The sequence below is a fragment of the Mucilaginibacter dorajii genome (assembly GCF_024808255.1).
GTDB lineage: Bacteria > Bacteroidota > Bacteroidia > Sphingobacteriales > Sphingobacteriaceae > Mucilaginibacter > Mucilaginibacter dorajii.
This window is the reverse complement of sequence record NZ_JANTYS010000008.1, coordinates 230,686-288,356: the sequence shown is the minus strand read 5'-3', so window position 1 is coordinate 288,356 and position 57,671 is coordinate 230,686. Positions and strand designations below refer to the sequence as shown.

Annotated in this window: 50 protein-coding genes (1 of these 50 running past the window's edge); 24 read left to right on the top strand and 26 right to left on the bottom strand. The window is 43.2% G+C overall.

Annotation, left to right across the window (positions count from 1 at the left end; genetic code table 11):
* The first annotated feature begins 233 nt into the window (after nt 1-233).
* Together FHS10_RS13505 and FHS10_RS29225 are read left to right on the top strand one after the other, a co-directional pair.
* On the top strand, nt 234-1,151 hold the full coding sequence (locus FHS10_RS13505; protein ID WP_259091464.1) for a DUF7669 domain-containing protein: 918 nt from the start codon (nt 234-236) through the stop codon (nt 1,149-1,151).
* 30 nt (nt 1,152-1,181) lie between these two features.
* Nucleotides 1,182-1,373 (top strand): HNH endonuclease, encoded by a 192-nt coding sequence (locus FHS10_RS29225; protein ID WP_310504185.1) that lies wholly within the window; start codon nt 1,182-1,184, stop codon nt 1,371-1,373.
* Nucleotides 1,374-1,524: 151 nt separating this feature from the next.
* Here FHS10_RS29225 and FHS10_RS13500 read toward each other — a convergent pair whose 3' ends face one another.
* The 6 genes from FHS10_RS13500 to FHS10_RS13475 all read right to left on the bottom strand — a co-directional run bounded on the left by FHS10_RS13500 (nt 1,525) and on the right by FHS10_RS13475 (nt 6,567).
* Complete coding sequence (locus tag FHS10_RS13500) at nt 1,525-2,049, bottom strand: hypothetical protein (RefSeq protein ID WP_259091462.1); 525 nt, start codon at nt 2,047-2,049, stop codon at nt 1,525-1,527.
* A gap of 199 nt (nt 2,050-2,248) precedes the next feature.
* Nucleotides 2,249-2,446 carry a hypothetical protein gene (locus FHS10_RS13495; protein WP_259091461.1) on the bottom strand — a complete coding sequence of 66 codons (198 nt, stop codon included), beginning with the start codon at nt 2,444-2,446 and terminating at the stop codon, nt 2,249-2,251.
* A gap of 139 nt (nt 2,447-2,585) precedes the next feature.
* Nucleotides 2,586-2,801, bottom strand: coding sequence for a hypothetical protein (locus FHS10_RS13490; protein ID WP_259091459.1), 216 nt, complete (start codon nt 2,799-2,801; stop codon nt 2,586-2,588).
* 1,478 nt (nt 2,802-4,279) lie between these two features.
* A complete protein-coding gene (locus FHS10_RS13485; RefSeq protein WP_259091458.1) occupies nt 4,280-5,626 on the bottom strand; it encodes a sigma-54-dependent transcriptional regulator in 1,347 nt (448 codons plus the stop codon).
* Nucleotides 5,627-5,768: 142 nt separating this feature from the next.
* Nucleotides 5,769-5,969 carry a YqaE/Pmp3 family membrane protein gene (locus FHS10_RS13480; protein WP_259091456.1) on the bottom strand — a complete coding sequence of 67 codons (201 nt, stop codon included), beginning with the start codon at nt 5,967-5,969 and terminating at the stop codon, nt 5,769-5,771.
* A 58-nt stretch (nt 5,970-6,027) separates the two neighbouring features.
* Complete coding sequence (locus FHS10_RS13475; RefSeq protein WP_259091454.1) at nt 6,028-6,567, bottom strand: acyl-CoA thioesterase; 540 nt, start codon at nt 6,565-6,567, stop codon at nt 6,028-6,030.
* Between the two features lie 362 nt (nt 6,568-6,929).
* Here FHS10_RS13475 and FHS10_RS13470 point away from each other — a divergent pair, with 362 nt between their 5' ends.
* The 5 genes from FHS10_RS13470 (at nt 6,930) to FHS10_RS13450 (ending at nt 12,375) form a co-directional block, all read left to right on the top strand.
* Nucleotides 6,930-7,829, top strand: coding sequence for a LysR substrate-binding domain-containing protein (locus FHS10_RS13470; RefSeq protein WP_259091453.1), 900 nt, complete (start codon nt 6,930-6,932; stop codon nt 7,827-7,829).
* Between the two features lie 76 nt (nt 7,830-7,905).
* Complete coding sequence (locus FHS10_RS13465) at nt 7,906-8,916, top strand: NAD(P)/FAD-dependent oxidoreductase (protein ID WP_259091451.1); 1,011 nt, start codon at nt 7,906-7,908, stop codon at nt 8,914-8,916.
* Nucleotides 8,917-8,918: 2 nt separating this feature from the next.
* Nucleotides 8,919-9,227, top strand: a complete 309-nt coding sequence (locus FHS10_RS13460; protein ID WP_259091450.1) for a 2Fe-2S iron-sulfur cluster-binding protein — start codon at nt 8,919-8,921, stop codon at nt 9,225-9,227.
* A 316-nt stretch (nt 9,228-9,543) separates the two neighbouring features.
* On the top strand, nt 9,544-10,407 hold the full coding sequence (locus FHS10_RS13455) for a DMT family transporter (RefSeq protein WP_259091448.1): 864 nt from the start codon (nt 9,544-9,546) through the stop codon (nt 10,405-10,407).
* A 207-nt stretch (nt 10,408-10,614) separates the two neighbouring features.
* Complete coding sequence (locus FHS10_RS13450) at nt 10,615-12,375, top strand: phospholipase D-like domain-containing protein (RefSeq protein ID WP_259091447.1); 1,761 nt, start codon at nt 10,615-10,617, stop codon at nt 12,373-12,375.
* A 234-nt stretch (nt 12,376-12,609) separates the two neighbouring features.
* On the opposite strand, the gene FHS10_RS13445 is transcribed toward FHS10_RS13450, so the two are convergent.
* Nucleotides 12,610-13,920, bottom strand: a complete 1,311-nt coding sequence (locus FHS10_RS13445; protein WP_259091446.1) for a phosphatidylserine decarboxylase — start codon at nt 13,918-13,920, stop codon at nt 12,610-12,612.
* 516 nt (nt 13,921-14,436) lie between these two features.
* Nucleotides 14,437-16,548: a S46 family peptidase gene (locus FHS10_RS13440; protein WP_259091445.1), complete on the bottom strand. Its 2,112-nt coding sequence runs from the start codon at nt 16,546-16,548 to the stop codon at nt 14,437-14,439.
* 358 nt (nt 16,549-16,906) lie between these two features.
* On the opposite strand from FHS10_RS13440, the gene FHS10_RS13435 reads away from it, so the two are divergent.
* From FHS10_RS13435 to FHS10_RS13420, 4 genes are read left to right on the top strand one after another with little or no spacing between them, the layout of a single operon-like run.
* Nucleotides 16,907-17,230: an ArsR/SmtB family transcription factor gene (locus tag FHS10_RS13435; protein WP_259091443.1), complete on the top strand. Its 324-nt coding sequence runs from the start codon at nt 16,907-16,909 to the stop codon at nt 17,228-17,230.
* Complete coding sequence (locus FHS10_RS13430; RefSeq protein WP_259091441.1) at nt 17,227-17,730, top strand: SRPBCC family protein; 504 nt, start codon at nt 17,227-17,229, stop codon at nt 17,728-17,730. Before FHS10_RS13435 ends, FHS10_RS13430 begins: the two co-directional genes overlap by 4 nt.
* Nucleotides 17,731-17,736: 6 nt before the next feature.
* Nucleotides 17,737-18,114, top strand: coding sequence for a DoxX family protein (locus FHS10_RS13425; RefSeq protein WP_259091440.1), 378 nt, complete (start codon nt 17,737-17,739; stop codon nt 18,112-18,114).
* Nucleotides 18,115-18,125: 11 nt separating this feature from the next.
* Nucleotides 18,126-18,737, top strand: coding sequence for a YdeI/OmpD-associated family protein (locus tag FHS10_RS13420; protein WP_259091438.1), 612 nt, complete (start codon nt 18,126-18,128; stop codon nt 18,735-18,737).
* Between the two features lie 118 nt (nt 18,738-18,855).
* On the opposite strand, the gene FHS10_RS13415 is transcribed toward FHS10_RS13420, so the two are convergent.
* The 3 genes from FHS10_RS13415 to FHS10_RS13405 all read right to left on the bottom strand — a co-directional run bounded on the left by FHS10_RS13415 (nt 18,856) and on the right by FHS10_RS13405 (nt 22,596).
* Nucleotides 18,856-20,262, bottom strand: coding sequence for a hypothetical protein (locus FHS10_RS13415; RefSeq protein WP_259091437.1), 1,407 nt, complete (start codon nt 20,260-20,262; stop codon nt 18,856-18,858).
* Between the two features lie 608 nt (nt 20,263-20,870).
* Entirely contained in the window at nt 20,871-21,329 is a 459-nt protein-coding gene (locus FHS10_RS13410; RefSeq protein WP_259091435.1) for an anthrone oxygenase family protein, read from the bottom strand.
* A 64-nt stretch (nt 21,330-21,393) separates the two neighbouring features.
* A complete protein-coding gene (locus FHS10_RS13405; RefSeq protein WP_259091433.1) occupies nt 21,394-22,596 on the bottom strand; it encodes an MFS transporter in 1,203 nt (400 codons plus the stop codon).
* A gap of 186 nt (nt 22,597-22,782) precedes the next feature.
* Between FHS10_RS13405 and FHS10_RS13400 the strand changes: the two genes are divergently transcribed.
* Nucleotides 22,783-23,004, top strand: a complete 222-nt coding sequence (locus FHS10_RS13400; protein WP_259091431.1) for a YdeI/OmpD-associated family protein — start codon at nt 22,783-22,785, stop codon at nt 23,002-23,004.
* A 214-nt stretch (nt 23,005-23,218) separates the two neighbouring features.
* On the opposite strand, the gene FHS10_RS13395 is transcribed toward FHS10_RS13400, so the two are convergent.
* From FHS10_RS13395 to FHS10_RS13385, 3 genes are all read right to left on the bottom strand, one after another.
* Nucleotides 23,219-24,442 carry an MFS transporter gene (locus FHS10_RS13395; protein WP_259091429.1) on the bottom strand — a complete coding sequence of 408 codons (1,224 nt, stop codon included), beginning with the start codon at nt 24,440-24,442 and terminating at the stop codon, nt 23,219-23,221.
* A 159-nt stretch (nt 24,443-24,601) separates the two neighbouring features.
* Nucleotides 24,602-25,162 (bottom strand): GNAT family N-acetyltransferase, encoded by a 561-nt coding sequence (locus FHS10_RS13390; protein WP_259091427.1) that lies wholly within the window; start codon nt 25,160-25,162, stop codon nt 24,602-24,604.
* A 77-nt stretch (nt 25,163-25,239) separates the two neighbouring features.
* Nucleotides 25,240-26,682 (bottom strand): aminotransferase-like domain-containing protein, encoded by a 1,443-nt coding sequence (locus tag FHS10_RS13385; RefSeq protein WP_259091426.1) that lies wholly within the window; start codon nt 26,680-26,682, stop codon nt 25,240-25,242.
* A 93-nt stretch (nt 26,683-26,775) separates the two neighbouring features.
* On the opposite strand from FHS10_RS13385, the gene FHS10_RS13380 reads away from it, so the two are divergent.
* The 3 genes from FHS10_RS13380 to FHS10_RS13370 all read left to right on the top strand — a co-directional run bounded on the left by FHS10_RS13380 (nt 26,776) and on the right by FHS10_RS13370 (nt 30,716).
* Complete coding sequence (locus tag FHS10_RS13380; protein WP_259091425.1) at nt 26,776-27,234, top strand: GNAT family N-acetyltransferase; 459 nt, start codon at nt 26,776-26,778, stop codon at nt 27,232-27,234.
* Between the two features lie 21 nt (nt 27,235-27,255).
* Nucleotides 27,256-28,455: an aminotransferase class V-fold PLP-dependent enzyme gene (locus FHS10_RS13375; protein ID WP_259091424.1), complete on the top strand. Its 1,200-nt coding sequence runs from the start codon at nt 27,256-27,258 to the stop codon at nt 28,453-28,455.
* Between the two features lie 446 nt (nt 28,456-28,901).
* Complete coding sequence (locus FHS10_RS13370; RefSeq protein WP_259091422.1) at nt 28,902-30,716, top strand: LTA synthase family protein; 1,815 nt, start codon at nt 28,902-28,904, stop codon at nt 30,714-30,716.
* A 149-nt stretch (nt 30,717-30,865) separates the two neighbouring features.
* On the opposite strand, the gene FHS10_RS13365 is transcribed toward FHS10_RS13370, so the two are convergent.
* On the bottom strand, nt 30,866-31,654 hold the full coding sequence (locus tag FHS10_RS13365) for a carbon-nitrogen hydrolase family protein (RefSeq protein ID WP_259091420.1): 789 nt from the start codon (nt 31,652-31,654) through the stop codon (nt 30,866-30,868).
* A 116-nt stretch (nt 31,655-31,770) separates the two neighbouring features.
* Between FHS10_RS13365 and FHS10_RS13360 the strand changes: the two genes are divergently transcribed.
* Nucleotides 31,771-32,472: a DUF2461 domain-containing protein gene (locus FHS10_RS13360; RefSeq protein WP_259091419.1), complete on the top strand. Its 702-nt coding sequence runs from the start codon at nt 31,771-31,773 to the stop codon at nt 32,470-32,472.
* An 80-nt stretch (nt 32,473-32,552) separates the two neighbouring features.
* Nucleotides 32,553-33,737 carry an acetyltransferase domain-containing protein gene (locus tag FHS10_RS13355; RefSeq protein ID WP_259091413.1) on the top strand — a complete coding sequence of 395 codons (1,185 nt, stop codon included), beginning with the start codon at nt 32,553-32,555 and terminating at the stop codon, nt 33,735-33,737.
* A 176-nt stretch (nt 33,738-33,913) separates the two neighbouring features.
* On the opposite strand, the gene FHS10_RS13350 is transcribed toward FHS10_RS13355, so the two are convergent.
* The 11 genes from FHS10_RS13350 to FHS10_RS13300 all read right to left on the bottom strand — a co-directional run bounded on the left by FHS10_RS13350 (nt 33,914) and on the right by FHS10_RS13300 (nt 50,909).
* A complete protein-coding gene (locus FHS10_RS13350; RefSeq protein ID WP_259091412.1) occupies nt 33,914-34,873 on the bottom strand; it encodes a family 43 glycosylhydrolase in 960 nt (319 codons plus the stop codon).
* 770 nt (nt 34,874-35,643) lie between these two features.
* The gene (locus FHS10_RS13345) at nt 35,644-36,825 is read right to left on the bottom strand and encodes an acyltransferase family protein (protein ID WP_259091411.1); all 1,182 of its coding nucleotides are present in this window, start codon (nt 36,823-36,825) and stop codon (nt 35,644-35,646) included.
* Between the two features lie 5 nt (nt 36,826-36,830).
* A complete protein-coding gene (locus tag FHS10_RS13340) occupies nt 36,831-39,050 on the bottom strand; it encodes an alpha-N-acetylglucosaminidase (RefSeq protein ID WP_259091409.1) in 2,220 nt (739 codons plus the stop codon).
* Nucleotides 39,051-39,096: 46 nt separating this feature from the next.
* Complete coding sequence (locus tag FHS10_RS13335) at nt 39,097-40,629, bottom strand: glycoside hydrolase family 28 protein (RefSeq protein ID WP_259091408.1); 1,533 nt, start codon at nt 40,627-40,629, stop codon at nt 39,097-39,099.
* A gap of 125 nt (nt 40,630-40,754) precedes the next feature.
* On the bottom strand, nt 40,755-42,347 hold the full coding sequence (locus tag FHS10_RS13330; RefSeq protein WP_259091404.1) for a RagB/SusD family nutrient uptake outer membrane protein: 1,593 nt from the start codon (nt 42,345-42,347) through the stop codon (nt 40,755-40,757).
* Between the two features lie 20 nt (nt 42,348-42,367).
* Nucleotides 42,368-45,700 carry a TonB-dependent receptor gene (locus tag FHS10_RS13325; RefSeq protein ID WP_259091402.1) on the bottom strand — a complete coding sequence of 1,111 codons (3,333 nt, stop codon included), beginning with the start codon at nt 45,698-45,700 and terminating at the stop codon, nt 42,368-42,370.
* 180 nt (nt 45,701-45,880) lie between these two features.
* Complete coding sequence (locus tag FHS10_RS13320) at nt 45,881-47,065, bottom strand: FecR family protein (protein WP_259091401.1); 1,185 nt, start codon at nt 47,063-47,065, stop codon at nt 45,881-45,883.
* 77 nt (nt 47,066-47,142) lie between these two features.
* The gene (locus FHS10_RS13315) at nt 47,143-47,739 is read right to left on the bottom strand and encodes an RNA polymerase sigma factor (RefSeq protein WP_259091399.1); all 597 of its coding nucleotides are present in this window, start codon (nt 47,737-47,739) and stop codon (nt 47,143-47,145) included.
* 586 nt (nt 47,740-48,325) lie between these two features.
* Nucleotides 48,326-49,120 carry an alpha/beta hydrolase gene (locus FHS10_RS13310; protein ID WP_259091397.1) on the bottom strand — a complete coding sequence of 265 codons (795 nt, stop codon included), beginning with the start codon at nt 49,118-49,120 and terminating at the stop codon, nt 48,326-48,328.
* A 95-nt stretch (nt 49,121-49,215) separates the two neighbouring features.
* Nucleotides 49,216-50,076, bottom strand: coding sequence for a helix-turn-helix domain-containing protein (locus tag FHS10_RS13305; protein ID WP_259091391.1), 861 nt, complete (start codon nt 50,074-50,076; stop codon nt 49,216-49,218).
* Nucleotides 50,077-50,207: 131 nt separating this feature from the next.
* On the bottom strand, nt 50,208-50,909 hold the full coding sequence (locus FHS10_RS13300; RefSeq protein ID WP_259091390.1) for an alpha/beta hydrolase: 702 nt from the start codon (nt 50,907-50,909) through the stop codon (nt 50,208-50,210).
* A gap of 308 nt (nt 50,910-51,217) precedes the next feature.
* On the opposite strand from FHS10_RS13300, the gene FHS10_RS13295 reads away from it, so the two are divergent.
* The 7 genes from FHS10_RS13295 to FHS10_RS13265 form a co-directional block, all read left to right on the top strand.
* On the top strand, nt 51,218-51,598 hold the full coding sequence (locus tag FHS10_RS13295; RefSeq protein WP_259091389.1) for an HYC_CC_PP family protein: 381 nt from the start codon (nt 51,218-51,220) through the stop codon (nt 51,596-51,598).
* 135 nt (nt 51,599-51,733) lie between these two features.
* Entirely contained in the window at nt 51,734-52,156 is a 423-nt protein-coding gene (locus FHS10_RS13290) for a hypothetical protein (RefSeq protein WP_259091387.1), read from the top strand.
* Nucleotides 52,157-52,196: 40 nt separating this feature from the next.
* Nucleotides 52,197-52,442 (top strand): heavy metal-binding domain-containing protein, encoded by a 246-nt coding sequence (locus tag FHS10_RS13285; protein WP_259091386.1) that lies wholly within the window; start codon nt 52,197-52,199, stop codon nt 52,440-52,442.
* 61 nt (nt 52,443-52,503) lie between these two features.
* Nucleotides 52,504-53,778 carry an efflux RND transporter permease subunit gene (locus FHS10_RS13280; RefSeq protein WP_259091384.1) on the top strand — a complete coding sequence of 425 codons (1,275 nt, stop codon included), beginning with the start codon at nt 52,504-52,506 and terminating at the stop codon, nt 53,776-53,778.
* On the top strand, nt 53,775-55,667 hold the full coding sequence (locus tag FHS10_RS13275; RefSeq protein WP_259091383.1) for an efflux RND transporter permease subunit: 1,893 nt from the start codon (nt 53,775-53,777) through the stop codon (nt 55,665-55,667). The genes FHS10_RS13280 and FHS10_RS13275 overlap by 4 nt, the downstream gene beginning before the upstream one ends.
* 4 nt (nt 55,668-55,671) lie before the next feature.
* Nucleotides 55,672-56,931, top strand: coding sequence for a TolC family protein (locus FHS10_RS13270; RefSeq protein WP_259091381.1), 1,260 nt, complete (start codon nt 55,672-55,674; stop codon nt 56,929-56,931).
* Nucleotides 56,928-57,671, top strand: the 5' portion of a protein-coding gene (locus FHS10_RS13265) for a heavy metal-binding domain-containing protein (protein WP_259091380.1). It continues 513 nt past the right edge of the window; 744 of the gene's 1,257 nt are visible here — the first part of the coding sequence; it begins with the start codon at nt 56,928-56,930; its stop codon lies off the right edge, out of view. The genes FHS10_RS13270 and FHS10_RS13265 overlap by 4 nt, the downstream gene beginning before the upstream one ends.

The following is a 57,671-nucleotide window of genomic DNA, read 5'->3' as shown; positions in this document are numbered from 1 at the left end:
TAAAAGGGGCGTTGCCTGCGGCCCACGCTTTCCGCTCATACTGCACAGGCATTAGGCGCTTGGCCGGTATCCGCTGCAATCGTTAACGCGAAAAATTATCTGAATCACACCGGAAATTTTTAAGCAAGTACGGAATTGAATTCATTATAAAATTTAACAAATTGATATGCTTTAGACTTGCGAGTGAAGTCGATTAGAATAAAGTTATCTTTACTTTCAACTTAGTGAAATTAATGAAAGAAAACCCACAAGTATGGTCGATGGTCAAAGACGCTGTTGAAAATTTAGACGGTGAATTGTCGTATAATGACATTAAGCAATATATAAACGATAAATGGGAAAATGTAAATCAAAAAACTATTACGGCACAAATAACTGTTGCTACAGTAAATCATAAATCAAGGACCCATTTCAACGAAAATAAAATTGAAAGATTTACGGATTCGGGATCTCACTTCGATTTGCTATTTCAATTAGGTCGAGGTAGAGTCATTAAATATAACCCAACTGAGCATGGTGTTTGGCAACTCTATAAAAACACAACTGGTAAGTTTGAATTAAAATTTAAAGGGGATAATTGCTATCTCTTTGCTTGGAATCCAAACAATTGGAGTTTTGATGAATTAGATGAAAAGGTTAATGAGCTTAAAGCAACCGGAAAATCAACCGTCCTTTGGAGTGTACAAGGCTTTAAGAAAGTAAAAGTCGGTGATAGAGCGTTTATTGTCCAAATAGGGACGAAAGTCAAAGGCATTTTTGCATCTGGATTTGTAGTATCTGAACCTGCCTTATTACCCCATTGGCGTGAAGATGGTACTTTAGTTAATAGAGTAAGAATAGAATTGGATATCTTAATAAATCCCCAAATTAACAATATTCTTGATATAGCAGATTTTGAGGGTAGCATTTTAGAAAATCAACATTGGACGCCTCAATCATCCGGTATTCAAATAAAAAATGAGGTTACAGTTGAACTTGAAAAAAGATGGTTTAATTTTTTAAATAATAATGGCCTTTTTATAAAGCCCCCGAAGGCTGAGCAGTTAATAATTGAGGGTTCTCCTTATCAAGTTATTCAAACAGTATATGAAAGAAACAACTATGCAAGGGCTCTGTGCTTGCAGCACCATGGGTACACGTGCTTTGTTTGAGGTTTTAATTTTGAACAAACTTACGGGTCTATAGGGCGAGAGTTTATTCATGTACACCATTTAAATCAATTATCGGAAATTCGCGGAGAGCACAAAACAAATCCTATTGCTGATCTATGCCCTGTTTGTCCCAATTGCCATGCTATGTTGCATAAAAGAAGCCCCGCTTATAAAATAGAGGAATTAAAAAAAATAATAGGGGAAACCAAGATTTTGAATTAGCAATGAGCTGAAATCAGCTCATTTTTATAAAAAATAAGCAGTCCTTTTGATTTTAAACAATAAACTTGTTATATTTATTAAAAAAATCCTCATGCCAAGAGAAATAATAATTGTCGACGATGGAGCGGGTGATACCTCGACTAAGGGCGACTCAAAGTAAGACAGCGACAAAAATTGAAATTAGAGCTAATATTAAGAGAAATAGTTTTATTGCCAACTTGTAATTAACTATTCTAGCCTCATTTTTAGCTTTCATTATGGAAATATTGTTTTGATAATGAACTATGACTTGATAGTATACCAATTCTAATTGATAGTCTTGATCTTCTTCACTATCAAGGTTCATTGGTATTGATTCCGATGGAGGTAATCCTCTCAATCTACTTTCTTTTGGTGTTAGCAATTTATATAAACAGTAAATATCCCAAGAAACTATCGGAATTAATACGCATATAAACCAATTGTTGGCGTGTTGCTTAAAAATAAATCCAATAAAAAAACCAAACAGACTTACCAAAGCCGTCAACATCTTGATTGACTTATCTGTAATCGATTCCGATTCGCTGCTTACTTCCGCAAATCTTTCTTTTGCGAGTTCATAAACCAACTGATAGCTTTCTTTTTTTACTTTATACCATTTATCAAAGTTTGGTTTCCAGTCAATAGTGCCAGCCATTATATAGTATAATATATTAAAAAATCTCTCAAAACGCACACTACAACAAGCAAGATATCTTTCTTTACATTCAAACAATTAAAAATTTGGTTCACTGTTATTAGAAAGTCGGATGAGAATTATCGCGCTTGACTTTTCGTGAGTATTCAAAAATGATCTTTACTTTTTAGATCAAAAAAGCAAAGATCATAACCATAGGCTAAATAAAAACAGCAGGTTGGCGGTCGTTACGACTATCTGATAAGATATAAGTCACTGATCTTTCTCGAACGATCACTGTATCAATACTAAAACCGCTTTCGATCAACTTATTTAATTCCATATGCTCCTCTTCATTAAATGGTTTTTGTCCCGTATTTGTATGACCTGTATCTGATACTGTTATTACCCTTTGCATAAATTAAATTGGTTTAAGTGAATTATAAACTTACTAAATCTGATTTACATTTTTCACACTTGTTTATTTCTAAACCATTAAAAGTTTTTCACAGCGTATAGAGGATGACGTAATAACGACTTGTGATTATTTTTCTTCGCTAAAGCCATTCCCTTCCCGTCAGCAGAACAGCTTCGGGCGAAAACGGGCAAAACAATGCGGGGCTGTGCGGTGGCAGGGCATAGGGAGTTTTTGCGGCAGGGGAAATGAGGGTGAGGGCAAAATAATCCCAGCCCAGGTTTTGCCCGTTTTGCAGCGCAAAGGCCCTGAGCGCACAGAAGCATTTCTGCTGACTTGAATTTTGGTTCTTTTTCAAGAAAAAGAACAAGCCCTTCCCGCGGCGATTGAGCGGGCCGATGTTCTCGGTTACAATTAAGTGATTTCGTTACCCAAACAAACGTAAGGCATCGTTCGCGATTGCTTCGTTCCTCGCAATGACATGATTTTTTAGCGAGTTAGAACCTGTATAGTCGCTCTGTAGAGGTACGAGATTGCCGCGCTGCGCTCGCAATGACATGGTTTTTAGTGGGTTAAAACCGTTATAGTTGCTCTGTACGGTCGCTCTGTGGAGTTACGAGATTACCGCGCTGCGCTCGCAATGACATAGTTTTTTTACAAATCATGTGTAGAAGGTAACGCCAAAATGGCCTGCGATCCACTCGCTTTACGAATGCCCTTCCCCGTCAGCAGAACAGCTTCGGGCGAAAACGGGCAAAACAATGCGGGGCTGTGCGGAGGCAGGGCATAGGGAGTTTTTGCGGCAGGGACAAAGCGGGTGAGGGCAAAATAATCCCAGCCCAGGTTTTGCCCGTTTTGCAGGGCAGAGGCCTTGAGCGCAAAGAAGCATTTCTGCTGACTTGAATTTTGGTTCTTTTTTTCAAGAAAAAGAACAAGCCCTTCCCGCGGCGATTGAGCGGGCCGATGTTGTCGGTTAAAACAAAGTAATTCCGTTACCCAAACAAACGTAAAGCATCGTTCGCGATTGCTTCGTGCCTCGCAATGACATGATTTTTTAGCGAGTTAGAACCTGGATAGTTGCTCTGTACAGTCGCTCTGTAGAGGTACGAGATTGCCGCGCTGCGCTCGCAATGACATGTTTTTTTAGTGGGTTAAAACCGTTATAGTTGCTCTGTGCGGTCGCTCTGTGGAGTTACGAGATTGCCGCGCTACGCTCGCAATGACATGTTTTTTTTACAAATCATGTGTAGAAGGTAACGCCAAAATGGCCTGCGATCCACTCGCTTTACGAATCCCATTCCCCTCCCGTCAGCAGAACAGCTTCGGGCGAAAACGGGCAAAACAATGTGGGGCTGTGCGGTGGCAGGGCATAGGGAGTTTTTGCGGCAGGGACAAAGCGGGTGAGGGCAAAATAATCCCAGCCCAGGTTTTGCCCGTTTTGCAGCGCAGAGGCCCAGAGCGCAAAGAAGCATTTCTGCTGACTTGAATTTTGGTTCTTTTTTTCAAGAAAAAGAACAAGCCCTTCCCGCGGCGATTGAGCGGGCCGATGTTGTCGGTTAAAACAAAGTAATTTCGTTACCCAAACAAACGTAAAGCATCGTTCGCGATTGCTTCGTTCCTTATAATGACATGATTTTTAGCGAGTTAGAACCTGTATAGTTGCTCTGTATAGTCGCTCTGTAGAGGTACGAGATTGCCGCGCTGCGCTCACAATGACATGATTTTTTAGCGGGTTAAAACCGGTATAGTTGCTCTGTAAGTTCGCTCTGTAGAGGTACGAGATTGCCGCGCTGCGCTCGCAATGACATAGTTTTATATGGATATTCTTATCCCCAATCACTCCAACCCATATTCCTTCAACTTCCTATACAGCGTAGCCACCCCTATATTCAATAGATTTGCTGCTTCGGCACGGTTACCGTGGGTGTGGTTAAGCACCCGTTGAATATGCAGTTTCTCTACAGACGAAAGATCAAAGGCGGAGATTGGCGCACCCGATTTTACCTGTTGTTGTTGGATTTCGTAAGGGAGCAGGCTATCATCAAGAATGTTGTTATCGGTGAGGATTACGGCGCGTTCAATTACGTTTTTGAGTTCGCGGATATTGCCGGGCCATGGGTAGGCTTCCAGTTTGTTTACAAACTCTTCGCTTAGTACGTTAATCTGCTTTTTAACTTTCTGGGCAAAATACTGCATAAAGTATTCGCCAAGTAGTTTGATATCTTTTTTACGTTCGCGCAAGGCGGGCAGCGTAATCTGGAAAACAGAAAGCCTGTAAAACAAATCCGACCGGAAATGGCCATCACTGATCTCGGTTTGCAGGTTGCGGTTGGTGGCCGCCAGTATGCGCACATTAACCTGGGTGGGTTTGGTATCCCCTATTTTTAAAAATTGCTGTGATTCCAGTACACGCAGCAGTTTGGCTTGCAGGTCCTGGTCAAGTTCGCCAATTTCATCTAAAAAGATGGTGCCGCCGTTGGCCTCCTCAAAAAGTCCTTTTTTATCTTTAACAGCACCGGTAAATGAGCCTGCTTTATGACCAAACAGTTCGCTCTCCAACAACTCTTTGGTAAAGGCGCTACAGTTTACCGCCACAAATGATTTGGTGTTACGGTTACTGGCCTGGTGAATAGCTTCGGCAAAAATCTCTTTACCCGTACCGGTTTCGCCTAATAGTAAAACAGTGGTATCGGTAAGCGCCACCTTTTGGGCCAGCTTAATCACATCGCCTATAGCTGTCGACCGGCCAATCAGCCTCTCGAAACCAAACTTGTCGTTCAGCTTGCTTTGCAGCTCCATTACGGTTTGCTGCAACAGTGCTTTATCCATGGCCTTGCTTACCAGCGGGATGATCTTTTCGTTATCATCGCCCTTGGTAATGTAATCAAAAGCACCCGCTTTTATAGCCCTTACGCCATCATTGATGGTGCCGTAGGCTGTAAGTACAATAATCTCTGTAGCGGGGTAATTTTTTTTGATGGTTTCGGTAAGGGTAATGCCATCAGTATCGGGCAGTTTTACATCGCTTAGTACCACGTGAATGTAGTCCTGCTGTAGTTTACGAAGACCTTCCTTAGCCGTGCCGGCAGTAATTACCTCATGCCCTTCTAACTGAAGGATGCGGGCCATCAGGTTACGCAGGCGTTCCTCGTCGTCGATAATTAAAAGCTTACCTTTTTGCATCGAGGCAAATATGGGATTTTTTTTTGTGAGTGGTTGATTAAGTTGATTAGGTGAGTGGTTGGATTGAGTTGATTAAGCAACTTACCAATGATTATACCACTAAAACCCAATCAACCACTCACCTAATCAACCACTCACCTAACTACCACCTCGCCCGCCTCGTCGCCCTCATCAATTGCCTGTGCCTTTTAGCATCGTAATAATCGCTGGTTACCAGTATGGAATGGATAACGCCGGGGATCCAGAAAAATAAGGTCAAAAATATATTGAGGATAAATGCACCTATCCTGCCGGTTGTTAAAATGGCAAGGGGCGGCATCAGGAAGCATAAAAAGTATCTCATGGTTGCTGGTTTTAAAGCTATTACAGTTTAGACCACACCGCCCGGCAATTGTTACGCCTTAAGCTTTCAAATTAAGGGGCAGTTGCTCACCAAAGAAAAGGGCTTTCAGTTCGGTAGCATCGTTTGCAGCCATTTTACCGCCCAGGATCAACCGCAGCTGCCTGCGGCGTAACGCGCCTTCATATAACGCTATTTCTTCCTCTGTTTCGGGAAGTGATACCGGTACCTGTGTTTTTTTGCCGTCGTTATCCAAGGCTACAAAAGTATAATAAGCCTCATTGCTTTTTACCTTGGTGCCCGATGGAATATTTTGCGCCCACACATCCATCCTCACCTCAACCGAGGTGGTGAATGCACGGGTAACTTTAGCTTCAATGCTGATTACATCGCCCAGTTTTATAGGCGACTGGAAGGATACGTTATCAACAGAAGCCGTTACTACAATGCGGTTGCAATGCTTTTGTGCCGAGATAGCAGCCGCGATATCCATCCAATGCAGCAACCGCCCGCCCATCAGGTTGTTTAATGTATTGGTATCATTGGGTAATACCAGTTCATTCATGATGGTATATGATTCTTTGGGCGATTTTCCTGTCATGATACAAATATAGTGAGAAGAGTCAAGAGTTAAGAATCAAGAGGCAAGACCGCCTCACCTAAATCCTCTCCAAAGGAGCTACTGTGCGTACACATCTTTTGAAATCTTATCACCAAACAACAACGTTGTCATTTCGAACGAACCGGAGGGGAATTGTGCGCCGGCGGTGAGGAGAAATCTTATAAAAGTGGACATTCGGCCCTTCAAGGCGACTAAGATTTCTCTCTCGCACCCCACTCATGCCCCTGCTTCGCTCCCTCGAAATGACATTTTCTTTTTTTTGAAAGATGTGTACACACAGTAGTCCAAAGGAGAGGGCAGGATGAGGCTCTTTTATTAAAAAAACTCCTACATTTAACCCGATGATCTTCGATTTTCGCCTTAAGGTTTTTTATACGGTTGCGCAGCGGCTTAGCTTTACCAAGGCGGCTAATGAGCTGTTTATTACCCAGCCCGCCGTAACCAAGCATATTAAGGAGTTGGAACAACAGCTTAGTGTACAGCTTTTTAAGCGCAACGGCAATAACATTAGCCTTACTACTGCCGGTAAAATACTGGTGCAGTATGCTGATAAGATCTTCCAGACGTATGGCGCGCTTGAAACCGAACTTGCCCAGCTTAACAACCTGGAAGCCGGCACCTTACATATTGGTGCCAGTACCACGGTAGCGCAAACCATTTTGCCCAAGATATTGGCTATGTTCAAAAAAACATACCCCGAGATCACCTTCAATTTTATACAGGCCAATACCGACCAGGTTTCGCAAATGATCCTGGACGAAAAGCTGGATATCGCCATCATCGAGGGTTCGTCCCACTCGCCGCAACTGGCTTATTCGCCATTTGCCAAGGACGAAATTGTGCTGGTGACCAGGGCAAACAATAAGTTATCCAAAAAGGCCGAGATCAGTCCGAAACAATTATTAGACATTCCCCTGGTTTTACGTGAGGCTGGTTCGGGCACCTTAGATGTTATTTACGATGCTTTGGCCGGCATCCAGGTTAGTCCGAAGGATTTGAATATCGAAATTCAGCTGGAGAGCAGCATCGCCATCAAACAATACCTTTTATACTCAGAAACAGCTACTTTCCTATCCATACAATCGGTAGTGAGCGAGTTAAAATATAATGAACTCAGCATTATTGATGTAAAAGGATTGGAAATTTTCCGCACTTTTCAGTTTATTCAGCTGCATGGCAAAAACAGCAAACTGATTGAGCTTTTTAAACGTTTTTGCCTGGCCAATTATAACTTAAAGTAATCGTATATTACTTTATATCATTTGTTTGCTGCCGCCTTTAAACTCACATTTGAGTGCTGAATTAAAAGAGCAGGTTATGGAACATATTGATACTGATATTTGCATTATTGGCGCAGGGCCGGTTGGATTGTTTGCCATTTTTGAGGCCGGGTTGTTAAAAATGCGCTGCCACCTTATTGATGTACTGCCCCAGGTGGGTGGTCAGCTGTCTGAAATTTATCCGCACAAACCCATTTACGATATCCCCGGTTACCCCGAAGTTACCGCTCAACAATTAGTGGACAGGTTGATGGAGCAGGCGGCCCCCTTCCACCCTACTTTTAGCCTGGGCGAACGGGTGGAAACCCTTAACCGGAACGACGACGGATCATACACCATACAAACCAACGACGATACCACCGTGCACTGCCAGGTGGTAGTGATAGCCGGCGGCCTCGGTTGCTTTGAACCCCGCAAACCCGAGATTGACCGCCTGCTGGATTTTGAAGGCAAGGGCGTAGCCTATATGGTTAAAAACCCCGAACTGTTCCGCAACCGTAAAGTGGTGCTGGCCGGTGGTGGCGACTCTGCCTTAGACTGGGCCATTTTCCTGGCCAACATTGCCGAACGTGTTACCCTCATCCACCGTGGAGACACCTTCAGGGGTGTGCCGGATTCTGCCGAAAAAGTTTTTGAACTGGCCAAAGAAGGGAAGATAGACCTGATCCTGAAATCAAACGTGGTTGCTTTGACCGGCGAAGGCCACTTGCAGGAGATCACTCTACTTGACAGGAACAACGAGGCCAGCCATATCGCTGCCGATCATTTTATACCCCTATTCGGCCTTAGCCCAAAACTGGGGCCGATTGCCAATTGGGGTCTAAACATCAGCTTCTCGGCCATTGAGGTGAATACCAGGGATTACAGCACCAACGTAGAGCGCATTTACGCCATTGGCGATATCAATACCTACCCGGGTAAATTAAAGCTGATCCTTTGCGGTTTCCACGAGGCGGCGCTGATGGCTCAAAGCGCCTTCAAATATGTTTACCCCGAGCAAAAACTGAGTTTTAAATACACCACCGTTTATGGCGTAACCGCTTTTTAACCATGATCAACTTAATTATTGAAGACCGCGAGGGCATCCGCCAACCGGTTGAAATCCCCGAAGGAATAAACCTGAGCCTGATGGAGGTTTTAAAAGCATCAGAATATGATGTGCTGGCCACCTGCGGCGGCATGGCTCTGTGCGCCACCTGCCACGTAGAAGTATTAGAAGGTCCCGAACAATATTTTCACGCCAGCGATAACGAGCTTGACATGCTGGATACTTTACCCAACGCCGACGAGCACAGTCGCCTGGCCTGCCAGATGCGGGTTACCGAGGAAATGGATGGGTTGGTGGTGAGATTAAAGTAAGAAGAGTCAAGAGATTAGAGTCAAGAATTAAGACAGCTTTGATGGAATAAGGATAAATAGCAATTTTGTGTGCCTAATAAAGATCCATTAATCTGATGAATCGTGGTTCGGACAATTTTTTGTGTTAGGGATTGCAGCGGATACCGGCCAATGTGGCTAAGGCTTGTGTAGTATGAGCGTAAAGCCCGGGCCGCAGGTAACACCATTATTTATTTGAAATCATTATTGGGTGCCGACCTTGTTTACAATTCAGACTCCACAAAAAAATACAACTATTTGCAACTACATACGCGGGCATTTTACATTTTAAACTAACATGAGTTTATACGTTTTGGGGCTGGTACTTACAGCGGCCATTCTTCATGCTTCATGGAACCTGCTTGCTAAGAAAACAAAGGGTAAAATCCCTTTTATATGGCTTCAGTACATAGCCAGTAATATTTTGTACCTGCCTGTTTTAATCTATCAGATAAAGCAGGGGCATACTATTTATTCGCAGCCACTGTTGTGGTTTTCATTAAGCAGTTCGGTGCTGCACCTAACCTACTTTATCGTATTGCAAAAGGGCTACAGAAACGCCGATCTTTCGGTAGTGTACCCGCTTGCCCGTGGCTCAGCACCGCTGGTATCGTTTGTAGCCGCCATTTTGTTCCTGCATGAGAAACTGAAGCTCAGTTCGGTAGCCGGCTTGCTGCTGATTGTTGCAGGTGTTTTAATTATTACCGGGTTAAGCTTCAAAAAGGAAAATAACAGCAAGATCATGACGGGCATTACTTACGGCCTGCTTACCGGTTTGTTCATAGCCTTATACACTTTTAACGATGCTATCGCGGTAAAAACATATGCTGTATCGCCATTAACGCTTACCCTTAAGGCCAACCTTTTTAGCACCGTTTTCCTTTTCCCATTCGTGATAAGGCAAAAGGATGAATTAAAACGCGAGCTCGGGGAGCATAAATGGATTATGGTTGCCATTGCTTTATTAAGTCCGGCGGCTTATATATTGGTATTGGAGGCACTGAAATACGCGCCATTATCGGTTGTTGCACCGGCACGGGAAACAAGCATTTTACTGGGGGTATTTATGGGCTCACGGGTGTTTAATGAAAATGACGGTAAAAGAAGGCTTATTGCAAGTGTATTGATACTTGGGGGGATAGTTGCGTTGAGTTTGGGGTAACCAGGATTTAAGGTTGATTTTAATATCGAACACTGAACGCCCAATATCGAATAATGAAGTAAAATCTCCGGTAGGCAGCAGATACAGTGAATAACCGGCCATGGGCATATGTCAATATTTTAATAAATATTTGACAATTACTAAATAATAAATTCAGTAGATTTATAATCAAATAGTTACCAAACCAAAACCTTAAATTTTATCATTATGGCAGCGCCCGCTTTCATCAAACCTACCGACGTTAAAATCAAAGTCAGCTTTTACAGCAATTGTGATGATGTTCAACTCACCTGGCGAACACTTGATGCCAATGGCATTGATTCGCCTGTTGAGGGGAGCATCGGATTTATGATCGAAAGACTACGAAAGACATCTGCCGGATGGCCATCTACACCAGAGATATTGTTAAACCGTGTGGGGTTTACCAATTCGGCTGTTGATCCTAATGACCCAAAGGATATTGCCCAACCCTCATCAATATGGCCATTTCAGCGCTACGATTGGACGGAACATGGCGCAAACAATAACGATTTTGTTAAATACAGGATATCGTGCATGGGCAAAAAGGCAGATACGGTTATCGGTAAAACGGAACTCGATGTAATAGCCAAATCTGATTGGACTGATGAGATCGCTGTAAGCGGTATTGTCGATCAGGATTTCGCGGTTTATTTTAACCGTGGTACAGTAATGTCTCAATATGTTGCCAGGATTGCCCGTGAAAAAAACTGGACAGCAACAGATATTTCAAATCATGTTAAACTATTGCAGGAACCACTGAGGATATTCCTCTCGGGCGAGTTAAGGCTTGCTATACTTAAATTATTGGATGATGTTATAGCGAATCCGTTTTTAGAAATTCATGCCGCGCTATTTGAGCTTGCCGATGATGAACTAATTGGCAAATTAAAACAGATTGGCGGCCGTGCCCATATCATACTATCGGATGGTGCAAATACACACGGCGACGAAAATAAAGACATCAGGGGCATACTCAAACATGAAGGCCTTAATATTTACGACCGTATTTTAGGCAACCTGGGATTAGGTCACAACAAGATCCTAATCACGGTTGATAACCGTACAGATACCGCAATCTCTGTTTTAACCGGCAGTACCAACTGGACCCCAACCGGGTTATGTACCCAACTTAATAACGGCATCATTATAACTAATAAAACAGCCGCCAAAACCTACTATGATTATTGGAAAGTATTAAAAGGCGCCGGAAGCGGTATATCTCCTGAATTGGTGGCTTTTAACGGTAATGCCCCAAAAGATGCGGGAATATTAAAGGCCTGGTTTACCCGAACCGCAAAAGCACCCGCGCATACCACACCAGTTGATATAAAATATTTACAAGACCTTGTAAACAGCGCAAAAGAATCCATACTGTATGTGATGTTTCAACCCGGCAGTGAGCCACTTGCCAGTATACTTCAAAAGAGAACTGACCCCAATATGTACATCAGGGGTGTTGTAAGTACCGTGATAGCCAGCAATCAGGAGAAATTCGAGCTGTTAGATGAACAAAGCGGGCAAAATTATAAAACCGACCTTATACAGCCGGATGGCGTTACCACAGATTTTGCCTGGTGGGTTGGTGAAGTAACACGCAATGTATTCCTTGGTTCAATAGGGTTTGCTATTACCCACGCTAAAATGATTGTTATAGACGCCTTTAGCGACAATCCAATCGTTGTTACTGGTTCGCATAATTTTTCAACAAGTGCAAGCCAGGATAACGATGAGAACTTTGTAGTTATAAAAGGGAATAAAAAGCTTGCACAGCATTACGCCGTTGCCTGCATGGCAACCTATGATCATTATCGCTGGCGTGGGTATTTGGATGCCAAATTGAAAGCGCATCAGAATGTTTGGAGCCATTTAAATCCCGATCCGGTTTGGCAACAAAGCTACCTGGGTGGCACCAGGCTTTTACGCCATTTAAAGGAGTGGTGTGGCTGAAAAAATAATGATTTTGGCGCAAGTATTGCGCAATGTAAGATTACCTGGTGGCCCTGTGATTCTTTTACCGGCTAAATTCTACTCAAAAGCCGTTACCACGAGCATTTTTATAATAAGAAAGAGCAGCACCAAGCCCCTCTTTCTTATTATAAAAAACAGTTCTGCTGAATTAGTAAGCAAAAACTACGCCTTTACTTTTCCCATGTTTACCAAACATGCTGTATTTCCCGTAACTTACGCTGTAATAATAACAGATACCTCACCGTATTTAAAGTGATATGGGTTGGTTGGCTGGTAACTTGCAGGCGGCTGCGCGTTTGCTACGTTCGTGATCAACTTCAACTCGTTAAGAGGTTGTTCAAAAAGCATAATAATATCAGAACCACCAAATGCAAAATGCCCAAATTCCTGCCCTTTAACCACTTCAGCACCCTGAAGTTCGGCAGTGTACATGGTAACCGATGATACCTGGCACATCCCGATAGGCACGGTAGCCACCAACCCAATGTTGGAGCCGCTGGTACTGGTGTCAATTACAAGCACTCCCCTGGCCTGCGAAAATTCATATCCATCTTCTGACGAATCTGGGGCATCAAACTGATTATCTGCTATATCTACAGCAAGATACACCTTCCCCTGCACAGCAGCCAGGTCCAAAACGGTTCCGCTTACCGGGGTGTGAAACCGGTGGTAATCAAATGGGCTTAAAAAATAATGAACAAAAGTTCCGTTATAAAAATTGAGCGCATACTCATTACCTCCTTCGGCCAGTAAATCGTTGATATTGCCGATGGTATGGGTTTCTTTTAGGGTGACCATGGTAGGGTTGCCGTCGGTATCTAACACATTCCCATTGCCATCAATCTGGTAACTGGCTTTAAAAGTACAATCAGCTGGCGAGCAGATGACTGTATTGTCGCCGGGGTTTGCAATCGGGCGCATGGGTGTACCATCGGGCTTGATTGAATTGAGCTGGCGATAAAAGAAAGTATTGAACGAAACCCAGTTAGGTGAATCATCCGAGTAATCCTGCAGGTTATATTCGGGGTCGTTTTGGTAAGATAGAAGTGCCGCTGGCGTTAGGGAAGCCGGCGTATCTAAAAAACTGCCCCAGGCAATAGCATAGGCTACAAGCCAGTCGGCAAAAACGAAACCATTTACCGTGCTTACATAATCCTGCAGTGTAAAACCGGCGGCACCCTGGTCTATCAGCCAGTAAAACTGGCACAGGCGATCATAAATTTCCCTGCTATAGCCGTTCACGCCCGGCGTGTTTTGCCAGGGATCATAAGCTCCGCTATTTTCGCTGGGGATTACTTCGGCAAAAATGGTGAGGTAGCTTAGATAGTCCTGCGGATTAAGCGGCCAGCCGTCATTGGAATATAACTCATTAAGGGCGTTGTACAAATCAAGATCGAGATTAGCCGTTGCCAGCGTATTTGCCGAGACTAAGGAATTGGTTAACGCGTTTGCGAAATCCTGGTCGACTTCAATCTGGTATTGAAGCTGCTGAATTACCTCATAAGAACTGTTGCTTGAACTCATTGTGCTGTGATTTTAGTATTAGGTTTATGGAAAAATTCCAGTACTAATTTATGGTATAATATTAATATTACCATAAATATATTTTAATGAACTTTTCATAAAAAACAGCAACACCATTCTTAAGCATTCAGCTTAAGAATGGTGTTGAAATGAGTAATATTGGGGTTACAATTCAATAATATAAAATATATACTATAAAAGGACCGACTATAAAAAACATCATTGCGGGATAATGAACTCCCCCTACCGTTTACCCACATCTTTTTTGTAAATAAAAATGTCATTTCGATAGAGCAAAGTAGGGGAATGAGCGGGGGCGAAAGAGAAATCTTGTACGTTCTGGATGGCCGAATGGCCGCTTTTACAAGATTTCTCCTCACCTCCGGCGCGCAATCCCTACCGGTTCGCTCGAAATGACAGCGTTTTTGTTAATGATATCACTCTAAAAAGATGTGGGTGCACGGTAGCTCTCTTGACTGCTTCTTAAGTGCCATAACACCCCATTGACTGTTACAATCAGTTCTTGTGAATTTCCAGCTCGCTGATGAGGTTATTGGCGTGGCCTAAAATATCCATACACCAAAGCACGTAGCGCACATCTACGCAAATGGTGCGTTTATAATCCTTATTAAAGGCAATTTCACCACTCATCGCTTCCCAGTTACTGTCAAACGCAAGGCCAATCAGTTCGCCGTCGCCATTGATTACCGGGGAGCCGGAGTTGCCGCCTGTAATATCGTTATTGGTTACAAAATCGATTGGTACGGTACCGTGATCGGCATACTGGCCAAAGTTTTTTTGCTTATAAGCATCTAACCAGGATGCAGGCAGGTCAAATTCATCATCACCGGCCTTGTATTTTTTCATTGCTCCATCCATATCAGTCTGGATGTCGAAATGCTTCCCTTCCTTTGAGGTATAGTCCTGCACATTGCCATAAGTAATGCGCATGGTGGAGTTGGCATCGGGCGACATTAATTTTCCCTGGTTTTTTTCCAGCAATGCCTGCAGATAAAGGCGGTCGAGCTTTTCTTTCCGTGTATCAAAATCAGTTAACCTGGTTCCAAAAACGTTTTTTTTGTAAGCACCGGGATTAAGGTTTATCACAAAGGGCACTAATGGGTCTTCACGAAGTTTATCTACAGAGCGACGTGGCAAAAACTCTTTCAGTTTTGTGGTATCTATCAGGTCGCTGGTTTGCCATAAAACATCCGCGAACTTAGAAAAGGCCAGCGCCGGGTCACCCGGCGCAACCCTGCTAACCACATCCTCTATAAACGCGGGGTGCTGATCTTTGGGGATATCGGTATACCAGGAGGTCATGAGTTGAATAAAGATCTTTTTATTTGCAGCAAGATTATAGGTTTTAATATAGTCGTCATTAATCTTTTTTAGCTCCTCCTTAATTTCAGCTTTTTCTTTAGCATCGCGTTTAGAGTTCTCAAGCGCCAGCTGCCCAAAGCAGTTGTTGAGTGCCTGGTTTACAAAGCTGGAAGCCGTTAGTCCTTCGTTAATATATGTTTTGTGAATGGCGTATGGTTCATAATTGGCATACAGGTTTTGATAATCGCTCATCAGGTTTGCGTACTGTGGCTTATCTGCCGCCCATTTGGTAAAGTCGGCCTCTTCCTGCCGTTTCTGGCCGTATATGTTCAAATTTTTCAATTGCTCTGTTTGGCCGATGAAATATTTCCAATAGTTTGATACCTTATTGTACTCTGACGAAAGCTTGAGCCGGGTATCTACACTTTTGTTCATTTCTTCTTTCCAGGCTTTCAGGCGAATATCGCGCAGCTTCACGATGATGGGGTTAGTCTGTTCGGCGGCCAAACGTACACCGTTAGAAGTCAGGTAACGGTCGGTACTGCCGGGATAACCATATACCATAGCAAAATCACCATTTTTGATCCCTTTTAACGAAATTGGAAGGAACTTTTTAGGTGTGTAAGGTACGTTATCGGCCGAGTAGGTTGCTGGGTTACCACTTTTATCGGCATAGATCCTAAAGATGGAAAAATCGCCGGTATGGCGTGGCCACTCCCAGTTATCGGTATCCCCGCCAAATTTACCTATTGCCTGCGGAGGCGCCCCTACCAAACGCACATCACTGAATTTATTGTACAGGTAAAGGAAGTATTGGTTGCCTTTAAAAAACGAACTTACCGCCCCACGATACCCGGTGCCTTTGGTGGCCTTTTCAATGAGCTTATTGCTGATCTTTTCCAGCTTTTCGCCCCTGTCGGCATCATCTACCCCTTTGAGGGCGGCCGTTACCTCGGGGGTAACATCAGCAATGCTCACCAGGAATTCTACATATAAACCTGCTACCGGTTTTTCTTCGGCATAGCTCTTTGCGTAAAAACCATTATCAAGGATGTTATTTTGAGGTGTTGAATTAGCAGAGATTGATTCAAAGCCGCAATGGTGATTGGTAAACAGCAGACCTTTGCCAGATACCACTTCGGCAGTACAGAAGCCGCCGCCCATGGAAACAATAGCATCTTTAATACTGGCTTTGTTGATACTATACAGGTCTTCGGCTGTTAACCTGAAGCCCTGCTTCTTCATTTGGTCATAATTTTTACCAATAAGCATCGGAATCCACATGCCTTCATCGGCACGTGCCATGCTGCTTATAAAAAATGAAAGAAGGATCGCAAGAGATAAGAATTTAGATCGGGTCATAAAATGTTGCAAAAAATGATATGGTTTATTGTGCCCACAAAATAAAGCTATTTTCAATAATAGTGTGTAACAAATGAAACTTTCAGATGTGGTTACCGAAAATAAAAAGCCAGGGGTTCCTAATAGTTCAGCTTGAGGCTTTTGACTTTCAGAAAGGTACCTCAACGGGACTAAAGTCGCCCCCCTTTGAAAGATTTGAAGCGACTGGAAGGAAAACTGAAAAAAAATTAAAAAAATATTGCGCAGTCAATTGGCTGCACGTATATTTGCAACCAGTTAGCTTCATAATTAGATTAAACAAATGAGACGAGACGTTTTCCAGGCCATTGCAGACCCTACACGGCGGGCAATTATTGCACTCATCGCGGTGCAGGCTATGACACCCAATGCCCTTTCTGAGCACTTCGACTCAACCCGGCAAACTATTTCCAAGCATTTAAGAGTATTAACGGAATGCCAGTTAGTGAAACAGGAATACCAGGGACGCGAAATCTATTACCAACTGGAGATAGATAAAATAAAAGAAATAGATAAATGGATAGCGCAGTTCAGAAAGATATGGGAAAGCCGTTATAACCAACTCGATGATTTATTATTAACCATACAACATAAAAAAGAGCAATGAAAAACAACCTGCAATTCGAATTTCTGACAGACAAAGAAAAAAACACGCTGACCATTAAACGGGAATTTATGGCCGGCAGGCAACTGGTATGGGATGCTCACACCAAAAGCGAGCTGCTTGACCAATGGTTTGCACCAAAACCACTAACCACCAAAACCAAGTCGATGGACTTCCGTGCAGGAGGGCACTGGATTTACGCCATGGTAGAACCAAATGGTACAGAATATTGGGCCCGTTTGGATTACGTTGCCATTCAACCCATAGACAGTTATGCAGCCCTGGATGCCTTTTGCAATAACGAAGGGGAGATCAATCCCGACCTGCCACGTGCCAATTGGGATGTAACCTTTACAGATCTGGGCGCTAACGCTGTGGTTGAAACCATTGTTACCTACCAATCGTTAAGTGACCTGGAAAAGGTAATACAAATGGGCATGCAGGAAGGAATGACCTCAACGTTAGAAAGATTAGACGACTTATTACTAACCCTTAACAAATAGACCATTATGAAACAGAAAATCACATTTGTATTAAGCCTTCTTTTTGGTTTAATGTTTATTAACGCAGGCCTCAATAAATTTTTGAATTACATGCCGGCCCCCAAAGATATGCCAGAAAAAATGCAAAAAATGGGAGCCGCTTTTATGGAAATAAGTTGGCTTATGCCATTAACAGGGATAGCTGAAATTATAGGTGGCATACTTTTTATCATCCCAAAAACAAGGGCATTAGGGGCAGTAGTGATTTTTCCGGTTATGATAGGCGTTTTGCTGGCAAATTACTTCGCAATGCCTTCAGGTTTACCCATCGCATTGGCGTTACTGGCCATTAATCTTTGGGTAATCTATGAAAACAGGCGAAAATATTTACCCATGATTCGATAATCATTACAGCGATGACAAAACTCAATTCAAAGGTTGATGAATATATTGACAAATCTGAGGCTTTTGCCAAGCCCATTTTAGCCCACTGGCGACAGCTTATTCACAACAACTGCCCGGATGTGGAAGAAGCCATCAAATGGGGATTCCCGCATTTTGATTACAAGGGCGATTTTATGTGTGTGATAGCCTCTTATAAGAGCCACTGCTCTTTAACCTTTTTAAAGGCCGAGTTAATGAATGATCCCAGGCTGAAAGACAGCAAGGCATTGAAACCAATACAACGGTTTTTAGGTAAGGTTACCAGTTTGGCCGATCTGCCGCCAGATGGGGAGTTTATCGGACTGCTAAAAGAAGCGATGGTTTTGAATGAGAAAGGGATAAAAGTAAGCGTCCAAAAATCTGACAAACCCAAAGTGCTTGAAATGCCAGGTTATTTTTCAGAAAAGTTAGCCGGCAATGCAAAAGCGAAAGAAATTTTCGAAAACAAATCAGACTCATTCCGTAAAGATTATATTATTTGGATAAGTGACGCCAAGACGGAAGCGACCCGGCAAAAAAGAATGGAAGAAGCCATTGGATGGATAGCCGAGGGCAAAGGCAGATTTTGGAAATATGAAAAATAATATGGCGAAGCATACCAATGAGGTATTATCACAAGCGCCAGGCTCACAAACAAACCCCAAAAAAGCCGCCTCCAATTGATATCGGGGCGGCTTGTTGTTATTGTAACCAGGTAATTTATTAATGCCAGAACCTGCTGTTGGTATTATGTCTTCTAAACCTGTCAACAGCTGCCGCTTTGGTTTGCAGCAGTTTGTTTTGTGCCGATGGATGTGCTTTTTGATAAGCCAGCACCGATTTAAATGCCATCACCATATCATAATCCATAGCCACCTGTCCTTTATCAAAAGGCACAGTGCCAGCCCTATCCTGGAACCATAAATTCCAATCGGGGCTACCCGGGGTATAAACCTTTAAACTATCAGATGTAGGGAACGGACCAGGCAACAGGAACGAATTAAAAGAATCCTGCGCGGGGCTATGGCAACTCATGCACGATGACAGCGCAAGATTAGTATACTTTTTGCCTGTACTAATATCATAAGCCACCTGTGCAACAGCGCCATCGTTAGGCCCGCTTAAACGACCACCCCAGCCTAATGTTTCTTTACTATAAGCCGGTGCCTTAGCATTAATTAACGTTTCAGCTAATTTGGGATACGGTGGCGTAAGCGGACTATTTACACCCGGGTCATCGCCCCACATGGCTCCCAGCGGCACCATTTTATCCCAGCCAGATCCCGGAGCATCCATATCATACACAAAGGTAGAGTAAACCCAGCCCGTTTTAGGCGATGTTTTACTATCCTTTACAATAACGTCCATCTGAAAAAAGCTAACCTTTCTCATCTGGTATCCTCTTTTAGGATTCTCTTTGGTGGGTATGGTATCATAAACGCTAAAGGTTTGCGCGCCCTTCATTACCGGCCATTGCGGGTAATTAACGTTTGAGAAGGCGAATTTTACAATCACGCTACCTTCTTTAAACTGGGCAGCATCATTAGCCAGGTTAACCTTTTGGCCGGTTTTACCCCAAATTTGTCCAACGGTATAGGCCGCCACAGAGTCATATAAAACCAGGGCGTATCCTGCTTCGTCTTCCTTTAGCGTTTTAAACATGTTGGCCGGGTTTCCGTTACCCAGGTAAGTACCCAAAATAGCTTCGCGTTGTGAGCCAACCCATGGTTCGTTAAACCAGCCGTATTTTGCCGATGTCCAGTTTTTATTATCCTTAAAAAAGGGCAATACATTGGGGGCCACATAGCTTTTCAACGAATCCATATAAGCGATGTAATTTTTATCGGATATAGGCTGCCCGTTTAATGCTTTTTGCCAGGAAGGATCAACAACCGGTTTAAACGTTGTAGGGTAATCATGGCTGAGTACAAAAAGCGAATCGCTGTATTGCTGCGGCGACGGTACCGAGTCGCGATGGTTAAGGAACGCGCCGCTTGGTTTGGTGGTATCCGTTAAAGCGGCTGTTGCCACGCCGTCTTTAGGTTTGTTGTTGCCGGCGCAACTGTAGCCAATAAAAGCTACTATAACCAGTAAGGTTAAGGTGGCCAAAAAAGTTAATGCTTTTTTCATGTGCGTTTAAAATTTAGGTATAATGGTATTATTAAGTTCGGTTTACTGTCAAGGAATGCGATAACAATTAAGGGTTAGGTTTTAATATTAATACAGGTATAATATAATATACAGATAAATGTATAGTTTAAAAAATAGCCGTCCAATATCTGAGTGAAAAACAGGTGTTTTTACCTGCATCATACCAGCAGAAACACCCTCGCAAATACCTAAAATCAGCTTATTATTGGAGCGAATTACTTTCAAGTTAATATATATTCTATCAGGCCGAATAGCAGCGATCCCTGTTTGCCGGGTAATCGTGCTTAAAATTTCGTTGTTAGTTTATATCGCATTAAACCATTGGGTGTTTGATATCAAGTCAAGTGTTTTATCGCGCAAAGGCGCTAAGAAGCAAAGAAAAATAAGCGAATTGCATGGCGTCTTAGCGGCTTTGCACGAAATGAACTACAAAAAAGCATGTATGGTTCATTGGGCTACGGCCAATCATCATGGATAAGAATATTAAATGACGCTAAAGAATACACACGCAGGCAGGCACTTACCGCACATTGCACAGAGAGCCCCCTACGACGGCGGCCGAAGCCTTCAGCGACCGGAATTTAAAGTTACCGCTGCAAAACTGCCATTGCTAAACAGCAAAAACTAATAAACGCAGCAAGCATCCGGTAAATATGAAACTTTAACCAGCGGTCGCGAAATTCAGTCCAATCGGCAGGGTAATTATCAGCCGTCCACAGTTCTATTTTTTTCACTATTGGCACCTCTATGGCTACAGTAATAATTAACGAGGCAACAATGGATATGATGGAAACTATTCCCGCTATAAACCTTAACGAACTTTTACCCGGGAAAAGATAGACCGATACGGACATCAGTACAATACAGGCCGGTAACAAGATACGCATGGGTGCGCCTAAATTATGAGATAACGTTTTGGTTATTTTGATAAACTCCGCCGGGCTAAATAAGTTCAGTGAACGGGTAAGTGCAAACCACGGGCCCCAGAAAACCCCGGCAATCAGCATCAACAGAAATAACGCGGCAACATTGAGGAAAGCAATCATACCATCGCAGACGAACAACTTGCAAAAACATTTTAAATGACTGCGCTTTTGGGGGAGCGTTGACCTACAAAGCTGCAGCCGTTTCGGCAACCGATCTTCTCCAAAACACCACCGCCATTCCTAAGGCCACCAAAACCATTGCCAGTGCAAAAGGGAAAATATAGTTTAGCCCAAACTGGCTTGCCACGCCACCAACCAGCGGACCGGTTAAACCCAACGACATATCGATAAACAAGCTGTAGCCACTAAGCGCGGTTCCTTTGTTTGATACAGGCACCAGTTTAACTGCTTCGACCCCCAGCGCCGGGAACACCAGCGAGAAACCCAAACCTGTAATACCAGCCCCCACAACGGCCAGGTGCGGAACCGGTGCATGCCATAGAATCAGCAACCCAATTGTTTCAACCGAGAGGCATATTATGCTTGTCCTTAACCCGCCATATTTATCTATCGCTTTTGAAAATACCACCCGGCCCAAAATAAACATCATGCTGAAAGCCGAGAGACACAGTACAGCACCATCCCATTTCAAATAAATATAATACAGGGTGATAAAGGTAGATATGGTACCAAAACCAAGGCCGCCCAAACCCATGCAAATACCATATGGCGATACTTTTTTCAATACCTGCAAAAAACCTTGCCGGGCATCTTTACTGGTGCCTTTAAAAGCTGCTTTGCTGCGGGCATATATAAAGCCAAAAAGGGCCAGCGCGGTAATCAATATACCAATAGCACTAATGCCGATACTGTTACTGATGATAACCCCAAGCGGAGCGCCAACCGCGATACCACCGTAACTGGCAATACCATTAAACGATATGGCTTTGGCGGTATGTTTATCGCTGGTTGCAAAAAGGGCCCAGTTAATCGGGCTCGATCCTACAAAACCTTCACCAACACCCGTTACCAGGCGGGTAAGTATTAAAATGCCCAGGCTAAGCAAAGGCGTATCTTTAAACAGGCAGGCAACAATAAACAAAACACCGCTTATCGTAAAACTGGCCATACCCACGGTAACGGCTGGTTTTGGCCCTTGTTTATCTACAATATTACCGGCAAACATGCGGCACAAAAACGTGGTAATATATTGCAGGCTGATCACAATGCCGGCTACAATAGTGCTAAAGCCTAACTGCTGGTGAATAAAAACAGGCAGCACGGCTAATGACAGGCCAATGGCTACATATGCCACAAATGTGAACGCTACAAAACCTATAATGGTTAAATTAACATTGGGTAAAGCGGTTGTTGTTTTTGCCTGCATAGATCCGGGTATCAAATTATGCTGCAAATTTAAATTTTATAATCAGGCATGCCAAACAACATAGTGTATTTTATACACTTTATACATAACTGTGGCAAATGGCTTTTTTTTAACGCCGCTTTTTGGGAATCAAATTTGTGAGACAGGGAAAATAAAACCATATTTATAGCTACATACAAAATCAACATGTTAAAAAAAGGCGAACACATTGAAGGTACCCCTGCCGAATTGCAGATACTGCTTGACCAGGAACCGGAGGCTACGGAATTTTTTGAAAGCCTGTCAAAATCATACAAGCAAGGTTATTGCGATTGGGTAGGATCGGCCAAACAGGAAGAAACACGCAAGGTACGGGCCGATAAGGCGATGATTATGCTGAGAAACAAGCAAAAAACGCTAAAGACATAGTTGGCCTAAGTACTTTTTGCTGGCAGGCTGTTCAGCTAAAAGCTGAAGCCCTATTTTTTAACAGGTTCCCCCCCCGACAGAGGTCATAAAGATTTTTTCTCGCGCAAAGACGCTAAGACGCAATTCGATTTGCCTATTTCTCTTAGCGTCTTTGCGCGACATTAATTATTCTTTTAGTTCAGTTTTTAATTGACAGATTTAAAGCCATTCCCAACTATACCCCTTCGCTTAACAACTCCTTTTTTAGCTTCAGGATCAGCATTACAATAACCGATAGCATGATCAATACAAAGTAGCTGTAGGCCAGGTTATGCTCGTCTTTTGCGGGCAATAAAGCCACAATGCTATAGCTAAAAAAAGAAACGATCATATAATTTACTCCGCCCGTTAAGCCACTGGCTATCCCGGCGTTTTTTGGGAACCGGCTTAAGCAATAGGTAAAAAAGTTATTGAATGTAAAACCCGCCGCTATATGAATAATAAAGGCGAAAAATATCAGCGTAAATAAATTAGTGATATAGCGCATGCTGATGAGCATGACAACTACAAACAATACCTGCAAGCTTAGGTTAAGCACCATCCTTTTAAAAAAGGGCTTGTTGATGGTGGCTTTACCAATAAGGCCGCCTATTAGCCAGGCTACGCCCAACACCAACGAACTATAGCCCGCTACTACGGGCGATAGATGAAGGGTATGCTCAATAATAAAAGGCCCTGTCATGTTATAAATCATCACCATACAGTAAGCCAGCCCTATCATGATGAGGCCAAGGGTAAAGCTTGATGTTTTGATCATATCGGCATAAACCCCGCCTATCTTTTTAATGTTGAATGTGGCAAAGTTCTTAAGTGTTTCGCCGCTAAAAACCAGCTCCAATGCCACCAATATTACAGCAAATATCCCCAGGAAATAAAAGTTTGATTTCCAGCCGTAAGCGGCTTGCAGATACCCGCCTAAAAAAGGGGCAACAATTGGGCCGGTAGACCAGATAATGGAAAACATGCTCAGGTAATTCTTCAGTTTATCGCCCGAAAACAGATCGATAAAATAAGCGCGTTTGGATACAATTACACCGCCAACGGTAATACCGTGCAAAATACGCATCAGGTATATGATGTAAATGTTATTGGTATTTGCAATAACAAAACTGGCTACGGCAAACAGCAACAGGCAAAACAAACTTAAATGGTAGCGGCCAAAGCTATCCAGTACGCTGCCAATAAAAAGCTGCGTAACACCATAGCTTATTAAAAACAAGGTGAGCGTTAGTTGTACCTGTATACTACCCACATGCAGCTCGGCCGCCATAGTAGGTAACGATGGAATATAAATATCTGTAGCGAAACCGGAAAGGGGGAGCAATGCAAAAGCCAGTAAATTGGCTATCCCCAGGTGCCTTTCCTTTATTGTTTTGGGCACTGCAAGTGTTGAGAACATATCAATTACTATTTACCTGCCGGATTTAAAAAGAGTACAAAGTAATCTTGCTCAATCCGGTTGTTATAAAGCGCGAAGATACCGGCTTTAACAAAGCCATAGCCCCATTTGTGATATTATGATCTTAAAAAGACTTTGTTGTTTTTAAAGATCCGGACATTACCTGCCATCTGAATATTGTAAATGCTCATAAACATCGCCCACAAAAACCCGCTCATCAACCACTTTAAACCCAAGATTGAGGTACAGTTTTTTTGCCTGCGGATTGTTTTGATGAACAATGAGGCCGGTTGTAAAATAGCCCTTTTTAGCAGCATGTTCAATCAGCGCTTTGATCAGTGCTTTGGCAATCCCCTTTCCCTGTTGGGCGGAAAATACGCTCAAACAATCAATGTAATATTCGCCGGGCTGGGTTTCATCTTCTATGGGTTGATTAAAGCCGTTGGTTTCTTTGATGTAGCTTAAAAAAGGTGCTCTTAATTTTTCAAGATCGCCGCCATCGTATCCAAGGATCATTCCGCACACTCCACTTTCATCTTCATAAACCAAAGCGTTTTCATAACTATATTGATTGCCGGTTTGGCCTGCAAACTTTTCAAACAGTTGTATTACTTTTGCCTGATCATCGCTTCCGGCAAATTTATTTGCAAGCTGGCCCATGGCCAAAATGATCAGTTGGCTAAGGGCGGGGGTATCTGTTGGGGTGGCAGGGCGTACCATTATACTGTTGAGTTTTAAGAGACAATTATGCCAAATAGAAAAAACCTATCACAATTAACAATTATCATCAATTTCATCTATATCATTTTTTCAATCAATTGTCCCAGCAATTTAAAGCTTCCATCTACCACATCATCAAAGGTAATACCGTAGCTAATCCGGATAAAATTGGTGTAGCGGGCATCGGTACTAAAAATTTGCCCGGGGGCTATGCTGATGTTATGCGCCATTGCGGCCTGGTATAATTCAAAGGCATTTACCCGGGCATCAAGCTCAACCCATAAGGCATAACCACCCGCAGGGCTGCTTATTTTTGTGCCCGGCGGGAAATGTTCTGTAATAGCCTGGGCATATCTTAAACTTTGGGTGTATAAAGCTTTACGCAGGTTACGCATATGCAAATCATACCTTCCTGTTTCAAAAAAGTGGCCTATCGCAGCCTGCGTTGGCGTAGCAGAAGTGATGGTATGCATCATTTTTATATTGATGATCTGGTCTTTAAACCTGCCCGGTATACACCAGCCGACCCGGTAGCCAGGCGCAATTGATTTACTTACCGACGAGCACAGCAACACCCAGCCTTCGGTATCGTAGCTTTTGCAGGTATGCGGGCGGCTTTTACCAAAATAGATCTCGCCGTAAATATCATCCTCAATCAGCGGGATCTGACGTTTGGTTATGAGTTCTACCAATTGTTTCTTCCTGTCGCCGGGCATACAACTACCTACGGGGTTGCTAAAGTTGCTTACAAACAGGCAGGCTTTGATATCAACCTTATCCATGGCCTCGGCCAGGTATTCAATGTCGATGCCCGTCTCCGGATCTACAGGTATTTCCAAAACCTTTAAATCCAGGCTTAGCATCACATTAAAAATACCAAAGAAGGTGGGGCTTTCTATCGCCACGGTATCCCCCGGCTTGGTAAGGGCGCGAAGGCAAAACACCAGCGCCTCCATACAGCCCTGGGTGGTTACCACATCATCGGCTGTAATATTGCCGCCCCAGTTAAAGGCGTTTTTGGCTACCTGCGTGCGCAATGAAAGATTGCCCTGCAGGTTTTCATATTGAATATTACCGCTGGGGCTTTTGCGGATGGCTTCCATCATTGATTTGCTGAGCTTGGCCAGGGGGATCAAACTGATTGGCGGCGATGAGCGGGACAAGCCCAGCACGGTGGCTTCACTCATGTTCTGGCTCACCAGCCTGATCATTTGGCTTACGCTGGCTTGCTCTATCTTTTTTAGCGGGGGTTTAACTTCAGGCGCGCTGCTGCGCCTTGAAGGTAAAAACTTCACATAATAGCCCGATTTTGGTCGCGCCTCTATCATGCCCATATTTTCCAGTTCAACGTAAGCTTTGTAGGATGTGCTCATGCTGATGCCCTGCTCCAGGCTCAGAGCCCGTACAGATGGCAGCTTGTCGCCAGATTTAAGCAGATTTTGTTTAATCTGTTTTTCAATACGGGTTACTATCTGCGCATACAAAAAATCGTCGTGAGCGGGTGGCATTGCTTTTTCCATTATCCAATCTGTTATGGTCAAAATTAACAAAACTGAATCTGTTTTACTACAGATGAATGCCTTTACTTTGCATTATTATAATTTATTGAAAAAATGGAACTGCAGTTAATTGATTACCAGCCTCAATATCAGCCCTACTTTGAAAAATTTAACAAAGCCTGGCTTGAGGAATTTTTTGTAGTAGAACCGCTGGATAAATGGGTGTTAGAAAACCCCGATGAAGCCATGCTTAACCAGGGCGGCAAAATTTACTTTGCGGCGGCCGGCGATGTTATTATTGGCACCGTTGGGTTGCGTTTTATTGAAGAGGGTACTTTTGAGCTCACCAAAATGGCGGTTGATAAAGCATACCACGGCGGTGGTGCCGGCAAATTTTTATGCCAGGCCGGTATTGATAAAGCCAGGGAAATGGGCGTAAAAAAACTCATCCTTTTTTCAAGCAGGGTATTGAAAAACGCCATCCATATTTACCACAAGTTAGGCTTTACAGAAATACCTGTAAAACCGGGTACTTATGGTCGCGCGGATATCATGATGGAGATTAATTTTTAACCGATAATATTTAATAGAGCAATGGTGATAACCCCATTTACCGACGAGGAAATAAAAAAGTTAAGGAGTGAAACCAAAGGTACCCAACATCGTGTGCACTTTAACAACGCGGGATCGGCCTTACCACCTGATGTTGTGATTGATACGGTTACTGGTTATTTACAGGAAGAAGCCATTTTTGGCGGCTACGAAACCGAGGCTAAATATGCAGCGCAACTGGACAATACCTACGAATTGATAGCCCGCCTCATCAATGCCGAAAAGGAGGAGATAGCCCTGGTTGAAAATGCCAGCGTAGCCTGGGGCACCGCCTTTAACGGTATCGATTTTAAACCCGGCGATGAGGTCATTACCTGCGAAATGGAATACGTAACCAATATATTGGGCTTTCTTAATGCGAAGAAAAACCACGGTGTTGTGATCAAAGTTATCCCCAACGATGAACAAGGTAATTTTTCATTGCCAGCACTGGAAGCGGCCCTATCGCCCCAAACCAAACTAATAGCCATAACGCATATCGCATCAACGGCTGGTGGGATGGTCCCGATTGTGGCCATTGGCAAAATTGCCCAAAAGCATGGCATCCTTTACCTGGTTGATGCCTGCCAAAGTGCCGGACAACTCCCTGTTGATGTAAAAGAAATTGGCTGCGATATGCTATCGGTAACCGGGCGTAAATACCTGCGCGCACCGCGTGGCACCGGCTTTTTGTTTGTAAAGAAAACCTTTCAGGACAAACTAAAACTGCTGTTTATTGACGGCTTTAGCGCCCCCACGGTAAGCCTGGATGATTTTACCCCGCGTAATGACGCCCGCCGTTTTGAACTTTATGAAAAAAACCGCGCACTTACTTTAGGGTTGAGCAAAGCTGTTGAATACGCGCTTAATATCGGTATTGACCGGATTTGGCAACGCGTTCAACACCTGGCCGATACCATGAGGCAACAGCTTAGCGCTATTAACGGTGTTACCGTTCATGATTTTGGCAGCGAGCAATGCGGAATTGTAACGTTCTCGGTAAACGGCGTAGATAGCATCAACGTAAAAAACAAACTGGCAGATAAACACATTAATGTTTCGGTAGGCAAGGCCATATCCACCCTTATTTATATGGAAAAGAACCACCTGGTTAGTAACGTAAGGGCATCGGTACATTATTATAATACCGTGGAGGAGATTGGTGTGATGTGTAATGAGCTATCGGTGTTATTTGTAAATTGATAAGGATAAAAGCTTGGGGTACGTGCGAATCCACTCTTGAGCTACCGTGTACACATATCTTTTTTTAAAGAAAATGTCATTTCGAACGAGCATGCGCAGGGGAAAGCGGTGGGCGAGGAGAAATCTTCGACGCCTTGCTATGCCGAATGTCCTCACGTAGAAGATTTCTCCTCACCTCCGGCGCATAAACCCCCACCGGTTCGTTCGAAATGACAACTCTTTTTATTGTGCCTAAAAGTTTAACAAGATGTGTACACACAAGCAGTTCTCAAAAGGGGATTTGAAACACAGACCTTTCCCCTTTAAAGCATTACATGTCAGCGTAATTTAATATTTACTTAACAGACTATTAAACACTTCTTAACATCGGGCTTAATCCCTACTTTTGGATCCCGATGTTAAGAAGCCTTTTCAGTTTTTGCAGATTCTTTATCTTTTGGATCATCATGGCCCTCATTTGCCGGGTTACATTTGAAATATACTTTCATGATAAACTTGCCGGCACCAGTGCTTATGAGATATGGCAAACCTTTGTTTACGGCATCCGGATGGATGCATCCGTAGCAGGCTACATCAGCATTATTCCCTTACTTGTTTTTAGCGCTAACTGGTTTACCCGGTATAATATTAAACCCTTTTGGCTTAAATTTTATGTTAACCTGGCCATTTTCATCATTGCCATTATTACGGCGGTAAACCTCAACATCTTTCGCGAATGGGGCACCAAAGTAAACTTCAGGGCATTTGATGTTTTTTTTAACGCGCCTTCCGAGGCTTTCGCGGCGGCCAGTTCATCGCCCCTGTTTTTAACCTTTTTGATTTTTGCAGCGGTGTTTGCGGGTGGCTATTTCCTGGCCCGCTACGTCATCGACTTTAATTTTAAAAAGCCTAAGGCCCCACTATTGGCAAAACCATTTATTGTTGTTTTGTTTGGGGGTTTAACCCTGTTTTTTATCAGGAGTGGCTTACAACTCGCACCTATCGCCCAAAGCAATGCCTATTTTTCATCGAAGCCCATCCTTAACCAGGCGGCTTTAAATACGGAGTGGAACCTGATCCAAAACGTAGTCGAAAATATAGAAACCCCGGGCAATCCGTACATATTTATGCCCGAGGCCAAAGCAGCGGCTTTGGTTGATAGCATGTATGCGGTAGAAAAAGACAGTACAGTTAAAATCCTCACTACCGATAAACCCAACATTGTGATCTTCCAGCTGGAAAGCTTTACTGCCGACCTGATAGCCTCCCTGGGCGGCGAAAAAGGCGATGCCCCCAACTTTGAGGATTTTATAAAACAAGGTGTTTTGTTTGATAATGTTTACGCCGCGTCTGATCGTACCGATAAGGGCATCATCGCTATCCTGAGCGCCTTTCCCTCACAGGCTACCCGTACCATTATTATTGATAACGAGAAGCAGCAACAGCTGCCTACGCTAAGTGACGTGTTTAAAAAGCAGGCATATAACACGTCCTACTTTTATGGCGGCGAAAGCGAATTCATGAATTTTAAGGCCTATTTGCTGAGCCATAAAATTGACAACCTGATAGATAGGAATGAGTTTAAGCCCAATGAAATGAACTCTAAATGGGGGGCTCACGACGATATTCTTTTTAAAAAGAACATTGGCTTCCTCAATAAACAGCACGAGCCATTTTTTAGCTACGTGCAAACACTAAGCAACCACGAACCTTTTGAGATCCCGGTAGCGCCGCATTTCCCGGGCGATGACCTGAGCAATAAATTCAGGAGCACTGCTTATTATACCGATACCAGTTTAAAACAGTACTTTGATGAAGCCAAAAAACAAAGCTGGTATAAAAACACGCTGTTCATTTTAATTGCCGATCATGGGCACCGACTGCCGCTTAATATTTCGGAACCGTATATGCCGCGTAAATACCATATTCCGTTGTTGTTTTTTGGCGATGCTATTAAGCCGCAGTACAGGGGCATGCGGATCAATAAACTGGGCAACCAAACAGATATAGCCGCTACCCTGCTTACCCAGTTAGGCCTGCCTCACCAGCAATTTAAATGGTCGAAAAACCTGCTGAACCACTACACCAAAGATTTTGCATTTTTTGATTGGGATAATGGCCTGGGCTTTATGCTGCCCAAACAAGCTGTAACCTTTGATATGGCGGGCAATACCATCAGCTACATACAAGATAAAAACCAGCCACAGGCTAACACAGACGAAACCTTATTATTGGGAAAAGCTTTTATGCAGATGGTTTTCACTGATTTTGTGAAGTTTTAAGAAAATGCCTCTTTTTGTAGAGACGCAATATTTTGCGTCTCCCGCGTGCAAATCGAACACGCAAATCAACCATACCTCCGCTACAAATCCGCTCTGTATAGCTGGAGACGCAAAATATTGCGCCTCTACATTAAAACAAAACGTCAAATCTATCCAACCAACCCCGGCTTAAATCTTTTCGCCAGCAATCCTGTAGCCAAATCGAGATCAATCTCTGCAACAAGCACACCAGCTTCACGATACGGCTGCCAGGCCACAAGGTCTCCATCAGGCGCAATCAATGAAGTGGCCGATTCCGGGTATTTAGACGCATAGTTAACACTTGCAAAATAGATGGTATTTTCAATAGCTCGCATCATCATTGCTTTTTCATAATAAGGGTTACTCCTCGCACCCCAGTCTGTTAAATGCGGGCCATCAACATCGCTACCTGTGCAATGCGGGTGAAAAACAATATGGGCACCTCGCATAGCGGCCCAGCGTACCGATTCGGGGTAGCGAAAACCCTCATGACATATGGCGATGCCAAACTTCAGGCCCTTTACCTCAAAAAGCTCGCGCTTGGTGCCGGGCAGCCACATTTTATCCTCGCTCGGATCTAACTGGTTTTTGGTTTGATAACCCAGGATCTCGCCACTTGCCGAGATCACATACGCCAGGTTATAAATACCATCGACAAAATGCCAATCCATAGGGATAATGATGGCGATGCCAAATTCCGCGGCTACCTGGCACACACTTTTTAAAGCCGCTTCCAATATCCCGGGAGTGCGATCCTTCGGTTTAAATTCATGCAGCGGGTAGCCCGGAAGATATGACTCAGGAAAACAGATGATATCTGCCCCCTGCCCGGCAGCTTCCTGCACCAGTTTTTTTAGCCAGAATAAGGCATCGTCAACTGATTTGGAGAAGGGCGGCGTGGCTAAAGCTATTTTCATGGCAGTTCAATATTGAGATACACTAAGGTAAATAATTTGTCAGTAAGCGGTAATCATGTAAACAATAGTTGCATGGTATATTTGCATGATGTTTCTTTAAGTAATAATTCCAATTTATGGCCAAACGCGATACCAATACCGCCCGCATATATCCTTCAGGATTTGATTTTTTAAACCAATTAAAAGACAACAACAACCGCGATTGGTTTAACCTGCATAAAACCGACTACCTAAAGGAACTTGCCCTGGTTGAAGAATTTGCCGATGCACTGTTACAGGAGCTTAATGTGCACGACCAGATAGAAACCCTTACCGGTAAAAAAAGCCTTTACCGCATTTACCGGGATACCCGTTTTTCGAACGATAAAACGCCTTATAAAACACACTGGAGCGGTAGCTTTAAACGAGCCACCAAACGCCGGCGAGGTGGTTACTATTTTCATGTTGAACCAGGCAACAGCTTTGTGGGCGGTGGTTTTTGGGGACCAAGTCCGCAGGATTTAAAACTCATCAGGGAAGATATCGCTTTTGACGACCGGCCATTACGGGCAATCCTAAACGATGAGACTTTTGTAGCCACCTTTGGCACCTTAAAAGGCGAGCAGTTAAAAACTACCGCCAAAGGTTTTGAGGCCGATCATAAAGCTATCGATCTGTTACGCTACAAACAGTTTTTGCTGATACGCCGCTTTACCGATGAGGAAGTTTTAAGTGATCATTTTTTACAATTGGTGAACATCACTTTTAAAAATATGCGCCCGTTTTTTGATTATATGAGCGATGTGCTGTCAACAGATGTTAACGGGTTGGAATTATAGCCCAAACAACTGTTTAATAACCAATTACACTTTAAAATACCACCTTAAAACAATATTTTTATAGCCGATTATTACCCACAATGACAACACTCACCAAAACCAGGATCACATCAATTGATTTTTTACGCGGCACTATCATGATCATCATGGCGCTGGACCATGTGCGCGATTATTTATACTCGGGCTCGTTCCTGTTTGATCCGCTCGATCTGGATAAAACCAGCGTAGCTTTATTTTTCACACGTTGGATCACCCATTTTTGCGCGCCTATATTTATGCTGCTTGCGGGTACTTCGGCATTTTTAATGAGCCGCAAAAAAACCAAAACTGAGCTGTCGGTTTTCCTGGTAAAACGTGGTTTGTGGCTGGTATTTTTGGAGTTGATAGTGGTAAATTTTGGATGGAATTTTAACATCGCCTTCCCAATGTTACTGTTTATCACCATATGGGCTTTGGGCATTAGTATGATTGTGCTGGCGGGTTTAATTCATCTGCCCAAAAAGCTTATCCTGGTGGTTTGCTTGTTAGTGGTTTTTGGGCATAACCTGTTAGATAACGTTCATGTGGCAGGTAATAACTTAGCCGGTTTCGGCTGGGCGTTTTTGCATGACCAGCGGCCATTTTTCTGGGGTAAAGAGATCCTGTTGGTTGGCTATCCTATTATCCCGCTGGTGGCTATTATGCCGCTGGGTTATTGCCTTGGTGAGTTGTTTACTCCCGAATACAGTGTTGAAAAACGCAAAAAAATCCTGCTGATGATTGGCGGTGCAGCCATCTTGCTGTTCATCGTGATCAGGTACCTGAACTTTTATGGCGATCCGGTAAAATGGAGCGTGCAGAAAACACCGTTCTTCACCTTCCTGTCGTTTATTAAAGTGAATAAATACCCGCCATCATTATTATATGTTTTGATGACCATCGGCTCGGCACTATTGTTTTTGGCATTTACCGAAAAACTGCAAAACGGCCTGGTAAAAGTGATATCTGTTTATGGCAGGGTGCCGATGTTTTATTACCTCATCCATATCTATATTATCCACCTGATAGCCATGATTGCCTCGGTATTTACGCCCGGCCAAAACTGGCATATCTGGATATTAGAAAAACCCATCTGGTTCACAAGCGATCTTAAAGGCTATGGCTTTTCGTTACCGATAGCCTATGTGGTTTGGATAGCTATAGTAGTGAGCCTATATCCTTTATGCAAACGGTATGATGCTTATAAGCAGGCGCATAAAGAGAAGTGGTGGTTGAGTTATTTGTAGGGGCTTGATAAAAAGCAATATAAGAGTTTTAAAAGCTGCGGGCGGTGAAGGTGGAAATGACAAAGCGACGAGAGACTTACGAAGTTTTAAAAACTTCGTAAGTCTTGGTATACAACTTGTCATGGGTAGGCACGCAGCATCTATTGGCTAACTTTACCGGGCGAATATCTACAAAATCAATTGAACCTTTGTACCCCTTTGGTGCTCACCTTTTTGATATTGCCATTTAAATCAAAATTCAAACTGTCAAGACAAAGCTGACGCAACACAAAAGATTTCTTCTGCGGAAAAATGCGATGGTACAAAATATAGTGTTGTCCTTTTTCAATAAAGGTAGTATGGTGGCCGGGGCCTATCACCGTACTGTCGGCAGAAGTATTTAATATAACCCGGTGCTCATCTTCCCGGAAAGGGCCCAACGGTCCGGCGCCTTTTGCATAACCTACCTGGTAGCTGGCATCAATTGCCTTCCCTTCAGAAAACATGAGGTAATAAGTTTGGTTATACTTAACCATGTGCGCGCCTTCAAAAAAATGCGGCGTAGTAATATCCTGGGGGGCTCCATCAAACGAAACCATATCATCTTTTAGCCTTACAGCCATACAGTGCCCGTTGATCCATTTATATCCCGAGCCCCAATAAAGGTAGGCCTGACCATCCGTATCTATAAAACAATCCGGGTCGATATTATGAACATGGGGATAATCTGTAGATTTTACCATGGGGGTATTATCTCTCTTCAAATTTTTCCAGGGACCAAGCGGTGTATTGCTTACGCCTCCCCACACTTCTCCCCCCACCGCTACATACATATAAAATCTATTGTCTTTCCCTTTGACCACGGATGGGGCCCAAACCATTTCATCAAGAGCGGTTGGGCTTGCACAGGCCTGCTTTGTTGGCCAGTTGATGTGCTTTCTTGAAAAGTTAATAAAGTCGGTGGTTTCCAGCACGGCTAACTCTTTATCGCCCCACGGATCAACGGTGGCATAAATAAAATAATGCCCCTTATCTTTTACAATTGTAGGGTCGGCAAAATACCCGCCGTTTACCGGGTTAGGGATCATTTGTTTTTGAGCCCAGGAAACCATGGAAAAAATCATGAACATAAAAAAGAAAACTACACACTTTATCATTGCAAAACTTATTTTATTTCTTAGAGCCTGTTTAAAAATAAAAACGGCTAAACTACTGAGGCTTTTTGCTTGCTTAAGCTGATGTACTATGCATTACCTTGTTACTGTTCCACCGGAACGGGTGGAACGAATGGAACACCCCGAACACCTAAATAACTGATAAACAACTAATTAAACCTCCCTTAAAAATCAACAAGATGGAACACCTTATCGGCTGTATACCAGTTAATTACATTAAAAAGCATTGTTTTTTTTGTCCAAAATCTGTCTTACACTGACAAACCAGTGTCACCACCCGAATATCAAAAAATCATCGCAAAAACGCCATTTCTATTCGCTTCCCAACAACGCCACAAAACTCAGACACTTTATATTCGCCTCATAAATCATATAAAATATTCTTCAAGAAAATTTAAACAGGCTCTTAGAGTCTGTTTAAAAATAAATAAAAAGATCGTCATTGAGGAGGTACGACGAAGACAACCGACCAAAGGGAGCTCATTAATACCTATAAAAGTCAAATTATAATATTAATAATCCCCAAATTACAGGGCGGATTTGCACAGCCACTCTGTAAGTCGGGGATTGCTTCGTCCCTCGCAATGACGCGTGTATTTGTGCTCAAGGAAGGATATAACGATATTTTTGAAAGAAATTTAAACAGGCTTTCAATTTACTATTTGATCCCTCCAATTCCTCATCCCCGGTTGATAGCGTTATGTTCCCGTTTTTTTGCTTCGCCTATATAACAGTTACTACCACCCCTTAAATTATATTTTCAGGAAGATCTTATTTCTGTATAAAATGTACAAGAGCGTTAGCTGTACAAACACCACTGATAACGCATTAAATACCGGTTGCCAATTTTGGGCGATGTGACTGATGATCCCTCCGAAAAAATAATTAGCCGTATGCTGAAAATCGATCACCCCCTCAGCCGCAAGGTAAATCACAATAGAATTTACCCCGATAAGCACAAAAGGGAAAGCCCATTTTCGCCAACCGCCAACATCAATAATCAGGTAAAATACCGACAGAAAAACAAGGCTCCAGCCACCCACAAATAATACGAATGAACTGCTCCATAATCGCTTATTGATAGGAAAGCCCTGGTTCCAGAGCAGCCCTAAACCAATAAGTATAATACCTGCTGCTATTAAACAAACTCCTTTTTTCCACATAGACCACTTTAGGGATTCATACTTTAAAAACTGACCGGTAAATATGCCCAGCATTGCAGTGGCTATAGCAGGTATGGTAGATAATATTCCCTCGGGATCGTGTACTTTATCATGCAGCCGGCCCGGAAGCAACAACCGATCGATATAGGATTCCAGGCTGCCGTTCATGGTTAACACTCCCGCTCCATAGCCCGGTACAGGCACCCATTCCATTGCCGCCCAATAGCCCAGCAGCAAAATACCAAACCAGGCGATTTGACCGCGTATACCGAAATTCAAATAAATAATACCGGCAAAGAACCAGGCGAGACCGATACGACCCAACACACTGGCAAACCTGGTATTTTCATACCCGTTAAACTTAAACAGGCCGTTAACCACCATTCCTAAAAAAAGCAGGATAATGGCACGCCTGATCATGGAGCGATAAATTTCGCCCTTGGCAGCGGCCGGTAAAAGATGAGGATAAGCAACGCCGTGTTTGCCGGCTTTACTCCCCATGGAATAAGGCATGGAAACCCCTGCAATAAATAAAAACAAAGGGAAGATCATGTCATAAAAAGTGATGCCATTCCATACGGTATGGTGCAACTGGCCCGACATCCATACAAAAACCGGCCAGCCGGTGGCTTTGGCAAGCGCATGTATAACCCCTTCCCCGCTCATGATCCAAAACATATCAAAACCACGGAGCGCATCTAATGACAACAACCTTGCAGGTTTTGAAATACTATTTTCAGATTTACCGGTTGGCGTACTTAAATTACTCATCTTCATTATTTAAGATCGTTACTCATGGTTGTCCTGTATTTTTTATAGAGCTGCTCTGCAAGCATTGTGCTGCTGCCAACGGGTACAACCGGGTAATTTCCAGTTGAATTAACCCATTGCCATTCCCAGTTGCTTATCGATTTGTCGAATAGTTTAAAGTCGGGCTCCGTACCGTTTTCAAGCGATTCCCTCAACACATCAAAGAACTTTTGCCAGCGTACTTTGTAAAAATCATTCAGCAAACCACTCCATTGCCGGCAGGAATATTCATGCAACGGGCTATCGGCACCGCCCCAAAGCGTCACCAGGTTGCGCGCGTTTTTTTCATAAAGCGTCTTTTCGGTGAGGTTGGTTCCCCAACTGCGGGCATCTGCTATCCAGGGGCCAAGCATAAAATCTTTCTGTGTGGCCAACAGCCTGTCCATGTCAGTTATCAGGTTAAGATAATCGGCAGTGTACTGTTCAAAAGCCTTAATGTCTTTATCGCGATAAGCCTTGATCCATTTTTGCTGAAGCGGCCTGCCATAGTTAGCCAGTATTTGCCGTGTTACATCAACCAAGTCATAATTAAAACCACTGCTTTGCCTGCAAGCCGGTATGGCAGCTATCATTTTATCCCAGGCAGGCAGTAAATCCTTGCGGTTATAGTTAAGGTGGGTACGTGTCCACACAGCGGCAGAATCAAACGTGGGCCGGCCCGTGATAATCGACTCGGCACCATCACGGATATCTTTGCCATTAAAAACGGTGGTTTTAAGTATCTCCCAGGCATCTATGGCATCCTGGCTTTTTACGCCGTAACGATTAAAAAGATAACCGGGCAACCACTCCTGCAGATCAACAGGCTTATTTTGCCAGGTATTTTGAGTCATTAACTCGTAAAGCACCGGGGTTTGTTCAATAGCTTCCATTGTTAACCCAATGCCTACCATACGTCCCGACTTGGAGTCATTAAGCGCCTGTGCCGGCTGCGTGGCCACAGCCTCTATCCTGCCGAACAAGCTGTTGTTGCCGCCATAGTTGTGCAGCATATTCCAGATCCATGGCTTACCGTAAAATGCTTCGGTACGTTTCCATATCGGCTCATAATCGGTATTAAGGTCAAGCACTATCATGTGGTCATTGGGCACGGCATTCAGCAGGGCTTTAATCTGTTCGTTTTGCCAGAATTTACGATCGCTGAAAAATAACCAGCCCTGCATCACCCAAACCGCCTTCGGGTCGGCTCCTTTCATACCGGCATACACCCGCGCACTTAGTTCAGACAGAAACTTAGGATCATTTGATGGAGGCTCATTCTCGTTAAATGTATCGGCAGAATACAGATGATCAGTTCCATAAACTTTGGTTTGCTCCTGTATAAACTTTTTGCCGATCTCTGCAAATAAAGGATCTTCCGAATCAAGGATATAGGTATCGGCAAAGCCGTTATTCCAATTGGTTTGTTTCAGTTTGGCATCCGGGAAATGTGTTTTAAAAGACGCGGGCACATGGCCTGTAAACGCTGGAAGCACGGGTTTTATCCCAAGTTCACGCTCGCGTTGCAATATTTTAACCTGCAAATCTTTATGACTGGTTATCCAGCTTGCAGGCAGCGGGCCGTCCCACTTATCAATATTCCCCATATAAAACCAGCCAAAATAAGCGGGACCGGTAAAAAAGTCCTTCATATCCTGGTCAGTAAAACCCATGGCTTTATAAACTTTATCCCATACATACTCCTGCCCTGTTATGGCCAGCGGCATATTAATTCCGTGCAGGGCCATCCAGTCAATTTCTTTCTCCCATCTTTTCCAGTCCCACCAGCTCATGCTGTAACTGTAGGTACAATAGTTTAAATAGTACCGGTAATCATAAGGTGTATTTTTCCTTACTTTTTTTGTGGGGACAGGCAGTTCAGCAGGTAAATTCAGGTTTGTACCATTCCAGGTTATTTGGCAGTGTGTGTACTGCGTTAAATAGTAATATAATGCCGAAGCCACGGCGATACCGTTATTCCCACGTAGTATAATTGTCCCCTTGCTACCGTCAACCTCAAAAACGTCTTTAGCTGTAGTACTTTGCAGCAACTGAACCTTAAACTTTTGTGAATACCCCGGTACCACCCTTTTGATGAGTGCATAAGAGGCAGGCAGGTTCAATTGCGCACGGGCAATATTGGTAAAAACACTACAAATAAAATATATCAGCAAATATTTAAGGAGGCTTTTATTACCTATCATCATTTTTATTTCTGTTTGTAATTCAATTAGCCGAGCTATGAGTAATAAACTACTGCACTTTAATAGTTTTCTTGTTATCCTGAGTTGGCTGAATATCCAGTAATAATGGGTCTTTTACGCCATTCAGGATCATGATGGGTAATATATCCGTATGGATAACATTTACCTTTTCAAGGCTCAGCTTGTTTACATCATCAAAAATAAAAGGAGTCCGAAAATCTTTGCCGGTATAAGTGATATCTATATTTTTCATTTTTATACCAGCGGCGTGCCTTACGTAAAATCCGGAGGCCGGTAATTCACCAAACATCGAGAACTCAGGGTAGTTAGCCGCTTTTTCGGGCACTTTGTCCAATGAATCGGTGCTGAAGTAAGCGACTTGTTTTTGGGCAGTACCAAGATAATTAATGGCAATATTTTCAAGGGTGATATTATTTGGTTCAAAACCAGGCATACCGGTAATGGAGGACGGAAAAATATTATGAGCAAACTGTTCGGGGGGGCCTTCCATATGGTAACCGGCATCTGGTTTACCGGCGGGTACCTCACATTTAACATTCCCGATGTAAACATTACTGATAGATCCCGGCGGGCTTTTCTTATTTCGCTTTCCAAGACGGATAAAAATGGCGTTTCCTGTATTTTTTGCAACAACATCCCGAATGTCAATGCCATCTATAACAGCGCCATCCACTGATTCAATGGCAATGGCCGAGCGGTAGGTATCATATACATAAATATTCCGAACCTTTATTTTTTTGAACCCGCCCCAGGATGCTGTTCCCATTTTAAAAGCACTGGCACTTGAACGTATTTTGCAATTGGCTATGTATATATTTTCGCAGGCTCCTTGCGGATCGGATGATTTGAGGCAAATCCCGTCATCGGCTACATTAAAAAAGCTATTGGTGAGCTTTACATTTTTGCAGTCGACCAGGTCAATTCCATCGTTGTTTAAAAATGTATTGCTAATTACGCTGATACTGTCAATAACCATATTGGTACAGCTTCTGTAATCCTGTATCCAGCATAAACCATTTTTAATGGTGATATTTTTGAGCGTAACCTTGTCGCAATTTTTAAAAACGATAAGCTTGGGCCTGTTATCTTCCTCCGGGCGTAATTGGTGCCAGTCGTTATAGGTTTTCCACTCTGTATCTTTTAATGTCCCATCGTTCAGCATCCGGTAAATATCCTTTAACAACGCTTCACCCTGCCCATTGATGGTACCTTTGCCGGTAATAGAAATATTTTGTTGTCCGTCTGCACAAATCAGCGGAGATGCTTTTCCCGGGCCATAGGTAATACGTTTCACAGACGCGCGTAATTCTGCACCGGCCGCCAGGTACAATGTTACATTTGACCGTATATGAATAACGCTGGTTACAAATTTACCTGCCGGAAACCAAACTGTTCCCCCACCTGCTTCAAAAGCCCGGTCAATAGCCCCCTGTATAATACGGGTATTATCGGTTTTGCCATCGGCCACCGCTCCCAGTTTTTTGATATTAAATACTTTTTGTTGCGCAAACGCAGTATTGATTAAGATTACCGAAAACAGGAATAACAGGATTACTCTCATAATATTTTATAAAGGTTTTTAATTTACTGGTCGCTTTTAAAGATCAAAGTTTTATAGTTGCAAAAAAACTCTTTCATCAAGAATAATCCCCGGCCATTTCCGGCCGGGGATTATTAAGAGGATTATCAATAACCCGGATTTTGGGTTAATTTAGGGTTTAACTGAATTTCTGGTCGCGGAATAGGGAAAATACGTTTATTGGGATTGGCATCGGTTTTTATACCCCATGCTTTTTCAAATTGTCCAAACCTGATCATATCGTTTCTTCTCCAGCATTCCATCGCCAACTCTCTTCCACGTTCATCCAATATATCCTGCAAAGCCACAGAAGTAAGGCTGGCAGCTTTGGCACGTGTGCGTACCTGGTTAACCAATGATAATGCAGTTTGGCCGTTGGTAGCATTTGCTCCTCTTAATATGGCTTCGGCTTTTTCTAATAAAACATCGGCATACCTAAACATCGGCACATCGTTACTTTGGTTACGGGTAGTACTCAGGCTATCCGGGTAAAATTTATTGTTCCTGTAACCTTCTTCGTTAGCAAGTTCATCATTACCAATATCAAAAGTGGCGGCATTTTTCCATACAATATCCGGGGTAAACTCCAGCTGGTGTACAACAACACCGTTAGGGTCAGATCCGCTGTAGCTGGCATCAAGACCTATATTGGTTGTGGTAATGTTAATCGGTGTTCCGTCGTTATTATATTGCTTGCCGGCAAGGTATTGTTTTTTACGCACGTCATTAGCGTCGTTAAACAAGGCATAATATTGCTTATAAGTATATACAGGGCCATCGGGAGTGTAAGGCATTTTATACTTGGTGGCTAAATTGGGGTTAATCGTCCACCGCGCGTAATACATGCCCTGCGCCAGTAAAGCATCATAAGGTATGGCAAAAATAAAATCCTTTACGCCGGGTCCGTTATTTGGTTTAAACATGCCTAAATAGTCAGCATCCAAACCATACTGGCCTCCCTGTATAATATTGTCGCACATGGTAACCGCGTCCTGGTATCTTGCTGTCCCTATATAGTATTCTGCATTCAGATACATTTTAGCCAAAATAGCATACGCCAGGTATTTTGTAGGTCTGCCATAAGTTGAAGCACCTACCGTTGCGCTCAAATTAGGAATTTGCGCCAGTAACTCGCTTTCAACAAAAGCAAACACTGTTGCCCTTGGCTGTGTACCTAAATTGGTGGTATCGCCAAAGGTTTTAGATATAGGCACATTACCAAACAAATCCATCATATAAAAATAGGATAAAGCACGCATGGTTTTTATCTCGGCAATGGTTTGTTGTTTAGAAGTACTTTCTGGTGCCGATGCAAATAACGATAATACCTTGTTACAATTACTGATGGTAGTATACCCCCATGACCAGCACGATTCTATCATGCCATTATCCGGCGTTACCGTATGTAAATTTACGGTAGAGTAGGTACCACCATCTAACCAGTTACCGCCACGGGCTACCAGTACGCTCTCGTCTGTGCTCAGGTTTTGCAACAGCCAGTACTCCCGGCCTGGTGAAGTACGAAACGAGGTATAGATAGGGCCGGTTGCCGCTACAAACTGGGCAGCCGTAGTTGGGAAATTACTGGGTGTAAGCGCCGACTTGGGCGTAACATCCAATTTTGTGCAGCCCGACAGATAAACTGCCCCCGCAAGCAAAGCTATGAAGCTAAGTTTTTTATATTTTTTTATGAAGTTCATGTCAATTAGGTTTTAGGGTATTATAAATCTACTTGTACGCCAGCCAGGAAGCTCCTTGTTTTTGGATAAAAGTTATTACTATCCATACCTATAAACTGCCCGCTTGCCTGGTTGTTGAGGTTAAGGTTTAACTCCGGATCAACCCCTTTATATTTGGTAATGATAAACAGGTTAGTACCGGTCAAATAAAACCGCAGCCCATGTACATAATTACCCGGCAGCTTGGTTTTGTAAGACAAAGTTGCATTACTTAACCTGATGAAAGCCCCGCTTTCAAGATAGCGTGTTGAATATAGGTTGGCATTTACATCATTACCCGGCTCGCTTAATGTTAAGGTAGGCACACCATGCGCCGAAGCCTGCGTAGGCTGGTTAAAGCTTGCCAATGAGGCATCCATGATTTTATTGCCCCCCTGACCGCGGAAAAAGAAATTCAGGCTGAATTTTTTATAAGAAAAATCGTTACCCCAGCCAAATGTATAAGTTGGCTGCGCGTTACCGGCGTAGGTTTGATCGGCACTTGTTGGTGTAGTAGTAGGCTGCCCGTTTGCCCCCATATAAGTGGATACACCGTTAGTACGACCGATATACTTCAAGGTGTAAAATTCGCCCAGCGGATACCCTGCTTCAATAATAGAAACCTTAATACCACTCTGGCCTGGTCCTTCCGGGTCACCTACATATATTTTAGATACATCCTTACCTAAAGAAATGATCTTATTTTTATTAAAGGCGATATTTCCGTAGCTGCTCCAGGTAAAGTTTTTTGTTTTTACAGGAGTTCCGTTTAACGCTATCTCTACCCCTTTATTGGTCATACTGCCAACGTTTGCTATGGTGGTATTTACAAAGTTATTGATCAGCGAAACAGGTATAGAATAGATCATATTGGTTGTCTTTTTATTGTAAACATCAACTGATCCCGCTAACCGTCCTTGCAACAACGAAAAATCGACACCGCCGTTTAAGGTTGCTGTGGTTTCCCATTTCAAATTTGGATTGGGATTTTGCGTTACGCCAATAGCACCCGTGTAAGCACCATTATAGTAAAAACTACCTGTGGTACCGTATAAGGTAATTGGCGTGTATGGGCTAAAACCTAATGAATTACCTGTTTGCCCATAACCAACCCTAAGTTTTAAATCATCAAACAGGTTTTGCGATTTCATAAACGATTCGTCGATAACGCGCCACGCCGCCGAAGCTGCCGGGAAATACCCCCAGCGGTTATTGGTACCAAACGCGTTTGATCCATCTCTACGAATTGAAGCCTGGAAAATATACTTACCTAAGTAATTGTAGTTTAACCGCGAGTAAAATGAAATTAAGCGCAGTGTGGTGAGCTGTGTATTTCCAAGATCGGAATTAACACCGGTTTGGTTACCCAAACCCAGGTTATAATAGCTGGTGGCATCAGATGGAAAACCTTGCGCAACTGATTGAAAGCCATCGCCTGTTGAAGTTTCATCAAACGAGTAGCCAAACAATACCTTAAGGTCATGCTCATTGTTCCAGTTGTGTGTATACGTTAAATAGTTTTCAAACAGCTTTTTGGTATCCTCGGATGTTGAGCGGATAGCCTTGCCGTTAAGGCCCGGCGCCAATTCAGATGCCGAATCATAATATGTATTATTATTTGTGACCCTGTCCTGGTAAGCCAGGTTCAAATTATACAATAAGCCAAATGGCAATTGCAGTTCGGCACGGGTATTGGCCAGTAAAAGACTAATTTTTTGTTTATAAGTATCATTGGTGATCAGCCCCACCGGGTTATAGCCTAACTTTAAAGTAGGATCATTATAAAGTGTGCCATCGGCGTTATAAATTGTACGGGTTGGTAAGTACTGTACAACTGATTTAAACAATCCGGGGCTTTGGCCATTTGCTGTAGATAAAGGGATATCGTTAACCAGTAATCCCGAGTTGGTCACCGAATTACTTACCGAAAAATCGAGTTTCAACTTATCGTTCAACGCTTTTTGCGAAACATTAAGCCTGCCTATAATACGCTTTAAGCCACTTGTTTTTACGATACCCTGGTTATCCAGGTAATTTAAACTTCCGCTATAAAGTGTTTTATCTGTACCGCCGCCAAAAGAAAGGTTGTGATTTTGCGAAAAACCATTGCTGCGTTCAACCGCTTTTTGCCAATCGGTATTGCCACCGTTATCATTTGCCGGTGTAAAGCTTTGTCCGTTGGCTTTAACATAAGCCCTTAACTGATCGGCAGTAGCTACTTTAAATGAATTGGATATTTTCTCTATTGATCCATAGCCATCATATGTCATCCTTAATTGTCCGGCTTTGGCTTTTTTGGTAGTAACCAAAATTACACCGTTAGTAGCCCGTGTACCGTAAATAGCGGCAGCAGATGCATCTTTCAGTACATCGATAGAGGCGATATCTGATGGAGCCAGCAAATTAAAATCAGCATCGGGCACACCATCAATCACATAAAACGGCGATGAGCCAGCGGGACGTAACGACGAAGGCCCGCGCAGTGTAACCGTTGCAGTTCCGTTAGGGTTGCCATCGTTGGTAATGTTTAAACCGGCCACTTTACCTTCAAGCAGGTCGGCAGGTGTTGCTACTACTCCGGCATTAAATTGCTCGGCCTTAACAGTCGAAATGGCGCTGGTCAGCTCCCTTTTGGTGCTGGTGCCATAACCCACTACAACTACTTCGTTCAAACCTTTCTGATCTTCATTAAGGGTAATGGTAAGCGTTGTTTGGTTCTCCACCAATATCTCCTTCATTTCAAACCCAATAAAACGGAATTGAATAACACTCCCTTTTTCGGCATTGATAACAAATCCTCCGTCGATAGAAGTTGAGGTAATAGTTGAGGTACCTTTAACCTGCACGGTTACTCCCGGAATGGGCACGCCCTTTTTATCAACCACCTTACCGGTAATGCGTATCGGGGCAGGCTTTTCAGCTTGCCCATTACCCAATGACTGACCGGGCTCTTTGATAATGATCGTATTATCGTCCAGTTCGTAGGTTAACGGCTGATTTTTAAATATTTCTGCCAACACGTCACCAAGCTCGGTATTGGTAACGTGTATAGAGATAGGCCGGGCCTTTTTAATAACCTGGTTATTGTACATGAACAAATACCCGGTTTGTTTTCGCAATTCCTTTAAAACTGATCTCAGGTTATCATTTTCTTTGGAAAGGCTCACTTTTTGCGCCATAGTGGATGCGCTCAGGTGCATAGTCAGCACAAATAAAAGGGCGCCCGTAAGTTTCATTATCCGTAATACCTGTTTAAAATAACTATCGCGTAGGTTTCTCTCATTAAGCCCCAGGCCAATGGGCATAGGAGCTTTAGAATGTAGAAGTTGTTTCATACATTTGAATGTTTGGGTTAAGTTTAAAATCAATGGTTATAATTGTAATTTGGGTTGATCCAATCATTTAGCCTCTCCGGCCGGAATCCGGAGGGGCTTACTTTTGGATACCCTTTGCCGGAGCTACTTTGGGTGTCTGTTCATTTTTTTAAGTTTAATTGGTTATTGGTTAAATTTATATTACTTCTTCTCTACTGCTACTGTATTCCCGTTTATCGTGAACTTTACCCCTCCTGTTGATTCCAGTATCTTAAACACCCTGGAAAGGTTACTGCTCTTTTTGGCCTCGCCTGTAAAATTCAAAGTAGGCTTAGGTCCTTTATAAATTACTTCAACATTGTACCATCGTGCTAATTCAAGCATCACCTGGTCAAGGTCGGTATTATCAAAATGGAACAATCCGTTTTTCCAGGCTATGATCTCTTCGGTATCAACCGCTTTTATATCAAACTTTTTAGCATTGTTGTTATAAACAGCCTGTTGTCCGGGCACCAATAACTGTTTCTGATTACCGTTTGATATTTTAACGGAGCCTTCCAAAAGCGTTGTTTCTCCGGGCTGTTCCGGATAGGCGCGAATATCAAAATGTGTTCCAAGCACTTCCACCTTTTGATCTCCAAAGCTTACAATAAAAGGCATCTTCTTATTTTTGACTACTTCAAAATAAGCTTCGCCGGTAATAGCTACCTTTCTTGTTTTGCCGGTAAATATGGTAGGGTACGAAATAGAAGATTCAGCATTGAGCATAACTAATGTTCCGTCCGGCAGTTGCAGCCTGTACTGGCCACCTCTCGGGGTCGACATGGTGTTGGTAACCGGCGCACTGTCAGCTGAGTTTCCGGCTACATAAGCCAGACTGCCATTAGCGAGTTTAACCACCGTGGTATTGCCTTGCTGTACAAGCTTGCCATTTTGCGCATCGTTAAGTTCAATTTTCTTGCCGTTGGCAAGCGTTAATATTGCTTTATTACCACCTGGTTTTACATCATGATGTATTTTATCTACAAGCATGTTTTCTCCGCTTTTTTGCGAACGATACTGATATACACCAAATGACAGTGCTAAAACCAATATAGCGGCAGCAGCATAAACAAACGTATTTAATCGTTTTTTTACCGGGACTATAGTAGCAACAGGATGATCTGAAGAGTAGCCCGCTAATGCCGCGCTCAACATTTTTCCCCGGGACCCGGCGGGGAAAGGATCCTCTTCGAGCTGATGTGATTTGTATACTTCCTCCATCAACCCATGCACCAGCGTTTCTGAACCCGGTTCATTGATGAGCTGCATTAATTCATCACGCTCTTCCGGTGTTTCGGTTTTATTAAAGTATTGAAGAAACAAGTAGTTTAATCTTTCAGACATTTTGTTTTACGCTCTTACAACTAAAGAGTCAAAAAAAATCAAAAAGGGGTAGTCTGATTAAAAAAAATAGTTTGTTTTTAAAAATGAACGTAAACCATAAAAAACAAGAGGAAAAGCAGGTCATTTTTCTCAGAAATGCTATTTTTTATAAATTTATTAGCCAACATGATATGCTTCTTAACAGTTTCTGTGGAGATATTAAGCATACCTGCAATTTCGCTGTGCTTCAAATGCCCTATCCGGCTTAGCTCATAAACCTTCCTTTGCTGTGGAGGCAGCTTTTCAACCAGCTTATCTATTATTAGGCAAAATTTTTCCTCAGGACTAACATCGCCCGGAAAATAATGCTCTTCCCGGTATTCCTTTTCCCATTCCTGCTGTTTGACATGGGCAGTCGCTTTTTCTTTTAAAAACCGATAGGTCCGGTTACGGGTAATAATAAAAAGATAATTTGTAAAACTCTCTACTTTTACCAGATCCTGCCGCCGGGACCAGATCTTTACAAAAACGTCCTGAACAATTTCTTCCGCAACCTCGGTTGATTCTGTAAGCCGGTAAACATATTGGCCAAGATGTTTATAATATGAATCGAAAAGATGCGTAAAAGCCCTCACATCCCCTGAAGCAATTTTGTTCAGGAGTTCATTCTCATTATAAATAGGGCGAATTGGCAATGTGAAATTTAATTGAATTTTAAAATTATATAAATTTAATCATACCATTAAGTTTATTAAAAACATTTACAACAAAAATTCCACAAGCAGCTTTCAAATTAGCTAAAGTGTTAGGTTGAATAGCAGGGCAAACACATCTAAATAGGTAACGGGGATAAGTTGTTATTTAATAATAGGTAACGGAATAAGCTTATGGCGTCTGGAAGATATAAGCATCAAAGGATAGCTTGTTTTTATTGCCTGGTCCTGGTTAAATGATTCAGGTATCGAAGGGACTTGTATCGATCAACGGGCACAAATATTTGGATGGGCCTAAATTGCGCGATACATCAGTTTAGTGTTAACCTTGTTTAAATACAAAATATTGATTATTAGATAATTACAATGCACCGTATCTAAAATGTGTTAAGTTATGTTAACCCAATTAGATGCGTTTGCCCTGGGTTGAATAGTTACCCCTGATCCATTTATCTGCGTTTTTTTAAATTAGCTATGGAGATATTAATGCAGATTGCCATTAAACGAAAAAACAGCGACTTGCCAGATAAGGCAAGCCGCTGTTTTTAAATACGTTAAGTGCAGGATGTTATTTTTTCTGAGCGCCATTGGTTGCGGCCTCAATGATCACTGCCGCCACTTTTTCGGGTTGCGACATGAATATTACGTGACTTCCCTTTATCTCGGTAACCTTGGTATTGGAACGTTTGTACATGGCATGCTGAATTTCGGGGGCGATGCTTTTATCTTCTGTGGCAATAAGGCCATAGGCAGGTTTGTCTCTCCAGGCAGCATGGGTGATGGGCGTTACGAAACCTTTTGCATAGAAGGCTCCTTGAGAGGCATACATGAAATCTGCCTCTTCTTTGCTGATATCGGCACAAAAACCGGCGTGATATTTATCCTTGTCGTAATATACAATGCCCTTATCATCAGGAGGAAGAACGCCGTTTTCGGGAGCTGGTGCGACTGTTTGAAGCCATTGCAGGGCAGATTCGCCATTATCGGGCTGAAACGCGGCTATATATACAAGGGCAACTACTTTGGGATGGTTTCCAGCCTCGGTAATTACAGCCCCTCCCCATGAATGGCCTACCAAAATTGCAGGTCCGTCCTGTTTGTCTAATGCTACTTTTGTGGCGGTTACGTCGTCCTCAAGTGAAGTAAGCGGATTTTGTACTACGGTTACGTGGTATCCTTTTTTGGTAAGCACGGTATAAAGGGCCTTATACCCCGAGCCATCTGCAAAGGCGCCATGTACTAATACCACATTTTTTACTGCTTGTGCGGCTGCTTCGGTCACGGCGCCTGTTACAGTAGCTAACGCAAGGGTTAACGCTACGATGCCGCCTTTTAATGAATTCTTTAATGTTTGCTTTTTCATGATCTTTATCGTTGAGTTTTTTGTTTGGATCAACAATACAAAGGTGCAATGAAAAGCAGGCGGGCCCTGTGAGCACATTTCCCGGTTAGTTGTAATTATTTCCCTTCTTTAGCAACTTTTAGTGAACTTCTGAAATCAGAGGGTGATGCACCGGCATTTTTTTTGAAAAAATTGGAGAAATAGGAAACATCTTCAAAGCCAAGTTCAAAGGTTATATGCTTTACAGATCTGTCGGTATAGCATAAAAGCCGTTTAGCCTCTACCGTGATCCTTTCCTGGATGATCTGCGAAGGTGTTTTCTGATTGAAAATGGCAAAAAGATTAGACAAAGTTTTGGGTGACTTGCAAAGCTGCTCCGCATAAAAACTAACGGAGTGTTCCGATTTGAAATTGGCTTCTACCATCAGGTTAAATTTCCGGATAATATGAAACCTTTCGTCCTGCAATTTTTTAACAGGGGCATACCCCACCTTAGCCAGCCTGGTTACATAAATGATCAGCCGTTTGAGCAATACCAGCAGCATTTCATTCTGGATATGATCTGAGGTTTTAAATTCATCTATAAAAACATCAGACAATAGTTTTAGCTTTTGCTGTGCGAGGTCATTTAGCGGCACGAACAGGTGATCTGTACTGCTAAACAAGAACCCCACGCAGCTCACTTCACTATCGTGATCAATGATACAGTAGAATTCCCGGTTAAACTGCCAGGCCACAATGTTTTCGGAGTTTTTAAACCTGAAAGATTGGTTAAACAGAAGCGTTAACAGGGAATTGGCAGGAAAATCATATTCGGTGCCGTCAATGGTAACGGTTTGGCTTTCCCCCGGGTTCCAGGCAATGGTAAAATACTTGTTGAACCTGTCCCGAGTAAAAAACAAACGGTCAAAACCCGCTTCTTCTTTAAAAAGCAGCAATTCGCCGCCGGTATTTTCCTCTCTTAGTGTAAGCTTCATGGTTGATCAAACGAACATCCAAAGTACTAAAGAAGCATCAAAACACAAAGTTCAAACCCACTATAAATATACAGGCCCCATTTGCCTGTTGCAGCAAATAGGGCCTGTGGGCAAATTGGCATCTTATTTTATTATTGAACCGATGCCGCTTGCGCAGCTTCAACAATAACACTTGCAACAATTTCGGGCTGCGACATGAAGATCACATGACTGCCTTTTACTTCGGTTACCTGGGTGTTTGACCGGCTGTACATGTTTCTTTGTATATCGGGGTTGATGCTTTTATCTTCAGTAGCGATGAGCCCATAAGTAGGTTTGTGCCTCCAGGCAGCATCGGTGATGGGGCTTACAAAACCTTTGGCATAAAAGGCACCTTGCGAAGCATACATAAATGCCGCTTCATCGGCGTCGATATCAGCACAAAAACCGGCATGATATTTATCTTTATCATAATATACAATTCCCTTGTCATCAGGAGCAAGCACGCCGTTTTCAGGAGCAGGAGGAGCAGTTTGCAGCCATTGCAAGGCAGATTCGCCATTGTCGGGCTGAAATGCGGCGATATAAACCAGGGCAGCAACATTCGGGTGATTACCAGCCTCGGTAATCACCGCGCCACCCCATGAGTGTCCGGCAAGGATAGCCGGGCCGCCAATCCTGTCTAAAGCAACATGTGTTGCCAGTACATCGTCTTCCAGTGAGGTTAGTGGATTTTGTACAACGGATACGTTATAGCCTTTTTTGGTTAATTCGTTGTAAAGCGCTTTAAAGCCTGAACCATCGGCGAAAGCGCCATGTACTAATACTACGTTTTTTACAGCTTGAGTTTTCATCTTGTTTGAGTTTTAAATTTTTTGTTTTTGTTTACAATACAAAGATGCGGCGAATGCATAGCCCCGGCTATTAGCAGAATTCCCGATTAGTTGTGATTATTTCCCTTTCTTAAAATTAAACTTAATTTCTCAAGCGAGGAAGATACGGCGTTGCATTTTTCGTCCAACAGTCAGTCTACTATGGAATCAACTATTGTGAACGCAACGCAATTGAAAACCGCGCCCTAATAATTTATTGTGAATGCAATAGGATATAAAATTTTACCGTAATTATGTAAATTTAGATAAAAGAATTGCCCTAATTTAGCATGGTGAAAAAGATAGCAGTCATATTACTCGCCCTGATCTACTCAGCATCTGTTTATGGGGTTACCATAAACAAGTTTTACTGCTGTGGTAAATTAACCGATGTATCCCTGTCTGCAGCCTCCTCATGCAAGATGGACAGCAAGGCTGGTAACAGCGATTGCTGTAAAACCATTAAAACAAATATTAAAGTAAAAGACAACCACGTTTCGGCCAAAACCGATCTGACGTTAAAAAACTCATTTACCTTAATTACACCTGTATTTTTCATTCCTGCATCTGCAGAAGGAATTACCTTAAGAAAGGAGAGCGCTTATAATAGCCAGGCACCGCCTGTCCAGTGTGATCCGCTTTACATCCTCTACTCCAACTACAGAATTTAATACCTCCGGTACTTTCCCCATATTGTTTAATTGCCATTCAGGCTAATTAGACTATTCCATTTATTAATCAATATTTTTTATCCATCAATGTATTGCTGAACAATTCTCAGCATGTACATACTTATATTTTTAAAAATGAAAATCTTCAAATTTTCAATTATTTTGCTTGCCCTGCTTTTTTCAAGGTCATTGGTGCAAGCCGGTAGCTTTAATGCTCCAAATATTCCTTCAACTCAGGATTCACTTATCGCTATTAAACATCTGAAGCTATCCGGTTATAAAGTTCTGGAAAGAGGAGCAATCACCATTTACGAACGCCAGCGCCCGGGCGATAAGCTCAATCTTTTCAAACCCATTATTACCCACTATTTCAGTGTAAAGGGGAGCAGCAAAATATACCTGTTTACCCTGGAAAACTTAAAAAAGATATACCGTAACGGACGGGCATTCGAAGTTTTGGATACACGCTTCAGGACAAACAGCGACCTGCTGGTTTACGATGCTATTCATCAACAGTACAGCATCAATTACTACCTGTCAAAAGTTGATCCCGCCTAACTATAATAACATGCAATTAATCATCAAATCAATAAAACTCATGAAAAAAGTAATGTTAATGGCTGTTGCCATCCTGTTATCTGCCGCAACTGTTTTTGCTGCCCACACCAAGGCCGCAGTTACTGACACCGCCAAAACCAAGAAAGTTAAACCAGTAAAAGTGCAGTATACCTGCACGATGCATCCGGAAGTGCTGAGCGATAAACCGGGCAAATGTCCAAAATGCGGCATGGCCCTGGTTAAAAAAGAACCGGCTAAAAAGAAAGCAGATTCCATGAAAATGTAAAATGATCGGGCCCGCCCATCGGGCAACTGCCTTGTGGACGGGCTTATTAAAAACTATTACGATGATTAATCAACTCATTTCCCTGTCTTTAAAAAACAGGTATATTGTTTTACTGATCGCTGCCGCTCTTTTTGCATGGGGCATTTACGCGATAAGGGAAAACCCTATTGATGCCATACCCGATCTTTCAGAAAACCAGGTGATCGTGTTTGCCGAATGGCAGGGCCGCAGTCCGCAGATTATGGAAGACCAGGTAACTTATCCGCTGGTGAGCAACCTGCAAGGTATTCCAAAAGTGAAAGCCATCCGTGCCACTTCTATGTTCGGGATGAGTTTTGTCTATATTGTTTTTGACGATAAAGCCGATGTTTACTGGGCGCGAAGCCGGGTGCTGGAAAGGCTGAACTACGCCCAGCGGTTAATACCGCAAGGAGTCACTCCCACATTGGGACCCGACGGTACTGGTGTAGGCCATATTCTCTGGTACACGCTGGACGCCAAAGGCATGGACCTGGGCGAACAACGGGCCTTGCAGGACTGGTATGTAAAACTGGGACTACAGACTGTACCAGGTGTTAGTGAAGTAGCTTCTTTTGGCGGCTTTGAGAAACAATACCAGGTTACTATCGACCCGCATAAACTCAATTACTATAATATCCCGCTATCGCAGGTCTTGAAAGCGGTGAAAAGCAATAATAATGATGTAGGTGGCAGAAAGTTTGAAATGAACGGTACCGGCTATATTGTGCGGGGCCTGGGTTATATCAAAACCCTGTCAGATGTGGAGAGCATCCCGGTTGGCGTGATCAATACCATACCGGTAAAAATCAAAGATATTGCCACCGTTCAAATGGGTGGTGATGAGCGCCTGGGTATTTTTGACCAAAACGGCAACGGTGAAACCGTTGGCGGTATAGTGGTGATGCGCTACGGAGAAAATGCTGATAAGGTAATTCATGCCGTCAAAGATAAAATGGCGAACATCCAAAAAGGTTTGCCGCCTGGTGTGAGCTTCAACATCGCCTATGACCGGAGTGAGCTGATTGAAAGCTCGATAGATTCTGTGAAACATACACTGATTGAAGAAATGATCACGGTATCCATTATTGTGATCCTGTTCTTATTGAGTTTTAAAAGCGCTTTAAGCATCATTATTCAGATCCCGATAACCATAGCAACCAGCTTTATCCTGCTCAATGCTTTCGGCATCAGCTCCAATATCATGTCCCTAACGGGTATTGCCTTAGCTATCGGGGTTATTGTGGATAATGGCATTGTCATGGTAGAAAACTCGCATAGGAATTTATCCCTTGCACAACAAAAAGAGAAATCATGAACACAGCAGAACGAATAAAAATCATAGAAGCCTCCTGCAAACAGGTGGGTCGTGGTGTATTCTTTTCCACGCTTATTATTGTCGCATCGTTCCTCCCTGTATTTTTATTGGAAGGACAGGAAGGTAAATTGTTTGGCCCACTGGCCTGGACAAAAACATTTATACTCGCAATCGACGCGATTTTGGCAGTAACACTGGCCCCGGTGCTAATCTCTTTCTTTCTGAAAGGCAAATTGAGAACAGATGACCGCAATCCCTTAACCAATACATTAGAAAAACTGTACCGGCCAATTCTCAACTGGTGCGTTACCTGGCGTAAAACCACTATCGGGATCAACCTCGTTGCTTTATTGATCAGTATACCCTTGCTGTTAAGTTTAGGCAGTGAGTTTATGCCGCCCCTGGATGAAGGAACGATCCTGTTTATGCCCGTTACCCAGCCGGATGTATCCAACTCCCAAGCTAAGCAGCTTTTGCAGGTACAGGATAAGATCATTAAAAGTGTACCCGAAGTAAAAAATGTTTTGGGTAAAGCCGGGCGGGCTAATACGGCCACCGATAATTCGCCGATAAGCATGACAGAGACCATCATTCTTTTAAAACCTAAAAGTGAATGGCGAAAGGGCATTAAAAAGGAGGATATTATTAACGAGCTGAATGCCAAATTGCAGATACCCGGTGTGGTGAATGGCTGGACACAGCCCATCATCAACCGCATCAATATGCTCTCCACAGGTATCCGCACCGATGTAGGTTTAAAAGTTTACGGACAGAATCTGGATACCATCTATTCCTTATCCAGCCAAATGAAACAGGCATTACAGGGCATTAACGGGGTAAAGGATTTATACGTTGACCCCATCACCGGTGGCAAATACCTGGATATACAGATCAATAAAGAAGCGATTGGCCGGTATGGCCTGAGCGTAGATGATGTGAATGAAATAGTGGAAAGCGCCCTGGGCGGTATGAACCTGGCCACTACAGTTGAGGGCAGGCAGCGGTTCAGTGTAAATGCGCGCTTGGCACAGGATTACCGGAACAACCTTGATGCAATCAAAAGGACGCTGGTACAAACCCCGGATAATGGTCCTATCCCCTTATCGTCTGTAGCTGATATCAGGATCAGTGATGGCCCCGCTATGATTCAATCCGAAAATGCGCTATTGCGAGGAACAGTGCTGTTCAACGTACGTGACCGGGATTTGGGAAGCACGGTTAAGGAAGCCCGGGAAAGATTAAATACAATGGTCAAATCATTGCCCAAAGGCTACTTTATTGAATGGAGCGGACAATACGAAAACCTGATCCGGGCTGAGCATACCTTAAAACTGGTATTACCTATTGTACTGATCATCATTTTTGCCTGTTTGTATTTTGCCTTTCATTCTATACGCGAAGCATTTTTCAGCCTGATCTCCATTCCGTTTGCCCTGATCGGCGGCGCTTATATGGTGTATTTCTTTGGTGTGCATTTATCGGTTGCTGTAGCCGTTGGCTTTATCGCCCTGTTTGGGATCGCAGTAGAAACGGGTATCGTGATGGTGATTTATTTGAATGATGCGATACAACAATTGATCCTCTTAAAGGGAAATTCCAAAGAAACCATCACGAAAGAAGACCTGCGGGTTTATGTCATGAATGGTGCAGTGAAACGCTTGCGGCCAAAACTAATGACTGTTTGTGTAGCCCTGTTTGGCCTGGTGCCGGTGCTTTGGGCAACCGGGACGGGCAGTGACGTGATGCTGCCCATCGTGTTGCCGATGATTGGCGGAGTTTTAACTTCTTCCACGCATATTTTACTGGTTACCCCACTTATCTTTTTGATGGTAAAGGAGTACGAATTAAAAAAACATGGCCAACTGGAAGTATTAGAAGTAAAGGAGTAAAAACATGAAAACAAAATATCATATTATAATTATGCTGCTCTCCCTTGCCATCATACCGGCAAGCGCACGGGCACAGCACCTGCCTTTAGACAGCGTGTTGGCTCGTGTTACCGGCAACCCGGCTTTGCAGGCATATGATGCGAAAGTAGGCGCACAGGACGCTTATGCCGCCGGCGCTAAAAGCCTCGATGCACCGAAGATCAGTGCCGGCCAGTACCAGGTGCCCTATCAGTTTAGCCCCAATGGAGGGTCATTTATGATCCAGGCAGAGCAAATGTTTACCAATCCGGCAAAACTGAAGGCCAAAGAAGATTATATGAAAGGACAGTCCAAAGTTACGGCAGAGGATAAAAACTACCTTAAAAACCAACTAATAGCGCAGGCTAAACAGTATTATTACGAACGGGTGGTACTGGAGAAAAAGCTTGCTTTACTGCAGCATACACAAAACCTGCTGGAGTATATGCTCAAAGATGCCAACATCCGGCTAACCTATGGCAAGGAAAAGCTGAATAATATTTACAAAGCTAAAGCAGATCTATTCGAGCTGGATAATACCCGCGAACAATTAAACAACGAAATCAGCCAGAAGAACGTTATGCTCAACACGTTGATGAACCGGGATAAACAAACTGCTTTTACGGTGGATACCACAATTGTATTAAACAACTACGAAAGTACGCCAACCGATACCGCGACACTGGCCAATGCCAGGAGCGACATTAAAAGCCTTAACCGTAATATTGAGTTGCAGCAATTAAATGCCCGGGTTGAGTACAGCAAACGCAAGCCTGACTTTGGTATCCAGGCTGCACACATGGTCAGCTATGGCGGTTATGCTAACCAGTATATCTTAATGGCTTCGGTTACCATACCTATCGTTCCCTGGGCGTCTAATGAATACAAGGCTAACCTTAAAGGGATCCGTTACGAGATAGAAGAATTACAGCAGCGAAAAATGGACGTGCTCAACCAAGCTCAGGGGCAACTGGCCGGTATAAAAACAGACATCGCAAGCAAGAAAAAGCAGATCAGCAACTATCAGCAAAATATTATTCCTGCCCTTCAGAATAGTTATAAAACGGCATTACTGGCCTATGATCAGAATACTGGCGACCTGCCAACTGTGTTGATCGTTATTAAAGATCTGCAGACGTCAAGAATGAATGCCTTTGATCGATTGCAGGAACTTTTAACCCTGCAGGTTGCTTATGAACGGGAAAATGAAATTATGGAACTGCCCCTAAATAATCAGAACAAATGAAAAATATTAAAATCATAATGATCGGTTTGCTGTCGGGCATGCTGCTTTTTGCGGCCTGTTCTGATCAAAAAAAGGAACGGGCTAAAAAGGAGGTTAAAACCGATGTAAAATATACCTGCCCGATGCACCCGCAAATCATGGAAGACCATCCTGGCAGCTGCCCTATCTGCGGCATGCCCCTCGTGAAAAAAACAGGTCAGGCCAGTGAAGGTTCGGGTATCAGCTTAACCACCGTTTTGCAACCGGTTAATTCTACAGTGCTATCAACGGTAAATGCCATTACGCCCGAGCAAAAGGAAATACCTACAGTAATTTTAGCCCAGGGTTACCTGGACTTTGATACACGGACATTTAACAATATCTCTTCGCGTTTTTCGGGGCGTATTGAAAAACTTTACATCAAATATGCCTTCCAGGAAATCCACCGTGGCCAGCGCGTCTTTGATATCTATAGTCCGGATATGGTTACCGCCCAACAGGATCTGATCTACCTCACAAAAAATTCCCCGCGGGAAACTGGCTTAATAAATGCCGCGAGGCAAAAATTGTTATTATTGGGAATGACCGATGAACAGCTTACCCGGGTTGTTAAAACCGGGAAGGCTTTCTACACGCTGCCGGTGTATAGCGCCTATGAAGGGCATGTGCATGATATGCCACACAGCCAGATGGCGGGCGCTTCGCCAACACAAACGCCGTTGGATTTTGCAGGTAACTTGCCGTTATCTGTCAAAGAGGGA

What these genes read in the sequence shown, in the direction of transcription:
- FHS10_RS13385 (WP_259091426.1), bottom strand. Translation starts at nt 26,682, where the DNA reads ATGGAAAAAGCAATGCCACCCGCTCACGACGATTTTTTGTATGCGCAG.
- FHS10_RS13340 (WP_259091409.1), bottom strand. Translation starts at nt 39,050, where the DNA reads ATGATGATAGGTAATAAAAGCCTCCTTAAATATTTGCTGATATATTTT.
- FHS10_RS13410 (WP_259091435.1), bottom strand. Translation starts at nt 21,329, where the DNA reads ATGATTGCTTTCCTCAATGTTGCCGCGTTATTTCTGTTGATGCTGATT.
- FHS10_RS13345 (WP_259091411.1), bottom strand. Translation starts at nt 36,825, where the DNA reads ATGAGTAATTTAAGTACGCCAACCGGTAAATCTGAAAATAGTATTTCA.
- FHS10_RS13465 (WP_259091451.1), top strand. Translation starts at nt 7,906, where the DNA reads ATGGAACATATTGATACTGATATTTGCATTATTGGCGCAGGGCCGGTT.
- FHS10_RS13295 (WP_259091389.1), top strand. Translation starts at nt 51,218, where the DNA reads ATGGTGAAAAAGATAGCAGTCATATTACTCGCCCTGATCTACTCAGCA.
- FHS10_RS13270 (WP_259091381.1), top strand. Translation starts at nt 55,672, where the DNA reads ATGAAAACAAAATATCATATTATAATTATGCTGCTCTCCCTTGCCATC.
- FHS10_RS13480 (WP_259091456.1), bottom strand. Translation starts at nt 5,969, where the DNA reads ATGAGATACTTTTTATGCTTCCTGATGCCGCCCCTTGCCATTTTAACA.
- FHS10_RS13375 (WP_259091424.1), top strand. Translation starts at nt 27,256, where the DNA reads ATGGTGATAACCCCATTTACCGACGAGGAAATAAAAAAGTTAAGGAGT.
- FHS10_RS13305 (WP_259091391.1), bottom strand. Translation starts at nt 50,076, where the DNA reads ATGAAGCTTACACTAAGAGAGGAAAATACCGGCGGCGAATTGCTGCTT.
- FHS10_RS13390 (WP_259091427.1), bottom strand. Translation starts at nt 25,162, where the DNA reads ATGGTACGCCCTGCCACCCCAACAGATACCCCCGCCCTTAGCCAACTG.
- FHS10_RS13440 (WP_259091445.1), bottom strand. Translation starts at nt 16,548, where the DNA reads ATGGCACGTGCCGATGAAGGCATGTGGATTCCGATGCTTATTGGTAAA.
- FHS10_RS13365 (WP_259091420.1), bottom strand. Translation starts at nt 31,654, where the DNA reads ATGAAAATAGCTTTAGCCACGCCGCCCTTCTCCAAATCAGTTGACGAT.
- FHS10_RS13310 (WP_259091397.1), bottom strand. Translation starts at nt 49,120, where the DNA reads ATGAAAAAGCAAACATTAAAGAATTCATTAAAAGGCGGCATCGTAGCG.
- FHS10_RS13420 (WP_259091438.1), top strand. Translation starts at nt 18,126, where the DNA reads ATGACAAAACTCAATTCAAAGGTTGATGAATATATTGACAAATCTGAG.
- FHS10_RS13300 (WP_259091390.1), bottom strand. Translation starts at nt 50,909, where the DNA reads ATGAAAACTCAAGCTGTAAAAAACGTAGTATTAGTACATGGCGCTTTC.
- FHS10_RS13335 (WP_259091408.1), bottom strand. Translation starts at nt 40,629, where the DNA reads ATGAGAGTAATCCTGTTATTCCTGTTTTCGGTAATCTTAATCAATACT.
- FHS10_RS13450 (WP_259091447.1), top strand. Translation starts at nt 10,615, where the DNA reads ATGGCAGCGCCCGCTTTCATCAAACCTACCGACGTTAAAATCAAAGTC.
- FHS10_RS13325 (WP_259091402.1), bottom strand. Translation starts at nt 45,700, where the DNA reads ATGAAACAACTTCTACATTCTAAAGCTCCTATGCCCATTGGCCTGGGG.
- FHS10_RS13355 (WP_259091413.1), top strand. Translation starts at nt 32,553, where the DNA reads ATGACAACACTCACCAAAACCAGGATCACATCAATTGATTTTTTACGC.
- FHS10_RS13455 (WP_259091448.1), top strand. Translation starts at nt 9,544, where the DNA reads ATGAGTTTATACGTTTTGGGGCTGGTACTTACAGCGGCCATTCTTCAT.
- FHS10_RS13280 (WP_259091384.1), top strand. Translation starts at nt 52,504, where the DNA reads ATGATTAATCAACTCATTTCCCTGTCTTTAAAAAACAGGTATATTGTT.
- FHS10_RS13330 (WP_259091404.1), bottom strand. Translation starts at nt 42,347, where the DNA reads ATGAACTTCATAAAAAAATATAAAAAACTTAGCTTCATAGCTTTGCTT.
- FHS10_RS13370 (WP_259091422.1), top strand. Translation starts at nt 28,902, where the DNA reads ATGGCCCTCATTTGCCGGGTTACATTTGAAATATACTTTCATGATAAA.
- FHS10_RS13415 (WP_259091437.1), bottom strand. Translation starts at nt 20,262, where the DNA reads ATGAAAAAAGCATTAACTTTTTTGGCCACCTTAACCTTACTGGTTATA.
- FHS10_RS13275 (WP_259091383.1), top strand. Translation starts at nt 53,775, where the DNA reads ATGAACACAGCAGAACGAATAAAAATCATAGAAGCCTCCTGCAAACAG.
- FHS10_RS13500 (WP_259091462.1), bottom strand. Translation starts at nt 2,049, where the DNA reads ATGGCTGGCACTATTGACTGGAAACCAAACTTTGATAAATGGTATAAA.
- FHS10_RS13290 (WP_259091387.1), top strand. Translation starts at nt 51,734, where the DNA reads ATGAAAATCTTCAAATTTTCAATTATTTTGCTTGCCCTGCTTTTTTCA.
- FHS10_RS13445 (WP_259091446.1), bottom strand. Translation starts at nt 13,920, where the DNA reads ATGAGTTCAAGCAACAGTTCTTATGAGGTAATTCAGCAGCTTCAATAC.
- FHS10_RS13405 (WP_259091433.1), bottom strand. Translation starts at nt 22,596, where the DNA reads ATGCAGGCAAAAACAACAACCGCTTTACCCAATGTTAATTTAACCATT.
- FHS10_RS13485 (WP_259091458.1), bottom strand. Translation starts at nt 5,626, where the DNA reads ATGCAAAAAGGTAAGCTTTTAATTATCGACGACGAGGAACGCCTGCGT.
- FHS10_RS13360 (WP_259091419.1), top strand. Translation starts at nt 31,771, where the DNA reads ATGGCCAAACGCGATACCAATACCGCCCGCATATATCCTTCAGGATTT.
- FHS10_RS13395 (WP_259091429.1), bottom strand. Translation starts at nt 24,442, where the DNA reads ATGTTCTCAACACTTGCAGTGCCCAAAACAATAAAGGAAAGGCACCTG.
- FHS10_RS13425 (WP_259091440.1), top strand. Translation starts at nt 17,737, where the DNA reads ATGAAACAGAAAATCACATTTGTATTAAGCCTTCTTTTTGGTTTAATG.
- FHS10_RS13475 (WP_259091454.1), bottom strand. Translation starts at nt 6,567, where the DNA reads ATGACAGGAAAATCGCCCAAAGAATCATATACCATCATGAATGAACTG.
- FHS10_RS13460 (WP_259091450.1), top strand. Translation starts at nt 8,919, where the DNA reads ATGATCAACTTAATTATTGAAGACCGCGAGGGCATCCGCCAACCGGTT.
- FHS10_RS13435 (WP_259091443.1), top strand. Translation starts at nt 16,907, where the DNA reads ATGAGACGAGACGTTTTCCAGGCCATTGCAGACCCTACACGGCGGGCA.
- FHS10_RS13400 (WP_259091431.1), top strand. Translation starts at nt 22,783, where the DNA reads ATGTTAAAAAAAGGCGAACACATTGAAGGTACCCCTGCCGAATTGCAG.
- FHS10_RS13285 (WP_259091386.1), top strand. Translation starts at nt 52,197, where the DNA reads ATGAAAAAAGTAATGTTAATGGCTGTTGCCATCCTGTTATCTGCCGCA.
- FHS10_RS13430 (WP_259091441.1), top strand. Translation starts at nt 17,227, where the DNA reads ATGAAAAACAACCTGCAATTCGAATTTCTGACAGACAAAGAAAAAAAC.
- FHS10_RS13320 (WP_259091401.1), bottom strand. Translation starts at nt 47,065, where the DNA reads ATGTCTGAAAGATTAAACTACTTGTTTCTTCAATACTTTAATAAAACC.
- FHS10_RS13495 (WP_259091461.1), bottom strand. Translation starts at nt 2,446, where the DNA reads ATGCAAAGGGTAATAACAGTATCAGATACAGGTCATACAAATACGGGA.
- FHS10_RS13380 (WP_259091425.1), top strand. Translation starts at nt 26,776, where the DNA reads ATGGAACTGCAGTTAATTGATTACCAGCCTCAATATCAGCCCTACTTT.
- FHS10_RS13350 (WP_259091412.1), bottom strand. Translation starts at nt 34,873, where the DNA reads ATGATAAAGTGTGTAGTTTTCTTTTTTATGTTCATGATTTTTTCCATG.
- FHS10_RS13505 (WP_259091464.1), top strand. Translation starts at nt 234, where the DNA reads ATGAAAGAAAACCCACAAGTATGGTCGATGGTCAAAGACGCTGTTGAA.
- FHS10_RS13470 (WP_259091453.1), top strand. Translation starts at nt 6,930, where the DNA reads ATGATCTTCGATTTTCGCCTTAAGGTTTTTTATACGGTTGCGCAGCGG.